At 60.7% G+C, this 57,345-nt stretch carries 56 protein-coding genes (1 of these 56 only partly in view); 40 read left to right on the top strand and 16 right to left on the bottom strand.

The window, feature by feature from the left end; all coding sequences use genetic code 11:
* The first annotated feature begins 31 nt into the window (after window positions 1-31).
* From accD to HK22_RS05685, 3 genes are read left to right on the top strand one after another with little or no spacing between them, the layout of a single operon-like run.
* Complete coding sequence (accD, locus tag HK22_RS05695; protein ID WP_086648619.1) at window positions 32-901, top strand: acetyl-CoA carboxylase, carboxyltransferase subunit beta; 870 nt, start codon at window positions 32-34, stop codon at window positions 899-901.
* Window positions 901-2,223, top strand: a complete 1,323-nt coding sequence (locus HK22_RS05690; protein ID WP_086648618.1) for a folylpolyglutamate synthase/dihydrofolate synthase family protein — start codon at window positions 901-903, stop codon at window positions 2,221-2,223. Before accD ends, HK22_RS05690 begins: the two co-directional genes overlap by 1 nt.
* Window positions 2,224-2,267: 44 nt before the next feature.
* The gene (locus HK22_RS05685; protein ID WP_077804001.1) at window positions 2,268-3,782 is read left to right on the top strand and encodes a replicative DNA helicase; all 1,515 of its coding nucleotides are present in this window, start codon (window positions 2,268-2,270) and stop codon (window positions 3,780-3,782) included.
* 551 nt (window positions 3,783-4,333) lie between these two features.
* Here HK22_RS05685 and HK22_RS05680 read toward each other — a convergent pair.
* Window positions 4,334-4,642: a helix-turn-helix domain-containing protein gene (locus HK22_RS05680; RefSeq protein WP_011252760.1), complete on the bottom strand. Its 309-nt coding sequence runs from the start codon at window positions 4,640-4,642 to the stop codon at window positions 4,334-4,336.
* 196 nt (window positions 4,643-4,838) lie between these two features.
* Between HK22_RS05680 and HK22_RS05675 the strand changes: the two genes are divergently transcribed.
* The 24 genes from HK22_RS05675 to HK22_RS05560 all read left to right on the top strand — a co-directional run bounded on the left by HK22_RS05675 (window position 4,839) and on the right by HK22_RS05560 (window position 24,463).
* Window positions 4,839-5,144, top strand: coding sequence for a hypothetical protein (locus HK22_RS05675; protein ID WP_062108440.1), 306 nt, complete (start codon window positions 4,839-4,841; stop codon window positions 5,142-5,144).
* Window positions 5,144-5,686 (top strand): hypothetical protein, encoded by a 543-nt coding sequence (locus tag HK22_RS05670; protein WP_086648617.1) that lies wholly within the window; start codon window positions 5,144-5,146, stop codon window positions 5,684-5,686. Before HK22_RS05675 ends, HK22_RS05670 begins: the two co-directional genes overlap by 1 nt.
* A gap of 217 nt (window positions 5,687-5,903) precedes the next feature.
* Window positions 5,904-6,251 (top strand): hypothetical protein, encoded by a 348-nt coding sequence (locus HK22_RS05665; protein WP_143412388.1) that lies wholly within the window; start codon window positions 5,904-5,906, stop codon window positions 6,249-6,251.
* 125 nt (window positions 6,252-6,376) lie between these two features.
* Complete coding sequence (locus HK22_RS05660; protein ID WP_231865368.1) at window positions 6,377-6,745, top strand: hypothetical protein; 369 nt, start codon at window positions 6,377-6,379, stop codon at window positions 6,743-6,745.
* On the top strand, window positions 6,729-8,042 hold the full coding sequence (locus HK22_RS05655) for a phage terminase large subunit (protein WP_086648615.1): 1,314 nt from the start codon (window positions 6,729-6,731) through the stop codon (window positions 8,040-8,042). The genes HK22_RS05660 and HK22_RS05655 overlap by 17 nt, the downstream gene beginning before the upstream one ends.
* Before the next feature lie 46 nt (window positions 8,043-8,088).
* Window positions 8,089-9,507: a portal protein gene (locus tag HK22_RS05650; RefSeq protein ID WP_086648614.1), complete on the top strand. Its 1,419-nt coding sequence runs from the start codon at window positions 8,089-8,091 to the stop codon at window positions 9,505-9,507.
* A gap of 14 nt (window positions 9,508-9,521) precedes the next feature.
* Window positions 9,522-10,019 (top strand): phage scaffolding protein, encoded by a 498-nt coding sequence (locus tag HK22_RS05645; protein WP_233142432.1) that lies wholly within the window; start codon window positions 9,522-9,524, stop codon window positions 10,017-10,019.
* 70 nt (window positions 10,020-10,089) lie between these two features.
* Entirely contained in the window at window positions 10,090-11,469 is a 1,380-nt protein-coding gene (locus tag HK22_RS05640; protein ID WP_062030640.1) for a hypothetical protein, read from the top strand.
* A 54-nt stretch (window positions 11,470-11,523) separates the two neighbouring features.
* A complete protein-coding gene (locus tag HK22_RS05635; RefSeq protein ID WP_062030642.1) occupies window positions 11,524-11,925 on the top strand; it encodes a hypothetical protein in 402 nt (133 codons plus the stop codon).
* Window positions 11,926-11,935: 10 nt separating this feature from the next.
* The gene (locus HK22_RS05630) at window positions 11,936-12,535 is read left to right on the top strand and encodes a hypothetical protein (protein WP_174694477.1); all 600 of its coding nucleotides are present in this window, start codon (window positions 11,936-11,938) and stop codon (window positions 12,533-12,535) included.
* Between the two features lie 11 nt (window positions 12,536-12,546).
* Window positions 12,547-13,533 carry a hypothetical protein gene (locus HK22_RS05625; protein ID WP_086648613.1) on the top strand — a complete coding sequence of 329 codons (987 nt, stop codon included), beginning with the start codon at window positions 12,547-12,549 and terminating at the stop codon, window positions 13,531-13,533.
* Window positions 13,534-13,628: 95 nt separating this feature from the next.
* Entirely contained in the window at window positions 13,629-15,116 is a 1,488-nt protein-coding gene (locus HK22_RS05620) for a phage tail protein (RefSeq protein ID WP_086648638.1), read from the top strand.
* Entirely contained in the window at window positions 15,117-15,542 is a 426-nt protein-coding gene (locus HK22_RS05615; RefSeq protein ID WP_062108428.1) for a hypothetical protein, read from the top strand.
* Entirely contained in the window at window positions 15,539-15,856 is a 318-nt protein-coding gene (locus HK22_RS05610; protein WP_086648612.1) for a hypothetical protein, read from the top strand. The genes HK22_RS05615 and HK22_RS05610 overlap by 4 nt, the downstream gene beginning before the upstream one ends.
* Before the next feature lie 865 nt (window positions 15,857-16,721).
* On the top strand, window positions 16,722-16,868 hold the full coding sequence (locus HK22_RS15075) for a hypothetical protein (protein ID WP_158093539.1): 147 nt from the start codon (window positions 16,722-16,724) through the stop codon (window positions 16,866-16,868).
* An 18-nt stretch (window positions 16,869-16,886) separates the two neighbouring features.
* Window positions 16,887-17,801 carry a hypothetical protein gene (locus HK22_RS05600; RefSeq protein WP_086648610.1) on the top strand — a complete coding sequence of 305 codons (915 nt, stop codon included), beginning with the start codon at window positions 16,887-16,889 and terminating at the stop codon, window positions 17,799-17,801.
* A gap of 4 nt (window positions 17,802-17,805) precedes the next feature.
* Window positions 17,806-18,018, top strand: a complete 213-nt coding sequence (locus HK22_RS05595; protein WP_198945489.1) for a hypothetical protein — start codon at window positions 17,806-17,808, stop codon at window positions 18,016-18,018.
* On the top strand, window positions 18,015-19,076 hold the full coding sequence (locus HK22_RS05590) for a hypothetical protein (protein ID WP_086648609.1): 1,062 nt from the start codon (window positions 18,015-18,017) through the stop codon (window positions 19,074-19,076). The genes HK22_RS05595 and HK22_RS05590 overlap by 4 nt, the downstream gene beginning before the upstream one ends.
* Entirely contained in the window at window positions 19,073-19,696 is a 624-nt protein-coding gene (locus tag HK22_RS05585) for a baseplate assembly protein (protein WP_086648608.1), read from the top strand. Before HK22_RS05590 ends, HK22_RS05585 begins: the two co-directional genes overlap by 4 nt.
* On the top strand, window positions 19,693-20,052 hold the full coding sequence (locus HK22_RS05580) for a phage tail protein (protein WP_086648607.1): 360 nt from the start codon (window positions 19,693-19,695) through the stop codon (window positions 20,050-20,052). Before HK22_RS05585 ends, HK22_RS05580 begins: the two co-directional genes overlap by 4 nt.
* 119 nt (window positions 20,053-20,171) lie before the next feature.
* Entirely contained in the window at window positions 20,172-21,236 is a 1,065-nt protein-coding gene (locus HK22_RS05575) for a baseplate J/gp47 family protein (protein ID WP_233142430.1), read from the top strand.
* 41 nt (window positions 21,237-21,277) lie between these two features.
* A complete protein-coding gene (locus HK22_RS05570) occupies window positions 21,278-22,516 on the top strand; it encodes a hypothetical protein (protein ID WP_077803700.1) in 1,239 nt (412 codons plus the stop codon).
* A 4-nt stretch (window positions 22,517-22,520) separates the two neighbouring features.
* A complete protein-coding gene (locus HK22_RS05565) occupies window positions 22,521-23,207 on the top strand; it encodes a hypothetical protein (protein WP_062108413.1) in 687 nt (228 codons plus the stop codon).
* The gene (locus HK22_RS05560) at window positions 23,207-24,463 is read left to right on the top strand and encodes a hypothetical protein (protein WP_086648605.1); all 1,257 of its coding nucleotides are present in this window, start codon (window positions 23,207-23,209) and stop codon (window positions 24,461-24,463) included. Before HK22_RS05565 ends, HK22_RS05560 begins: the two co-directional genes overlap by 1 nt.
* Before the next feature lie 5 nt (window positions 24,464-24,468).
* Here HK22_RS05560 and HK22_RS05555 read toward each other — a convergent pair whose 3' ends face one another.
* The 9 genes from HK22_RS05555 to HK22_RS05515 all read right to left on the bottom strand — a co-directional run bounded on the left by HK22_RS05555 (window position 24,469) and on the right by HK22_RS05515 (window position 35,023).
* Entirely contained in the window at window positions 24,469-25,782 is a 1,314-nt protein-coding gene (locus HK22_RS05555) for a cytochrome c (RefSeq protein ID WP_086648604.1), read from the bottom strand.
* Window positions 25,779-27,554: a GMC family oxidoreductase gene (locus HK22_RS05550; protein WP_369827205.1), complete on the bottom strand. Its 1,776-nt coding sequence runs from the start codon at window positions 27,552-27,554 to the stop codon at window positions 25,779-25,781. Before HK22_RS05550 ends, HK22_RS05555 begins: the two co-directional genes overlap by 4 nt.
* Window positions 27,554-28,264, bottom strand: a complete 711-nt coding sequence (locus HK22_RS05545) for a gluconate 2-dehydrogenase subunit 3 family protein (RefSeq protein ID WP_086648602.1) — start codon at window positions 28,262-28,264, stop codon at window positions 27,554-27,556. Before HK22_RS05545 ends, HK22_RS05550 begins: the two co-directional genes overlap by 1 nt.
* 143 nt (window positions 28,265-28,407) lie before the next feature.
* The gene (locus tag HK22_RS05540) at window positions 28,408-29,226 is read right to left on the bottom strand and encodes a hypothetical protein (protein ID WP_086648601.1); all 819 of its coding nucleotides are present in this window, start codon (window positions 29,224-29,226) and stop codon (window positions 28,408-28,410) included.
* A 19-nt stretch (window positions 29,227-29,245) separates the two neighbouring features.
* Window positions 29,246-30,205: a hypothetical protein gene (locus HK22_RS05535; protein ID WP_086648600.1), complete on the bottom strand. Its 960-nt coding sequence runs from the start codon at window positions 30,203-30,205 to the stop codon at window positions 29,246-29,248.
* Window positions 30,202-31,131 (bottom strand): Hsp33 family molecular chaperone HslO, encoded by a 930-nt coding sequence (locus HK22_RS05530; RefSeq protein ID WP_198945487.1) that lies wholly within the window; start codon window positions 31,129-31,131, stop codon window positions 30,202-30,204. The genes HK22_RS05535 and HK22_RS05530 overlap by 4 nt, the downstream gene beginning before the upstream one ends.
* Window positions 31,131-32,084: an ornithine carbamoyltransferase gene (gene argF / locus HK22_RS05525; protein ID WP_233142427.1), complete on the bottom strand. Its 954-nt coding sequence runs from the start codon at window positions 32,082-32,084 to the stop codon at window positions 31,131-31,133. The genes HK22_RS05530 and argF overlap by 1 nt, the downstream gene beginning before the upstream one ends.
* Window positions 32,081-33,277 (bottom strand): aspartate aminotransferase family protein, encoded by a 1,197-nt coding sequence (locus tag HK22_RS05520; protein WP_198945486.1) that lies wholly within the window; start codon window positions 33,275-33,277, stop codon window positions 32,081-32,083. Before HK22_RS05520 ends, argF begins: the two co-directional genes overlap by 4 nt.
* A 168-nt stretch (window positions 33,278-33,445) precedes the next feature.
* The gene (locus HK22_RS05515; RefSeq protein WP_086648597.1) at window positions 33,446-35,023 is read right to left on the bottom strand and encodes a D-aminopeptidase; all 1,578 of its coding nucleotides are present in this window, start codon (window positions 35,021-35,023) and stop codon (window positions 33,446-33,448) included.
* A 65-nt stretch (window positions 35,024-35,088) separates the two neighbouring features.
* On the opposite strand from HK22_RS05515, the gene HK22_RS05510 reads away from it, so the two are divergent.
* The 8 genes from HK22_RS05510 (at window position 35,089) to HK22_RS05475 (ending at window position 41,926) form a co-directional block, all read left to right on the top strand.
* Window positions 35,089-35,703, top strand: coding sequence for a regulatory protein RecX (locus HK22_RS05510; RefSeq protein ID WP_086648596.1), 615 nt, complete (start codon window positions 35,089-35,091; stop codon window positions 35,701-35,703).
* A gap of 5 nt (window positions 35,704-35,708) precedes the next feature.
* Window positions 35,709-36,191, top strand: coding sequence for a CHAP domain-containing protein (locus tag HK22_RS05505; protein WP_062030684.1), 483 nt, complete (start codon window positions 35,709-35,711; stop codon window positions 36,189-36,191).
* 82 nt (window positions 36,192-36,273) lie between these two features.
* The gene (locus HK22_RS05500) at window positions 36,274-36,528 is read left to right on the top strand and encodes a twin-arginine translocase TatA/TatE family subunit (protein WP_062108393.1); all 255 of its coding nucleotides are present in this window, start codon (window positions 36,274-36,276) and stop codon (window positions 36,526-36,528) included.
* Window positions 36,528-37,154 carry a methylthioribulose 1-phosphate dehydratase gene (locus tag HK22_RS05495; RefSeq protein ID WP_062108391.1) on the top strand — a complete coding sequence of 209 codons (627 nt, stop codon included), beginning with the start codon at window positions 36,528-36,530 and terminating at the stop codon, window positions 37,152-37,154. The genes HK22_RS05500 and HK22_RS05495 overlap by 1 nt, the downstream gene beginning before the upstream one ends.
* A 2-nt stretch (window positions 37,155-37,156) precedes the next feature.
* Window positions 37,157-37,702: an acireductone dioxygenase gene (locus HK22_RS05490; RefSeq protein ID WP_062030690.1), complete on the top strand. Its 546-nt coding sequence runs from the start codon at window positions 37,157-37,159 to the stop codon at window positions 37,700-37,702.
* Window positions 37,703-37,711: 9 nt separating this feature from the next.
* A complete protein-coding gene (mtnC, locus tag HK22_RS05485) occupies window positions 37,712-38,395 on the top strand; it encodes an acireductone synthase (RefSeq protein ID WP_086648595.1) in 684 nt (227 codons plus the stop codon).
* Window positions 38,392-39,315: a bifunctional riboflavin kinase/FAD synthetase gene (locus tag HK22_RS05480; protein WP_077803712.1), complete on the top strand. Its 924-nt coding sequence runs from the start codon at window positions 38,392-38,394 to the stop codon at window positions 39,313-39,315. Before mtnC ends, HK22_RS05480 begins: the two co-directional genes overlap by 4 nt.
* Before the next feature lie 214 nt (window positions 39,316-39,529).
* The gene (locus HK22_RS05475) at window positions 39,530-41,926 is read left to right on the top strand and encodes a TonB-dependent siderophore receptor (protein WP_086648594.1); all 2,397 of its coding nucleotides are present in this window, start codon (window positions 39,530-39,532) and stop codon (window positions 41,924-41,926) included.
* Here the strand turns inward: HK22_RS05475 and HK22_RS05470 are convergent.
* Entirely contained in the window at window positions 41,920-42,699 is a 780-nt protein-coding gene (locus HK22_RS05470; RefSeq protein ID WP_086648593.1) for a tetratricopeptide repeat protein, read from the bottom strand. The genes HK22_RS05475 and HK22_RS05470 overlap by 7 nt on opposite strands.
* Window positions 42,699-43,697 (bottom strand): TraB/GumN family protein, encoded by a 999-nt coding sequence (locus tag HK22_RS05465; protein WP_233142425.1) that lies wholly within the window; start codon window positions 43,695-43,697, stop codon window positions 42,699-42,701. Before HK22_RS05465 ends, HK22_RS05470 begins: the two co-directional genes overlap by 1 nt.
* Window positions 43,698-43,849: 152 nt before the next feature.
* On the opposite strand from HK22_RS05465, the gene ileS reads away from it, so the two are divergent.
* From ileS to dld, 5 genes are all read left to right on the top strand, one after another.
* Entirely contained in the window at window positions 43,850-46,708 is a 2,859-nt protein-coding gene (gene ileS, locus HK22_RS05460) for an isoleucine--tRNA ligase (protein ID WP_086648591.1), read from the top strand.
* Window positions 46,708-47,232: a signal peptidase II gene (gene lspA / locus HK22_RS05455; protein ID WP_082780147.1), complete on the top strand. Its 525-nt coding sequence runs from the start codon at window positions 46,708-46,710 to the stop codon at window positions 47,230-47,232. Before ileS ends, lspA begins: the two co-directional genes overlap by 1 nt.
* 77 nt (window positions 47,233-47,309) lie before the next feature.
* Complete coding sequence (locus tag HK22_RS05450) at window positions 47,310-47,882, top strand: DUF3035 domain-containing protein (protein WP_062030712.1); 573 nt, start codon at window positions 47,310-47,312, stop codon at window positions 47,880-47,882.
* Between the two features lie 87 nt (window positions 47,883-47,969).
* Window positions 47,970-49,856, top strand: coding sequence for a DNA mismatch repair endonuclease MutL (mutL, locus tag HK22_RS05445; protein ID WP_086648590.1), 1,887 nt, complete (start codon window positions 47,970-47,972; stop codon window positions 49,854-49,856).
* A gap of 81 nt (window positions 49,857-49,937) precedes the next feature.
* Window positions 49,938-51,680, top strand: coding sequence for a D-lactate dehydrogenase (gene dld / locus HK22_RS05440; protein ID WP_062108384.1), 1,743 nt, complete (start codon window positions 49,938-49,940; stop codon window positions 51,678-51,680).
* A 15-nt stretch (window positions 51,681-51,695) separates the two neighbouring features.
* Here the strand turns inward: dld and HK22_RS05435 are convergent, their stop codons facing one another.
* From HK22_RS05435 to parE, 4 genes are all read right to left on the bottom strand, one after another.
* Entirely contained in the window at window positions 51,696-53,834 is a 2,139-nt protein-coding gene (locus HK22_RS05435) for a TonB-dependent receptor (RefSeq protein ID WP_143412387.1), read from the bottom strand.
* A gap of 114 nt (window positions 53,835-53,948) precedes the next feature.
* Window positions 53,949-54,383, bottom strand: a complete 435-nt coding sequence (locus HK22_RS05430; protein ID WP_062108478.1) for a DUF2946 family protein — start codon at window positions 54,381-54,383, stop codon at window positions 53,949-53,951.
* A 105-nt stretch (window positions 54,384-54,488) separates the two neighbouring features.
* Window positions 54,489-55,379 (bottom strand): DMT family transporter, encoded by an 891-nt coding sequence (locus HK22_RS05425; RefSeq protein WP_077803719.1) that lies wholly within the window; start codon window positions 55,377-55,379, stop codon window positions 54,489-54,491.
* 2 nt (window positions 55,380-55,381) lie between these two features.
* A protein-coding gene (gene parE, locus HK22_RS05420) for a DNA topoisomerase IV subunit B (RefSeq protein ID WP_086648589.1) crosses the window boundary here: on the bottom strand, window positions 55,382-57,345 show its 3' portion. Its footprint extends 52 nt past the window's final position; 1,964 of the gene's 2,016 nt are visible here — the last part of the coding sequence; its start codon lies beyond the right edge, outside the window; it ends in the stop codon at window positions 55,382-55,384.

Here is a 57,345-nt window from a genome sequence, read left to right as displayed (position 1 = left end):
TCTGAAGGCGGGCAGAAAGTAATGAGACGACATGAGCTGGATGACCGACTACGTCCGACCCAAGCTGCGTGGCCTGCTTCAGCGGGATGTGCCGGACAATCTGTGGACCAACTGTGAATCCTGCGGGCAGATGATGCTCACCAAGGAGCTGGAGCGTTCCGAGAAGGTCTGTCCGCATTGCGGCCATCATATGCGTGCGACGGCGAAGGAGCGTCTGGGCTGGACGTTTGACGGCGGGGAATACACCACCATCGAGTTGCCGAAGATGCCGATCGATCCGCTGGGGTTCAAGGATTCCAAGCGTTATACGGACCGTCTGAAGGATGCGCGGAACAAATCCCATCTCGATGAAGCGCTTGTGGTTGCGCATGGTCTGATCAAGGGGCAGAAGGCCGTAGTTGCGGTCATGGCGCCTGAGTTCCTGCTTGGGACCATGGGGGCTGCGCTGGGTGAGGCATTTGTGGCGGCCTGTCGTCTGGCTGTTCTGCAGAAAGCGCCTCTGGTGGTCTACACGGCTTCGGGTGGGGCGCGGATGCAGGAAGGCGTTGTCAGTCTGATGCAGATGCCCCGGACGACGATCGGTGTGCAGATGCTTCAGGAAGCGGGTCTGCCCTATGTTGTCGTCTTTACGAATCCGACGACGGGCGGTGTCTCGGCATCCTTTGCGATGCTGGGGGATGTGCATATTGCCGAGCCTAACGCGCTGATCGCGTTTGCGGGGCCGCGCGTCATTCAGGATACCGTGCGTGAGAAACTGCCGGAAGGCTTTCAGCGGTCGGAGTATCTGCGCGAGCATGGGATGGTCGATATCGTAGCCAAGCGGTCCGAGCTTCCGGAACTGCTGGGGCGGATTCTGGGCATTATGACGCGCCAGAAAACCGTTTCTGACGCGGCGATCTGATGACTGCGGAGCGTGGGGCGCCTGTTCGGCTGTCCGGCGAATATCGGGGGCGGTCGGGTGCCGTGCTTGCGCGCCTGCAGGAGCTTTATCCGGCGCTGATCGACCTCTCGCTGGGACGGCTTGAGGTGCTCCTGGCGAAGCTGGGCCATCCCGAGTGTCATCTGCCGCCTGTCATTCATGTGGCGGGTACGAATGGCAAGGGCAGTACATGCGCCAATCTGCGGGCGATTGCCGAAGCAGCCGGGTTGCGGGTGCATGTCATGAGCAGTCCGCATCTGGTGAGCGTGACCGAGCGGTTCCGGCTGGCCGGACGGTTGGTGGATGAGGATGTGCTGGTTGCCGCGCTCGAGGAAGTCGAGCAGGTCAATGCAGGCGCTCCGATTACGGTTTTCGAGGTTCTGACGGCCGCGGGGTTTCTGCTGTTTTCGCATGTGCCTGCGGATCTGGTGGTTCTGGAAGTCGGGCTTGGGGGGCGGTTGGATGCGACCAATGTCGTGTCGAAGCCTGCTGTCTGTGTGATTACGCCGGTCAGTCTGGATCATGAAGCGTTTTTGGGTGGCACTGTCGCGGAGATTGCCGGGGAAAAGGCTGGGATCATCAAGGCCGGAGTTCCGGTTGTTTCGGCCGCTCAGGCGCCGGATGCACTGGACGTCATTCGGCACCGTGCTGAGGAACTGGATGCGCCGCTTCGGGTGGTGGGACAGGATATTTTCGTCACTGAGCGAATGGATGGTCTGGATTACCGGGATGCGGACGGGACGCTTTCGCTGCCTTTGCCGGCATTAAAAGGCCAGCATCAGGACGGGAATGCGGCGCTGGCCGTAGCGGCTCTGCGTGTGTCTGGGCTGAAGCTGCCGCCTTCCGCCTATCAGGGTATTGCCCGGACATTCTGGCCTGCACGCTTGCAGCGGCTGGACGGCCTGCTGGCCCAAATGCTGCCTGAGGGGTGGGAGCTGTACTTGGATGGCGGCCATAACCCCGATGCCGGGCAGGTGCTGGGGGCGGTTCTCGACGGCTGGAAAGATCGGCCTGTCCACGTGATCGCGGGGGTGAAACAGACCAAGGATGCGTCGGGTTTTCTGAGGCCGATTGTTGAAAGGGCGACGTCGGTTCAGGCTGTTTCAGAGCCGGGGCAGCATCTGGCGATGTCAGTTGAGGAAATCGTTGCAGCTTCTGGCGGACGTGCGATTGCCGGACCGACGGTCAGAAAGGCGCTGGAGCGTCTGGTTGCCGCAGGGGGTGCTCCGGCCCGGGTGCTGATCTGTGGTAGCCTTTATCTGGCGGGTGTGGTTCTGGCAGAGGATGGCTGGATCGCCAGTTAATCCGTTTCTGGTGACAGAGCGGGATGTTAGAAGGGCGCGTGAACATGATCGAATTGCATTCCTCTCCGTCCGCTTCTGATGTTTCCTCGAACGATGGAGATCTGGGTCTCCTGCTGAGGCGCAGTCCTCCGTCCAGCGTGGCTGCCGAACAGGCGTTGCTGGGCGCCATCCTGACGAACAACAAGGCGTATGAGCGGGTTTCGGACTTTCTGGAGCCGGCTCATTTTTCTGATCCGCTGAATGGTCGGATCTATGAAGCGATTGCTCGTCGGATCGAGCGGGGGCAGTTGGCTGATCCCGTGACCATGCGGGCGGAATTCGAACATACGGGCGTTCTGGATGCGGCGGGTGGGCCTGCGTATCTCGCCAAGCTGCTGACGGCGATGGTCGGAATCGTTAATGCGGGTGATTATGGGCGGGTGATCCATGATGCCTGGGTGCGGCGGCAGCTGATCGATATCGGTGAGACGGTCGTGAACAATGCTTTTGGAGCGCGGCCGGATCTGGACGGATCGGATCAGATCGCGGCATCCGAAGAAGCGCTGTTCAAACTGGCGACGGAGCGGGGCCAGGAAGGCGGTTTTGTTTCGTTCACCAATGCGCTGACGGAAGCAGTCAAAGTTGCGACCAAGGCCTATCAGCGGACAGGCGATGTGGTGGGGCTCACGTCGGGTTTGCGGGACTTCGACAAGCGGACAGGCGGTTTGCATCCTTCCGATCTGATTATTCTTGCAGGGCGTCCTGCGATGGGCAAGACGGCGCTTGCGACCAAGATTGCGTTCTCGGCGGCTCGGTCGATTCTGCGGGATGCTGAGGATAGTGGGGAAAAGCCCAAGGGGTCGGTCGCTATTTTCTCGTTGGAAATGTCGTCCGAGCAGTTGGCGACCCGTATTCTGTCGGGCGAAGCTGAGGTCTCGGGTGAGAAAATCCGACGTGGCGATATCGGGCAGAAGGAATTCGACCGGTTTGTCCGTGTGGCGCGGGAGCTTCAGAGGCTGCCGCTTTATATTGATGATACGCCGGCGATTTCCCTGTCCGCCATGCGAACGCGTTGTCGACGTCTGGCTCGGACGCAGGGGCTGAGCCTTGTTGTTGTGGATTATCTTCAGTTGATGCGGCCTGCGATCGGGACCAAGCCTGACAGCCGTGTTCTGGAAATTTCGATGATTACGCAGGGGCTCAAGGCGATTGCGAAAGAGCTTTCTGTTCCGGTGATTGCGCTGTCCCAGCTGTCGCGTCAGGTCGAATCGCGTGAAGACAAACGACCGATGCTGTCGGATCTGCGCGAATCGGGCTCCATCGAGCAGGATGCGGATGCGGTCATGTTCGTTTATCGCGACGAGTATTATCTGCAGCAGCGTCAGCCCAAAGACAGTGCCTATGACAGCAACGACAAGTTTCAGGTCGCCACAGAAGAATGGCAGCGCAAGATGGCGTTGGTGCATAACAAGGCTGAGCTGATTCTTGAGAAGCAGCGCCACGGGCCTACTGGAATGATCCAGTTATATTTCGAAGGCGAATATACCCGATTTGGAGATCTGGACGTTATTCACGAGTAGCGCTCCGCAGAGGGTGAGTACTGTGAAAAACATCGCGATTTAGGAAAGGGGTCCCGTTAATGGGGCGCGCTTTAGAGGCGGTAAAATCGTTACGGCCTTTTCGAGAATTCCGCGATTAAGGAGCGGACACAGAACGTCGCAATCGGTTAATTAATACAAAACCGGTGCGATTTTAACGAAAATCCCGTGCTTGAAAAAAGCTGAAATATGAAACTCTTCCCATCAGTTTTGCGGGAAAATCCCGAAAGGGGGAAGGTGTTTTTTGTCCTGGATCATGGCTGCAATGCGAGAAAGTGGTAGCAGCTAAAACCTGTCATAATGGCTCAAAGCCACATTTGTTTCTTGACCCAGTGGCAAAGTGCCATTAATTTATCGTTAATCGGCAGTCGCCATGGGGGTGGCTGACGAGGAAGGAAGGGAGCCGGTCATGAGTTTGGAATATCTGATGACCGGAAATGTTTCTGATTTGTTCATTCCATCGATGAAGCGAATTGATCGTGTTGTATCGAATGGGGGCACTTAGATGCGTACGGAAACCAGTGAAACGGCCACTAATGGATCTCCTCATCTGGTCTCTTGGGCGGATCAGGTGTGTCGGAAGACGTGTTTCTGTCCGTGTTCGGAGCCATGTCTTGCCGCTGGAGCACCAGTTCTGGGTGCAGGGCAGCCAGCCGCAGGGCCAGTTCTTCGTCGGTACGACCGTTCAGGACGCCTTTCAGAAGAAAATCGGTCGATACGCGCAGCCGGTTCGAGAGCGCCGCGATGAGAAAGACGCTGGGCGCACGGTCGCCGCGTTCGATCTTGTTCAGCGTGGAAGCATCCACGCCCAGCAGGCGGGCGCATTCGCTCTGGTTGGGCATGACGAGCTCACGGGCCCAGGAAATGCGAGTTCCGATGGCTCGTTGGAGTGTGGTCAGAGAGTCAGGGCGCTTGTGTTTGGCCATGAGGCCTTTTTAGCAATGGCTTTATGCCAAATCCAGAAGAAGTTTTTTTTATCACATGCTGTGGCATTTTGCCAAAATTAATCAAAGTTTCGTACTGAGGAAGGCTATTGAAATGAGGCAGGTCAAATCAGGTTCCGTACCGCGTCGTGTATCCGCAAGCTCCCTTGCTGCCATGCTTGCATCTGATGGTTGGCTACCCGAGCGTGGAAGTGCGCGCAAGGGGCGTCGTCGTTCCGCTCAGAAAACATCCGGGGCATCGTCGCTGCGGACGCGGGTGATCACGGACAGGGAGACGACCGACGCTCTTCCTGCGGGGCATCCTGTAACCTGGAATGCGTTGTGGGGAGCCGATCTGGTGCCGGTTTTTCCGGGATTGCAGCCGATGGGTGGGCGTGACACCGGCATGGAGATCAACTGATGTTCGGCATGGTGCAGGAAGTGCCTTTGGCAGGTGGTCATGGGGGATCTGAAGTCATGGTGAAGCCGACTGCGGAACGGTATCAGCATTCCGAGATCCGTGAGGGAGACAAGATATTCCGGGTCGTGAATGCGGTGCAGTCCATGTATGATGCGGGCGATATCGGAGATGAGGAACTGGCGGCTGCGGATCGCTGGTATCGCGAATATGTTTTTGCCTCTCTTGGGGTGATGGAAAATCCATCGTCTGACGGTCGTGTCCGGGAGCGGGGTGACATCCACACATGGATGATCGGGCGCGGGCAGTGTTCTGCGCGGATGACCCAGATCCGCGAGATGCTTGGTCTTTGTGCGCATGTTCGTCTCGAGATGCTTCTGGCGCGTGAGATGTCGTTTTCGGCCATGGCGCGTCACCTTTATCCTGCTTTGTCAGAGGGGCGTGCGCGGATGAAGGTTTCGGCCCAGTGCGCGCTGCTTCTGGAGCAGCTTGCACATGTTTATGATGTGATTTCCAAAAAGAAGAACAGGAAAAAATCCTGTTAACGATAAATTATCGCTTGCTATCTGAGCGCAGTTTTGATATAAAGAATGCATACTGAAGAATTATACATAAATATCCAAAGCCGATCTCCTTAAAAGGAGGCCGGCTTTTATTTTGGAAGTTTCCTGATCGATGGAAAAATGTGACATTTCTTCTGGTAGCGTTGTGTTGTCTGGTCGCCAGACATTTATTGTCCTTCAAAAAAAATCAGACTCAATCGTGGGGTGTCCTCTTGTTTATGAAGGGGAGCCGCTTCATCGGGCTGATGTCGCTCTGGAGTGGCATGAACTGGTGGATGCCGGTCTTTCACGTCTCGATGTGAGGTGCAGGTCCATTCCCTGTCAGCGCCCGGTTCTTTCTGTCCGGATGATTGGGCAGGTTGCGCCGGCGACCCTTGCGCGTGTGGCAGTGCGGGCCGAACGGGAGCAGGCGCAGCGCAATGTGGAGACCCAGGCACGGAAAGGAACGTGTCAGAGCGGACGTTCGCGGCCCAAGCCGGTCCGGACTGTCTGGCTGGAGGGGGGCATGATGATGAGCCGCAGGGAGGCTGCGCTGAGAGCGGGCTGATGGTCGGCTCTCGGGTCGATCTGGGGAAAAGGTTGAAGCAGATGGGTGAAGAAATATCCGGTAAGTGTTCCTTGCGGCGGGAACAGTCAGAAGAACGGAAAAAGAGATTTCTCGAGCATCTGTCTGTGAGTGGAAATATTTCGGAAGCCGGACGTGTTGCGGAGGTCCGGCGGAGTACGCTGTATCTCTGGAAAGAGGCGGATAAGGATTTTTCATCCCGCTGGGAGGATGCTCTTGAGGAGGCTGCGGACGCTCTGGAAGCGGAAGCGCGGCGCAGGGCGGTAGAGGGATATGATGAACCCATTACGTATGCGGGACGTGTTGTCTGTGATCCGGACACGGGAAATCCCATTGTCCGCAAACGCTACAGCGACGGCTTGATGGCGTTTCTGCTTCGGGCGCATCGTCCGTCCCGTTTCAGGACTGGCATGGAGGCTGATGGGCGTTCGGGGACGATCTCGATCAATATCAGCAGTGATGACAGCGCCCTTTAGGCTCAATGACTCGCAGCGTGAGGCGGTGCGGCTGCTTGGTGGGCCAGCAAGGCATATTCTTCTGAGAGGTGGGTCGCGGTCGGGAAAGACCTTTGTTCTGGTTCGGGCCGTTGTGATACGGGCGCTGAAGGCCTCGCAAAGTCGACATGGCATTTTTCGTCATCGTTTGACGGCGCTGAAGGCGTCGGTTTTGCGGGATACGTTTCCGAAGGTCATGCGGATGTGTTTTCCGCAGGTCGGGTGGAAGCTGGACCGGCAGGATTGTGTTGTGACGTTCCCGAATGGATCGACGATCTTTTTCGGGGGGCTGGATGACGAGCAGCGGACCGAGAAGATTTTGGGTCTGGAATTTGCGACGGTTTATTTGAATGAGGCCAGTCAGATCAGTTATGGCGCGCGGAATATGCTTCTGACGCGTCTGGCACAGAAGACGGATCTTGCGGTCAAGGAATATATAGATGCCAACCCGCCGAGCATGGGGCACTGGCTTTATGCGCTTTTCGAAAGCGGGATTGAGCCCAAGTCGGGGGAGCCGCTGGAGGATCGGTCGCTGTATGCGACGATGATCCTGAATCCGCAGGCGAACCGGAACAATCTGAGCGAGGATTACCTTGCCAGTTTGGAAGCGCTTCCCGAGCGGGAAAAGCGGCGGTTTCTTTATGGTGAATATCAATCGGTTGTTGAAGGCGCGCTGTGGCGGCTGGAGATGTTCCGCCGTGAGACGGCGATTACGGCGCAGAGCCGGGCGGATGTCGCGGCCCGGATGCGGCGTATTCTGGTGTCTGTTGATCCTTCGGGCGCTGCGGGACCGGAAGATTATAGGTCCGACGAGATCGGGATTGTGGTCTGCGGCGTTGATGCGGCTGGTGTGGGGCATGTTCTGGAAGATCTGTCTGCCAGGGATAGTCCGGCGGGCTGGGCTGCCAGGGCCCTGCGGGCATTTGATGAATGGGGTGCTGAACGCATTGTTGCGGAGCGGAACTTCGGCGGGGCTCTGGTAGAGGGCACGATCCGGAGTGTGCGGGCGCATGCCTCGGTCAAGCTGGTGACGGCGGCGCGGGGGAAGGCGGCACGCGCAGAGCCGGTTGCAGCGCTCTATGAGGTTGGCAGGGTTGTTCACCATGGCCGGTTTACGGCTCTGGAGGATCAGCTCTGTCACTTCTCGGTCAGCGGATATCGCGGGCCACGATCTCCGGATCGGGCGGATGCGATGGTCTGGGGGCTGAGTGAACTGATGCTTGCCGGAAGTGGCGGCATGACGGGCTGGAGTCCGTCTGGATTTTCGCTGGCGCGCTGAGCCGACCTTTTCAGGTCGGTAAGCGGCCTGAAACAATGGAGAACACATGGACTGGTTGTCCCTGCAACAGCGTTATGCTGTTCCTGCGGGTGCGTCCGCGCGGACGGCGCGGCTGCTGGCGCTCAAGCGTGTTCTGGACGGCACGCAGTATGATGCTCTGTCGCATCCGTTCTCGATGGAGAAGTCGGGAGCGGGCGAATATATTCCGTTATCCAGTCGTCGTCCTTCGGTCCGGACCAATCTGTGCCGGACGGTTGTGGATGAGTCGGTTTCGCTGCTGTTTGGCGACACGCACTGGCCCGGGCTGGTGACGGATGATGCGCGTGTAACGCATGCCATGAGCACATTCGCGTCGCAGACCAGGCTGGCGTCGCTTCTGATGGAGGCGGCGCGGCTGGGTTCTGTCGGATCGGTTGCGATCCTGTTCGAGGTGTCGGCAGGGGTTCCGAAGCTGTCTGTTCTGGAAACGGCGTATCTGACGCCGTTCTGGGATGAAGCGACGGGGGAATTGTTGCGGGTCGAGGAAAGGTTCCTGGTTCGGGGACGGGATCTGGCGGCGCAGGGCTATCCGATTGCGGGTGAGCTTCTGGGCGCTCAGTTCTGGTGGCAGCGGGTCTGGACGCCGGTCGACTGTGCGGTGTCCGTGCCCTGGCTGGTGGGAATGGATGGCGGCGTTCGGGATGAAAGCCGGTCCGTTCGGCATGGGCTGGGGTTTGTGCCAATTGTGTGGACGCGCAATCTGGGTGGGCCCTGTGGGCGCGATCCTGAAGGCGAGTGCACGTTCGAGCGGGCCATCGATACGGTGATCGAAGCGGATTATCTGCTGTCTCAGGCGGGGCGGGGGCTGAAATATGGCTCCGATCCGACGCTGGTCCTGAAAACGGGTGGTTTTTCCGACGGGGTGGCGCATCAGGGCGGTGCGGCTGCGGCGCTGACGCTTCCGCCTGAGGGAGATGCGAAGCTTCTGGAGATCAACGGAAATGCTGCGGGTGCGGTGCTCGATCATTATCGGGAACTGCGGCTGGTGGTGTTGGAACAGCTTCACGGAAACCGTGCGCATGGTGACCGGGTTGGCGGGGCGCAGTCCGGCAAGGCCATGGAGATGATGTGTCAGCCGCTGATATGGCTGGTGGATCGTCTGCGGCATTCCTACGGGGAAGGTGCGCTGCTGTCGATTTACCGGATGGCGTGTCGCTTTTCCTGTGTTCTGGAAAACGGGCTGCGGCTTGGCGGAGAACTGGTCAAGGATCTGCCGTATTGTCGCATGAGTTTGCGGTGGCCGGCGTGGTTTCCGTCCACGGACCCGGAGTTGCTGTCTCTGGTGCAGGGACTGGTGGTGGCGGTCTCCAATGGAATTCTGAGCCGCGAGACTGCGGTTCGGATGTTTGCAATGGCATCGGGAAATTCTGATCCGAATACGGAATGGAAAATGCTGGAGCAGTGGTGTGCTTCTGAACAAGCATGAGTGTTGACGGGGGAATGATGTCCGGAACTGATGACACCATTGAGGATGTGGATGCTCTGCGTCAGGCGCTGAATGAAGCGCGGAGCGAAGTTGAGGCGGTCCGTCAGGAAATGACGGATGTTGTGACGCGGCAGGAGACGCTTCAGCGTAATCATGAAGAAGCGCTGGCCCGGATGCGGGAGGACAGTAACCGGGAGGTTATTGTGGCGGCGCTCAGGGCGGAAGCGATCCGCAATGGTGCACATAATCCTGATGATGTTGTGCGGCTGATTGATCTCAACGGGATCGAGCGGGGCGAAGACGGCTCGGTGGTCGGTGTGTCCGAAGCTTTGCAGCAGGCCCGTCAGGAACGGGCCTATCTGTTTGGTGAGGTATTGAGGCCTGGATATTCGAGCGGGACGACGGTCGGGCAGGCTGCGCCTCGTCCGGGTGGGATGGAACCGTTCAATGCGCGGGCCGTCAGCGAGGCGGATTACGAAACGCGCAAATGGCAGTTTCTGGCTCAGAAGTGAGCTTCGGAACGATATTTGACCGGGTCTGATGGCAGGCCGGGTTCAGACAACACATTTACGGAAAAAATACATGAGCATTGATAATTTTCCTGTTCAGCTTCAGGCCGCCATCCAGCAGGGTTTTCTGGCCCGCGAGTTTGAGAATGGCCTGAAATCCCGTCTGGGTTTCCGCCAGGTTGCCGATCGCGAAGTGTTCCCGAACGCCATTGGTGAGACGCTGACGAAAACCCGCAAGAGCCTCAAGGCGCCTGTGACGACGCCACTTAATCCGACGGGAAATACCAATTTTGATAATGGTCTGAGCCCTTCTGGCTGGGCCGTTGAGCAGTATACGCTGTCGATCAACCAGTATGGCGATACGATTGACCTGAACATGGTAACCAGTGGTGTGGGGATTGCGTCGCAGTTTCTGGCCAATGCCAACACCAACGGTGTGCAGGCGATGCAGTCTCTCGACCGGCTGGCGCGCAATACGCTGTTTGGTGGCGCGCAGAATGGTGTGGGCGGCTATCTGGGCGGCAATACACGTGTGACGGCGACGCTCGGGAGCGCTGGAAATACCATTTCGGTTGATGACATCCGTGGTTTCCAGTCCGTGATCGTCAATGGTCAGGTCACGGCGCTCAGTGCGACCTACGGCATGACAGTGACGGTCGGCAGCGATGTCTATACGCTAGTCAATGTTGTGGCCGATGGAACGAACGTATCTACGGCGCCGGGCGGTATTTCGGGGCAGATGACGTTCTCGGCTTCCGTGTCGGTCGCGGATGGTACGGAAGGTCAGGCCGTTGTGGCGTCCACTGCGCCGATGGTGATCCGTCCGAATGGTCGTCTGACGACTGCGGCGTTGCAGACGGCGAGTGCGAACGGTCTGGCAGATACGCTGGGCATTCAGCAGGTTCTGGCCGGTGTGGCGACACTGCGGCGTAACAACGTGCCGATGATCAATGGTGCGTATCACTGTTATCTGGATGATCTGCAGCTTCTGTCGCTCTTCCGTGATCCGGACTTCAAGCATCTGTATCGTGGTGCCTACGGTTCGGAAGAGTATCGTTCCGGACAAGTGATTGAGCTTCTGGGTGTGCGGTTTATTCCGACGACGGAAGCGCCGCAGCAGGCGTCGCTTGGAGCGGGTTCCATTCATCGTGCGCTTCTTCTCGGTCAGGGCGCACTGATCGAGGGCGACTGTGCGCTGACGGGTCATTCCGACATTCCGGATGCCGAGCGGGCGCTGATCGAGATGGTGGACAGCGTGGCGATGGTGACGCGTGAGCCGCTGGATCGACTGCGTCAGATCATTGCGCAGTCCTGGTACTGGATTGGCGGTTTTGCTCTGCCGACCGACGTGACGGCGGACATGACTGTCATTCCGACGGCGACGAACAGCTATCTCAAGCGGGGTGTTGTGATCGAGAGCCTTGGTACGGATGCGCTTGGTCTGACGTTCTGATCTTTTTTCGGCCCCTGTCTTTGAGGCGGGGGCCTTTCTTGCGGGGGGAATGACATGTCCGGAACGGTTGGTTTATCGACGGATATTCTCTCGGAAGGAGAGAAAATGGATGTCCGTCGGTTCTGTGGATATCCCGCGATCGGATCGCGGGAGGGAAACCAGGAATCCTGGCGTTTCTTTCAGGTGGAAGGCGCGCTGGAATGGCGGATGAATTATCTGTCTGCAGCGGAATTACAGCAGATCCGGCTTTATCTGTCGCAGCTTTATCCGCTGGAGACGGCGATTACGGCGTCGTCGGACAATCTGGATACGGCGCGGGCAGCAAGCTGGTATCATAATGGTCGCGAAGTGCAGGATCGGATGATGCTGTTTACGCTGTGGCGTCGTCGTCTGTGTGCGTTTCTGGGTGTGACGGGTGGACTGGAACTGCAGGACGGCCGAGCGATCGTGGTTTGAGGAGAGCGGTGTGCAGCAGGCAATGATCGCAGCCCGGCTCTCCAGGGGATATGCCAAGGCGGCCCAGGTTCTCGGGGCTTCGGGCGAGCAGTATCGTCCTTCGGGCGGTCTGACGCCGATGGATGTGCTTTATGCGCAGCCCATGCTGGCTTTCGATGTGGATGCCGGATTTTCGTTCGAGCGTCCGATCGGATGGGGGATTCCGACGGAATATGTTCTGACGGATCGCCGGGATGATACGCAGGTGGGCGATATTCTTGCTGCGAGTGGCCGGACGTATTTCGTGGCGTCTGTGGAGCCTCTGCGGCCGCCGCTGTGTGTGGTGTGCAGCCGCACGGTCTCGGTCAGTGGTGTTACGGGATTGGTGCAGACGCTCGTCTCGGAGTGTCCGGCGGCCATCATCATGCGCGCGAAGGGAGAATCTTCGGGAAGTGGTGTTCCGGGGGCGACACGGCCGGGTCAGTCCGTGATGTATCTTCCGCTTCTGCCGGGAGTTGTGCTGACGCCGTATATGACGGTCACGACCGATCTGGGGACGACTTATACGGTCAATGCGGTGGAAATATCCGGGTTCGGTATCCGGTGCACCATGTCGTTTCAGCAGGTCTGAGGGGGAGAAGAATGACGGATGCCTCCAAAGTCGGGCTGGCGCTCGCCTATAACTGTGCGCAGGTTCTTTATCCGCAGGGGCCGTCAGGTGTTTCGGTAACGGGGCGGCAGGTGGTGTTGCGGCGGGGATGGCTTTTGCCGAGCGATCTTTTCGCAGCCCAGAATATTCGCAACGACACCGATTTCGTAACCGTTACGATGGCGCCCCGGAAAATGCCGGAATGGGCGGAGCCACTAGGGCGGCCCTGGCGTGTCCAGCAGAAGGTTGAGCCTACGGTCGGGGTTGTCGTGACGGGAGCGACGGTTGAGATCGTCTTTTCCGGGACTGCGACGCCTGTGGGAGTTGTGGCGGTCTGGCTGGATGATATGCCGCGGGGAGGAGAGCCGTCTGCGGCCTATGCGGTGACGGCACAGGATACGCCTGAAACGGTTGCTGCGGCTTTGGCGGCGGCGTTGACTGGCGGTGTGGCGAATGGTGCGGTTGTCAGTGTGCCGGGGCGGGTTCTGAATGGTTATGCCGGTGGGTACGGTCAGTCGGTGCGGGTGACGCGGCGGCAGGCGCAGCTCTATCGGGTTTCGATCTGGACGGCGGATACGACGGCGCGGGAAACGCTGGCATCTGTTCTGGATACCGCGCTGGCGGAGCAGAGTTGGATCACTACTCTGGACGGGTGTGAGGCTCAGCTCCGGTTCCAGAGCGTGGAAGATGTCGACACGATGCAGAACGAAGCATTGTATCGGCGGGATTATTTCTATGAGCTGGTATTCGACACCCTGCAGGTGCAGTGGGCGTCCGAAATGCTGTGCGGGATTGGCACCCTGTCCGCGGGGGAGGGGCTGTCGGCACCGTTCGGAGTTCTGGCGCCCGGGGCGGCGAACCAGACGGTGACGGCAGCGCTGGATGCCATGCAGGCTGTGGTTGCAGCGCAGGCTGCAGCTTCGGCCTATCCGGGTTTGGGCGTCGACCATTTTGGGACGGTGGTTGCGCTCGGCGGCTGACGCAGAAGCTGAGTCACAAGGCTGAAATTTCATCAGGAAAGCGGGTGACCTTCATGGAGGTGCCCGCTTTCTGCATTTTGGAGAGCGATCCGGGGATGTCTCTGGTCTATCAGGCGGGAACGCTGAATACCACGGCACTGACCGTGCCAAATCTTTATGTGCAGATTGCCCAGCCGCAGACGCTGGCCCTGGCCGGCGCGTCATCTTCGGTGCTGGGGATTGTGGGAACCGCTGGCTGGGGACCGGTGGGGATGCCTCTGCCGATCGGGGGCATGAGTGATTATGTCGCGGCGTTCGGCGCCAAGCAGAACAAGACGACGGATGCGGGTCTGGCGGTCAATATCGCCGTGATGCAGGGAGCGTCGACATTCGTGGTTGTCCGTGTGACGGATGGGACGGATGTGGCGGCTTCCGGTGCGCTTGATGGGGTGACGGTTCAGGCTGTCTGCACCGGAAGTGCGGGAAATGGCATTGTTGCTGCAGTGACGGCTACGGGGTCCGGCTATGCGCTTGCGGTGACACATGCCGAGCTGGGTTCAAGGACCTATGGGGGTGCGGACTGGTCCGGGATTGCCGCTGCTGTGGCGCAGGATCTGAGTGCGCTCGTGAAGGTCGTGCTGCCAGAAACGGTGCCGGCCATTGCGGCTGCGAGCGTGACGCTCTCAGGCGGCACGGATGGCGGCGTTCCCACGACAGCACAGTTCCTGGGGCAAGACAGCACGGTCCGGACAGGTATGTATGCGCTGCGGGGGCAGGGATGTGCCGTCGGGCTGCTGCATGGTGTGTCGGATAGCACGTCCTATACAGCGCAGGCGGCGTTCGGGACGTCCGAGGGGGTCTATATGATCGCCGTGGGGCCCGCCGCGGATACGGTGACGAACGCGATTTCCGTCAAGGCATCGAGTGGTCTGGATGCGGCGTCGGTCAAGCTCATGTTCGGGGACTGGCTGTGGTGGGATGATGACAGCAATGGCGTGATCCTCGTGAGCCCGCAGGCGTTTGCCGGGGGCAGGCTGGCCGCGCTTTCACCTGAACAGTCCAGTCTGAACAAGGCGCTGTCGGGGGTTGTCGGAAGCCAGAAGGCCGGTCTGACGGGAAGCAGCGCGACATATTCCACGGCGGAACTGTCCGTGCTGTTTACGGCTGGAATTGACGTGATCTGCAATCCGGCGCCGGGCGGAAGTTACTGGGCGGTGCGGTGTGGGCATAATTCGTCCAGCAAGAGCACCATGAATGGCGACAACTACACACGTTTGACAAACTATATTGCGTCTTCGCTTGCGGGGGGTATGGGTGGTTATGTCGGCGAAGTCATTAATGACACGCTGTTCAGCGATATCCGCTCGACACTTTTGGGTTTTCTGTCGTCACTGCTGTCTCAGGGTATTCTGGGCGTTCAGAATGGTGAACTGCCCTACAGTGTGGTCTGTGATTCGAGCAACAATCCGCAGTCCCGCACGGCGCTTGGATATGTGCAGGCGGATGTGGCTGTTCGATATCAGGGCATCAACGAGAAATTCATTGTCAATCTGCAGGGCGGCGCGTCTGTCACTGTGTCGTCTGCGTCGGGGAGTGTCGGCTAAATGGCAAATCCATACAGCATTGGCCGGGACTGCCGGATTACGGTTCTATGGAATGGTCAGCGGGTTGATCTGAGGGATGTGACGTCTTTCAGTGCGGCTCAGGAAACGCATGCTCTGCGTGCCAATCCGCTGAACGGCGTTCCGCTGGAATTCAATGTTCCGAATGGCTGGCGGGGAGCGTTTCAGATCGCCCGTGCCAATGCGGCGCTGGATAATCTGGTGGCAGCTGTGGAAGCTGCCTACTGGAATGCGGGAACGGTCGGAAGCGGGACGATTTACCAGTACGTTACGGAACCGGATGGTTCGACGAGCACTTGGGAGTTCAGTAATGTTTCCATGCAGCTGAAAAGTGATCCCTGGCAGGCGGATCACATGATCCATCAGACAGTTCAGTTCTTTGCTTCTACGAGGACGAAGATTTCGTGAGTGATTTTCCGCAGGAAATTGTTCTGTCAGATAAGCGCCGTCTGACGTTGCGCGAGATTGATCCGGCGGACATGCTGGATCTGATCGAAGCGGCGGGAAGTGCCATCAATGGGGCTTCGGCATCTGCTTGGCTGGGCTACGCGGAAATGATCTGTTCCGTGACGGCCATTGATGGTGTGCCGGTCCAGATGCCACAGAGCAAGGACGAAATCCGCGACCTTGCGCGGCGCGTTGGAAAGTCTGGGATTGCTGCGCTGACGCCGCTGTTTGAACGTGATGCGGATGACGATATCCTGGACGTCGCAAAAAACTGAGTCGGCACTCCGGGTTTCAGGAGATGCTTTATCTTCTGGATCACGGGGTGCCGTGGGATGTTTTGCGAGGGTGGTCAGGGGCGCGGCGTCTGGCTGCGTGTGTCATTACCGGTGAACGGGAAGGGCATTGTTTTGATTGGGGAATGATGCGTTATCAGGGAGAAATATGATGCGGGAGGCCATCTGGCGGAATATTCTCTTGGTCAGGACATTTTTCGATCAGTCTGCCAGAGGGTTGCTGCGGAGGGGAGAGTCAGTTTCAGCTGTACCCCGTCTGCGAAAACAGGGTGGTGTTACAACGCTTCGCGCCAGAAGCCATCTGGGCTCTGTCATCAGGATCACGCGTTCCGAAACGCAGGCAGTGTCCAATAACCGGGAAGCGCCTGGCACGGGGAAACCTACAGGATTGCGGTATGGAGCGCTTTCCTTAAGGCGGAAAGAAATTCAGCTTTCGATGCCCCGCTCTTCTTCTGTCAGACCTGTTGTTGCTTCAGTGGGGAACAAGGGAAGGGCTAAGCGGGTATCAGCTCTTTCGGTTTCCGCGCGGCAGGTGTTTCAGCCTCGTGTCGAACATAGTCAATATGTTTCGATAAAAAAACATTTTGGTTTTGATACTGGCGAAGGATCCTCGTCGGCAAGACGGATGGGAGTGTTCGGGAAAATCTCCCGTCCGAAGCCTGTCAGGCGGATGGGGACTGATATGCAGTCCGTTGTTCGTGGGGCAACGAGAGGAGCTGGAAACTCGCTGTTTGTGCCGCCACCCAGGACTCTGTTTGCGAAAGACCGAGTGTACGAAACGACCGGGCAGGAGCAGCATCCACAGCATGTTTTTTCAGGATCCCGAACATATCACGACACTGAGGTTGTGAATGATCGTCTGGAACATGAAGTGAGGGGCGGGGATTTTCTGCTGGGTCATCGTGAGGCCCGTCTGGCGGCGCGTCGTTCCGCCGGGGGGGTGGATGAGATCATGCAGCCTCAGTATCCCGGTCGAAGTATCGGGTTTTTCTGACAGAGGAGATATTCCCTGATGGGTGTTGGCCTTTCTGACATAGAAAATGCCATTGGCGCTGTAGGGCGTTTGGGGGCGTCGTCTCCTGTCATACTGGGAAACCTGGTTCTGACGGGAATTGAGGTTCCGGATACGCTTCAGGTTGGTGGCCGTCAGATGCTGGTTGTGCACCGTCTGCCTGGCGGTGGACGGGTTGTGGATGCGCTGGGTAATGATCCGGGACGGCTGGAACTCAGAGGACGTTTTCTGGGCCCTGATGCGCAGATGCGGGCGCAGGCAGTCGAGCGCATGCGTATGGCAGGTGCGCAGGTTGCTTTCTCGGCGGCGGGCCTCTCCGTACAGGTATGGATTGCGCAGTTTACCTATGCCTATCAGGCGAAGGGGGCTGTCTGTTCCTATAAGCTGGTCCTTGAGAGGCCTCAGGAAACGGCGTCCGTTCAGAGTCTGTCGACCTTGTCCGGTTTGCTGAGAGATGACATCGGAAGTGCTCTCGACAGTTTTTCCGGGACCGTTTCGGGTATCTCCGAAGGGGTCTTTACGGCGGCGGGACAGGTGTCTTCGGTTGTCGGGCAGGTGATGCCGCTGGCCAGTCTGGTTGGTGCAGGCGGTTTTGCTTCGAAAGTCACGGATGCGCTGGGGACGGTCAATGGCGTGGCGCAGAGCGGGATGAATCTCGCGACCGTTCCCTCCGCGCTGGCGTCTGTTGCGGGAGGGCTGCAAAATGCGGGAAGCGGTTTGCAGTCCATTATTGCCGGGGCGGGACAGAATGTTGAGGCCATCCAGCCGGTCAACAGTGTTTCGCTGAATACTCTTGGTCAGAATGCTGCACTTCTGAGTGCTGCGGCTGATGCAGGGGGGCTGGTGAACCGGTCTGCGGCGAATATTGCGGTGGCCCAAGGGCAGGAGACGGCTTTGCCGTCGGTTTTCGCATGAGGAAATGATGCAGGATATTATTGTCAGTGCTGCGGATATTTCCCTGTTTCATGTGGCGGCGCGTGAGCTTGGGGATGCGTCGCAGTGGTGGAGAATTGCGCAGGTCAACGGGATGGCTGACCCGGATCTGGGAAGAATTTCTGAAACGGTTGTTCTGAAGGTTCCGTCGGTTGAGCCTGATCTGGTATCTGGTCTGCCTGATGGAGCAGTGGAATGAGTGTCAGAAACCTGGAGGTTCAGGTTCTTTTTGACGGTCAGGTCGATCCTGTTCTGGCGCTTGTGCAGTTTGAAATCGATGCCAGCCGGTATGAGGCATGCGATGTCGCCACTCTCCGTCTAGCTGTCAGAAAACAGGGAGCGGAAACGCCCTGGTTTGAGGGGGAGCAGCCCACGCGGAAATGGGTGACGCTTCAGATGCGGGATACCCAGAATATTGCGGCCGCTTGGACGACCCTGTTTCAGGGGCGCCTTGATCATATCGACTATGTGGCGGAGCACGCCATTCTGGAGATGGAATGTCGTGATGCGCTGGCGGCGTTGATGGATCTGCGTGTTCAGGATGCGTGGCTCAACCATACCCAGCAGGAACTGCTGGAAATCATGGCGCAGGCGGCGGGGCTTGAGGCGCAAATTACCTTGCCTTCGGATCAGGCCACATTGATGGCGGGTCAGTTCTGGCAGATTGAACACAAACGGGGCGCTCTTATGGGGCAGCACCGTTTTCAGACTGCGGCGGATCTCGCGTTTACGATTGCAAGGGACGCTTTTTGCGATCTTTATGCCGACGGAACCTCTCTTGTCTGTCAGCCGCTGGGAGCTGCTTCGGATGCGGGTGCGCAGGTGACGGATATGCGTCATGCGGTTCTTGAAACCGGTATTGCGCGCGATTTGCAGTTGCTGGCTGGCGTGGTCGTTCATATGGCGTCTTGGGATTCCCGGCAAAGAAGTACGACACATGTTTATTACGATGGTGTTTCTTTTTCTCAGGACGCGCCATCGGGAAATTTCAGTATCCACACATTTCGTGTTCCTGGACGTCGGCTGGAAGACTTGCAGAGGCTGGCACGGGGCAAACATGCTCGCATTGCGGCTCATGCGTTGTCTGTCCGAATTAAAATTCCTGGAATTATTGGAATTGCACCGCGGAATTTCATGACTGTAGCGGTGGGAAGCGGCGAAAAAACTCTGGGGGTTGATCAGGTTCTTTCCCACTTTTCTGTGGAGAAGGGGTTTGTGCAGCATGTCGTTTTAAGGGATCGCGGAGGTGAGACATGAATGACGCCCGTTTTGATGCGGCCGCTCTGCAGGGCAGAACGGCCCATACGATGTTTGGGATCGTGTCTGCTGCTGATCCGGTCAATCATGCCGTAAAAGTCCGGATCCAGCCTGAAAACATAGAAACAGGCTGGATCCCGGATGCGTGCGGTGTGCATGCGGGAGATCTGCGGATTGCATGTCCGTCTTCTCCGGGAACGCATGTTGTGTTGCAGCCGGTTGAAGGGGATGGGGAGCATCTGGTGGTGACGGGAAGCGTGTATGACACGGTGGTCATGGCGCCTGTGTCTCCGCTGACGGGTAAGGTTGCACAACCTGGCGAACTGCTTGTCAAAGGCGGGTGCGGTCTGCCGCCGCTGTCTTCGTCGGGAAGTGTGGGGGCGTCATCTTCCGGTGCGGGCTGGCTGCATATTGGTCTGGATGGTGTTGCGGCAGGTGCGGGGAATGCGTCTCTCCTTATCAAGGATGGGACGATAAGCCTTTCTGTTGGTGGAACGGATATTACGCTGACATCTGCCGGACTGACTCTTTCCGGAGGGGATATTCGCACCGACCAGCATTCTCTTAATGAGCATATTCATCTGGCAGGAAGTCAGAAAACGGGGGGGCCGCTTGGATGATCGCTCTTTCGCATGTTTTCGGGAATGATCTGGTTCTGTCCGAAGGGGGTCTTCAGACTGTTTCCGGTACGGAACTCACGAGGCAGGGTCTGTTGAGAAGGCTTCTGACGGTTGCGGGAAATTATGTCTGGCAGCCCGATTATGGGGTGGGGCTTCCGCTCATGGTGGGGCAGGTCATTGCTCCGGAAGCCATGGAATCCGTCATCCGGGCGCAGGTTCAGGAAGATGCCAACGTGGACCCTTCACAGGTCGTGAGCGTGACCGTGACGGATGAAGGGCTGGGCATTTGCAGATGTGATGTTTCGTATGTGGATGCCGGGTCCGGCCAGCAGCAGAGCCTGTCTTTTTCCTACTGAAATAATGAGAGCGGCACAGTATCAAACCGCTCCAAGAGGATGCGATGTCTCTCTCCTTACGTTCTTTTTCCACGACCGTTTCCACTGCGGTGACAACGGCACAGGCATCTTGTTCCCAGTTGCTGGACGTTTCCATCGGATCTCCTGTTCGGGCCCTGATGGAAAGTGTTGGCGGTGTTGGTCTGTGGTTGCAGTACCTAGTGTTGCAGTCGCTGCTGCGGACCCGTCTGTCGACGTCTACGGGGTCGGATTGCGACAGTTTTGTCTATGATTTCGGTATGAGCCGACTGCCCGGTACGGCAGCGACAGGTGTTGTGACGTTTACCTCTTTTCTGGCCAGCGACCAGTCGGCGGTTGTTCCTCCAGGAGTGATCGTGAGGACGGTCGGGGGAATCTCCTTTGCGGTGACGCAGGATCAGACTTTGCCGACATGGTCCGCCTCTGCGGGAGGATATGTGCGGGAAGCTGGCGTTTCAACCTTGTCGGTTCCTGTCGCATGTCAGGTGGTGGGGGCGTCCGGAAACGTTTCGGTCGGTGCGATCTGCCTGATGGGGACGGCTGTGGCGGGGCTGGATACGGTGACGAATAATGCGCCGTTCCTTAATGGTTCCGATCAGGAAACGGATAGTCAGCTGAGGGCACGTTTTCCGCTGTGGCTGGCGGCAAAGGCCTCTGCCAGCAGGGCTGCGGTTGGGAATGCTATTGCCAATGTCCAGACAGATCTGAGCTATTCGCTTCGGGATGGTCTTGATACGGCGGGAAATGCACGCAGCGGGTATTTTACGGCTGTGGTGAATGATGGAAGCGGTGTTCCTTCGGACCAGCTGTTATCGAGCGTCTATGATGCCGTTGATTCGGTGCGGGCCCTCGGGGTCGGTTTTGCCGTGCAGGCGCCTCAGGATCTGACGGTGAATGTGTCCATGGATGTCGTGGTGCCTTCGTCTGTTCCGGTTCAGCAGGCTGTGAGCGCCATCCAGTCGGCTGTGTCCAAGGATATTGCGTCAATGACGGTGGGTGATGGCTATCCGTACAGCCGCCTGTCCTATCTGGCTTATGCCGGTGCGGGCATTACCGTGACGTCTGTTCTGAATGTCCGGTTGAACGGTGGGCAGGCTGATATTCCCGCAAACGGAAACCAGGCTCTCATGGTTGGAAGTATTCAGATCAATGTCACTCAGGGTTGAGGGGGTGAATTCTGAAATATTTGGGCGGATGAGGACTTCTTATGGCTGTATTTAATACATATCCCAAACTCGACTCCCTGACGGGGGAAGAAGTTATAGTTCTGGCTGATTCCAGCGGCACGCGAACCGTTACGGCGACCGTCTCCCAGATTATCGAGGCGCCTGTCAGTGTCACGGCCAGCGGTCAGTTCTATTCCGACAAGGGAGCACAGGTAAAACGGTTTGCGGACCGGCTTCTGGTTGGCGTGGCGGCGGATAATCCAACTCTGAGCGACAGGGCCAGTTCGTCGCAGGATGACTGGCTTTCAGAGACCATGGGGGCAACGTCGATTGGGCCCTGGGCGTTGCAGGATGCCCAGTGTGCGTCGCTTGCCCAGTTTGGCAACAGTGCGTTTGTCGCAGGGTCTCGTACCTCCGATGCCGTAAATGGCAAGTCGTTGCTGGGCTTCCAGCCGAGCTCCATCGGGGTGGCGTCATGGGGAATTTCCGATGACACGTCCAATCCGACAACCACCACGGCTTATGCCTATTATGGCGAAGCCTGGCGTCTGGCCGGAGTGGATTACCAGCCGACTTTCGGAATGGAGCTTGAGGCTGTCAATTTTGGTGGCCTCGCGGTGGGACAGTCGACGCCTTATGCGCCGAATGTTGGCGGTGGTGTGTACGGTATCCAGCTTGGTGCGGGCGGTGGCCAGACGTCGGGTACTTCCGATGCTGCGGCGGGTATGGTGTTCGTTTCCAATCCGAATTCATGGCAGGCGGGCATCGTCTTTGGTGCCCAGTCCCTGACCGGAACGGACGGCAAGGATTCCGGATACGCCTCGGCCGTTTCCCTTGCGCGCAACCAGGCTGTGGAATGGCATACACCTGAAACCGTTTCCGGCGTGGCCGGGGCCAATGTCGGTGCGTTTGTCCGCTCTACAGTGACGGAACGTACCAACGGCATGCGTCAGGAATTTACGGATAACGGGATCCTGTTTGGCAATATTGAAGGTGAAACGCTGTTCTCGGTTGCCAGCATGCCCAGCCCGACCAATGCGCTTCAGGTTCAGGCAGGCGCCGGGACACAGGCCGCGGGTCTGTATGTGCAGGAAGGAACGGGAGGATCCGGAAATCTGGGGCTGTTCCCTGCAAGTGGCGGGGAGTTGCAGATTACGTCTCCGGTGACGGGGACAGGGGGGACGGTGCCGACGGTTGCCAATGGGGGATTCCTGCATATCAACATCAATGGGGCAGATTATCGTATTCCGCTGATGTCTCCAGACCAGGTCGGGGGATGATGGGATGGCGGTTCTCTACGATGAAGACCAGGATATCCTTCGGGCTTCTGATGGCAGCGTCCTGCTGGATACGGGGCCAGCCCCTGGGTCGGTAGAGGATTTTGCGGGGCGGTTCCGGCGTCTTTTGCCGACAGGGTGGTTTCCGCCGGCGCCTCAAGGTCTGGAAGTAGAATCCGCGCCGGTACTGGCGGCGATTCTGCGCGGTTTTGGCGCGGTTCTGTCCGGTATCTGGCAGTTGATGCAGGAATGTTCCCTGCAGATGCGTCTTGCGACGATGAGTGGCGCCTTTCTGGATATGGCGGCCGAGGATTATTTCGGTGACGGCGGACTGGTCCGTCAGTCTTCCGAGCCAGATGTCATGTATCGCAAACGCATCCGGGCCTCTCTGTTTGCCGAACGCAACACCCGTCAGGCCGTAACGGACGCACTTGTCGCGGCGACAGGCGTGCAGCCGGTTATTATCGAAACTCTGAATGCGTCCGACTGCCATGCACTCGCCTGCGCTTCAGCTCCTGCCATGGGTGGAGGATACGGTTATGGTGCGGAGGCCCTGCGTTATGGCAGCCTTCAGGGAGGCCAGTTTTTTGTGGAAACACAGTTGGGAAAAGCCGCAGATCTGGCAACAGTCTGCCGTGTCGTCGATCAGACGGCAGCCATGGGCGTTACCGGCTGGATCAAGGTGAAAAATTAATGGATCGGGCAATCGTTTATGCGGGATCAATCCCGCTCGATACGGATCTTCTGCGGGCCGGGCGGTATACCAAAGCAGCGTTCGGCAATCTGGCTTCGATGCTTTATGGACCCAATATCATGGCGGCGTCCGGTCTGGGGTATTCGGCATCTTCCAGCAGTCTGAACCTGACGATTGATGCGGGTTCTGTTCTGGCTCCCGGCGTCATGGATGCTTCTGCCATTGGTGGCAATGGTGGCGGTCTGGCAGCAGATGCGACGGCTCTTACATGCCAGTATATCAGCGCGGCGTCGCAGACCATCACGCTTCCCGGCTCAGGCAATACCTATACGATTTATGCCCTCTGCTCCGAGCAGGATGCTGATCCGACGGTGCTTCCGTTCTTCAATGCCAGCAATCCCTCCCAGACACAGGCCGGTCTCCAGAACGATGGTGGTACGCTCCCTGTGCGCCGGACGGGCACCATGACCCTGGTCGCTGCGACCAACCCTCCCGTTCCGCCAGCAGGCGGGTGTGTCGTGGCACTTTATACGATTACGGTACCGCAGGGAGCGTCCACGCTGGCGGGTGTGACGGTTCAGCCGGGTCAGGTTTTCTGGCCGACCATTCCGGAGCTGGCGACACAGGCCCTGCTGAAGGCGTCGACCGAGCCCATGACACTTGTGACCGGAAATGGCTCGGTTTCCATTCCGGCCTGGGCGTCCAGAGTGGAACTGCGCGTTATCGGTGCCGGCGGCGGGGGGGCGGCTTCGCAGGCGACGACGACCGCCAGTTCTTTTTCCGGTGCTGGCGGCGGTGGCGGCGGTGATGCCTGGGGCATTTATACCGTTAGTCCGACGCAGGGCAACGGACTTGCGATTACGGTCGGAAGCGGCGGTGGATCCGAACAGACAGGTGGCACGTCTCTTGTCAGCTATCTGGGGCAGACATTGCTGCAGGCTGAAGGCGGACAGGGCGGCACGTTCTATTCCACCACGGGCTCTGCGGGTGGAGTTGGCGGAAACGCATCGGGCGGCACCGTCTGGAATCAGAGCGGAACGTCGGGTGGTGACGGGCAGTGCAACGCCTACACGTTCTCCGGCTATGGAGGAGATGGCCCATGGGGCGGCGCAGGGCGCTGCGGAAATCAGGGGGGGCGCAATGCCACCCGGTATGGTGCGGGTGGCGGAGGCTCCTATTCAGCGACGACCGACGGTGCATCGTCCAGTGGTGGCACGGGATATCAGGGCTGTGTCCTGTATCGTTTCCTGCCCTGACAGGTTCAGTTCAGCGCAGGTGTGTCATCCGCCATATCGGAGGGTGGCATGCTTTTGCTGAACTGTTTCACGTCGTCCGCCGAAACAGGAGAAGCATTGTTTCCCCATGCCTTGCGGATGAATGTCACGACATCGGCGATCTGCTGATCGGTCAGCTTGTGGTTGAACGCAGGCATCGCGATGGAGGATGGAGCGGCCATCATGGCGGGGAGGGTCGCGCCTTCCTGAACGATATGAACGAGCGACACCGGGTCGCTCTGCATCACGACGGGATTGCCCGCCAGTGGGGGGAAAACCGCAGGATATCCCTTGCCGTCCGTACGATGGCAGGCTGCGCAACGGTCAATATAGACCCGTGCTCCCCGTGATGACAGATTCGCTTTGTGAAGCTGGTCCGTAATGGTGGGGTCATAGTTCCACGGTGTCTGGGACTGGTCGGCAGCCTGAAGGCTTTTGAGGTAATGCGCGATAGCCCGCAGATCCTCATCCGTCAGTTTCTGTGTGCCATGCAGCACGGCAGACGTCATGGAACCGAAGACGCTTCCGGTCTCGGCGCGGCCGGTCTTGAGGAACGCCACGATGTCCTCTTCGCGCCAGCGGCCCAGTCCGGTCCGGTTTTCCTGCCGAAGGGAGGGCGGAGTCCAGCCATCCACTACGGCCCCACCAGACAGATAAAGACTGCCACCATCGGCCGTCAGGGCTTTTTCCTGCATCGTGATGGCGCGTGGAGAATGACAGGCTCCGCAATGGGCAGGCCCTTCCACGAGATAGGCGCCCCGCGCAAGCTGGGGATCGGTGAATTCTCCGGCGGTCCGGGGTATGGCCGTGTGAGGCGTGGGGGCAAAAACCCAGCGCCAGACCGTCAGCGGCCAGCGCATGGAGAGCGGCCATGGAATCTCGTTGTCCGGCGTAGGAACGGAAGCTGCTGGAACGCCTTTTCTGAAATAGACAAACAGTGCGTGGATATCGCTGTCTGTCATACGGGCATAAGAGGGAAAAGGCATGGCGGGATAAAGGGTTGAGCCATCACGCCGGATGCCTTCCCGTACGGCGCGGCCAAACTGTGCTTCCGTATAGCGTCCGATCCCGTGTTCGGGATCCGGGGTGATGTTGGTGGAGTAGATTTTCCCCATAGGGAGGGAAAAAGATACCCCTCCGGAATATTCCGGTTTCCCGTGAACGGAATGGCAGGCTGCACAATCGGAGGCCGCCGCAAGATAGCGTCCTTTTTCTGCAGTGGCTTTGTCAGCATCCTGCGCGGTGGCAGATCCCGTAAGCCCGGCTCCGAGAAGGCAGGCGATAAACAGGCGCCACTTCATGCTTTCACCATCGGACCAGGGGATTTGAGATAGGTCGCACGAATGTGGTGTGCGGCCCAGTATGCGAGCGCAGCTACCATTCCTGTCGGGTTGTATCCCATGCCCTGCGGAAACGCATTCGATCCGATGACAAAGACGTTGGACACATCCCAGCTCTGAAGGTAGCGGTTGATCGCGCTGGTCTGGGGGTTATCTCCCATGATGGCACCGCCTCCCAGATGTGTGGTCTGATAGGTGCGTGTGTCGAAGGGCTGACCCGCGTTGAGATGAACCAGATTCATTTTCGTCGCCCCCATGGCGCGGGCAATGGGTTCGATCTTGCTCACGACATACTGGTTCATGCGGATGTCGTTGTCCTTCCATGTGAAGGTCATGCGGAGCAGCGGCTGTCCGTAAGCGTCTTTCCATGTTGGATCGAGATCCAGATAGACATCCCGATACGCCATGTTGCTGCCATGGGCGTCGATACCGAGCGAATGTTTGTAAGTATTGACGAGGGAGTCCTTGTAGGCGGAGCCCCAGCGTGGCGTGCCTCCCCCTCCGGCGCCGAGTGCGGCGGCAATCGGTTTCACACCCGCCTGATTGACCCAGACAGGCGATCCCCCCACAAAACCGAGCGGCCCGTGATCGAAATTCATGCTGTTGAAATCATCAATGGCAACCCCGGCGCCCCCCGCCCCTACGAACTGGTTGGTATAGGTCGAAGGTGGTAGCCAGACGCGTGAGGACGTGATCGTCTGGTAGACGAAATTGCGTCCGACCGTTCCGGTATTGCTGACCGGATCGTAGGGTTTTCCGATGCCCGAGACCAGCATCAGATGCACATTGTTGAACTGGAACGCTCCCAGAATAACCAGATCCGCCGAGAGCGAGATTTCTTTCCGGGTTTTCGTGTCCAGATAAGTGACGCCGGTCGCTTTTGTTTTCGTGCTGTCGAGATCGACGCGCAGAACATGGGCATCCGCGATAAGGGAAAATCCTGGATCCTGCCGCAGGACAGGAAGGATGTTCACGTTGGGTGAGGCTTTTGAATACAGGTAGCAGTCATACCCGCTGCAATAACCGCAGAAATTGCACGGCCCCATCTGGCAGCCGTAAGTATTGGTATACTGACGCGACGCATTGGCCGCAGGAAGCGCGTAAGGATGATATCCGGCATTTTTCGCGGCATCCCGGAAAACCGATGCTGAGAAAGTATCCTTCATCGCAGGGAGTGGGAAATTATCGGAACGATCCGGAGAAAAAACATTCCCGTCTCCAACGATTTTTCCCTGGACCCTGTAAGCTTCTCCCGAAGTGCCGAAGACCTTTTCCGCTTTGTCGAAAAAAGGTTCCAGCTCGTCATAGGTGACGCCATAATCCTGAAGATTCATGCCTTCGGGAATGAATTTTTCTCCATACCGTTCGATCACGGCACTTCGGAGCCTCAGGTCTTCCGGGGCAACGCGGAAATGAACGCCAGACCAGTGCAAACCCGCACCGCCGACGCCTTCGCCGGGCAGGAAGGCTGCGAGCTGCCGGTACGGCAGGGCCGTCTGGTCCATGGTATTGCGGATCGTCACGGTCGACTGGGACAGGTTCTGAAAAAGCCGCTTGCGGATGGCTCCGCGTAGTTCATCAATGGATTCCGGATAGGCCCCTTCAACGGGAGTCGTTCTTTCCGGCCCCCGCTCAAGCATGACGACCGACAGACCGGCTTCGGTCAGTTCCTTGGCCATGATCGAGCCGGCCCAGCCTGCTCCTACAATGATCGCATCGACATGTTTGACCATCAGGCAGTCTCCCCGGAAATAGAGACCGGACCAATGGGATAGGACGCCCCTTCCTGATTGACCCAGTCCATGAAGTCCGCCCGTGCGCCGGGAAAGCCCATCATGACCCAGCCTCCAAGGCCGCGATTGCCACCGTAAAGCGGGTCGGCAAAAGCCCCTTCAAGCGTGTTGGTCCGAAGCTGTTCGAAAAAGACTCGTCCCGGAATGTCGCCAAGCTGTACGGAGCCACCTTCCAGGGCTGTCAGGATTTCGTCCTGCTGCATGGCGGACAGAGCGGCAAATCCCTTCCCGTATTGCTGGCGGGCGTAATGCTCCACGCCTGCAATCCCCTTGCGATACAGGTCCTTGGGTACAAAAGGAAGCTGGTAGCCCAGATTGGCTGGGCCCTGTTCGAACGGGCCGGACATGTACCAGTTCTCACCCCGTGCGTATGGGGTCTGCATCTGCCGGTCCAGGAATTCCGCAACACCGAGAGCCTTTGCGCCCGGGCCGTTATGGTCAGCGGGGAACAGACGTTCGCAGGCGGATTCGAGAAACTGGTATTCCGCAGCATCGAAAAAAACCGGACGATAGGGCTGGGCCGCTTCAGCAGCCAGAGCTTCGGCCCACCGGGCGTTTCCTGAAGTCATCCAGAATGACGTGGTTCCCAGAAGTCCTTTTACGACACTGCGGCGGAATGGATTGTTCAGTGTCGGTTCCATGGGGGGCACAGCTTTCTCCGGGGATAGAACCAGGGGCACAGAAGATCTGGAAACGGGTGATTTACAAACCCGTTTTCTAACGAAAACAGACGAAAGCCGCCAGACAATCCCTCATCACAACATGACGAGAGATCTGAATCCTCTGGATGATTTTAGTGGGTTGCTGAACTGCCTGTTGAAGGAAGTTGCAGGGTTCCGGGCTGGGGCGAGCGCTGAACGGTGGTGGGTGTGGCTGCCGTGTCGGTCTCGGTCCCTGTCGGAAAAATGGCGTCTGGCGCATTTGAAGTCGCAACAGGGGGTGCGGTTTTTGGGGGAGCAGGAGAGACGGTGTCCGGTGCAGCCAGCGCGGGCGTGGTGGGTGCAGCCGCTGGCTCAGCGCCCGGAACTCCGAGTGTCTGCTGCTGTACGCCCCCGTTGACGATGGGCGTTCCCGCAGCATCCGTCATCCAGGACAGGAGCTTCTTGCGGATCTGGAATTCCAGTTCCACATTCATGTCCTGCATCATCTGGTTTGTGAGGGTATAGAGTTTCCTGCGGGATGTCGGATCGCGGTCGCCGGCGTCCAGCTTGCGCGTGATGCGGGCATGAACAAATCCGGTATGCTGGTTGCTGGCATCCGACACGTTCAACTGTACATCCAGGGCGCCCGTCACCGCGTTGTCGCCCGCGCGGTTCAGATAGGCCTGCTTGATGATGAAGTCCGCCTTGCCCGAGGTTCCGCTTGCGACCAGACGCTGTCCGGCCATGTTTTTGAGCGCCTGATCCGGCGCGATGGGCGCTTTGGCCGACAGAGAATCCGGTGCGGTGGGCGCTTCGTCCTGAACGTCAATCGAGGCCACGTTCAGATGGATCTGAGGAAGATAGCTGTAATCGGTCGGGGGGAATGTCTCGTCCGCAGTCCCGTCCGAGCAGGCGGCCATGCCCAGAGACAGCATCAGGCTCCCCAGACCGGTCCAGTAACATATGCGCATATCCTGTCTCCTGAAGGCGTTACCGACGATTGAAAAGGGACTTGATCCGGCTTTTCAGTCTCTGTCCAGATGCTGGGGGGTGAGAAGGGGACGTTGGCGGCTGTGGTATCGTAAAAGATGGCGCGGCCTTGGGAGAAGGCGGTGGTGGCGTTTCGCCCGGAACACTGGGACGAAGACCAAAAGCCTGCCCGACGCCGAAATCTTCCGCTCTGAACGGACGGGCGTCCCGGATCAGGGACACATGTTCGGGATGACGGGCATACCAGCCCAGAATGAGCGCCGGAATCATCGCCGCTGCGGGATCGTCACTGATCAGCATCGGAGCGTCAGGATAGTAAAAAGACGGGCGCAGGGCCGGAAGCGTTTCGTTCCAGATCAGGTAAAAAACCGTATCGGCGTCCTGAAAGCGGCTTACGCTGAACGCCCCCACCCGAAAGGTGATCTGGGCCAGAAGCGGCAGCGCCGTGAAGGGAGACGAGACGATCAGCGGACCCTGCCCGCGCTGGGCTGCCAGCAGGGCCGTGATCCGGTTTTCGCCGATCTGCCGCCCGTTCGGGCAGGGCAGTGCTTCACCGCTATCGGCATGGCCCGACGGCAGAAGAAGCGTATGCGGCGCAAACCCTCCAAGCCAGGAGCCGGAAAGTTCATTGACGGTGATTTCAGGCAGGGTGTCGCATGACGGACCGGCCTGCGGAGGAAGCGGAGCGCCCAGCACCCCCGTCGCCAGCGGCCAGAACACCGGATCCATCGCCATCAGAAGACGCCGCCGGACGGACGCTTCGAGCGACAGGACATGGCTTGCGCGGTACTCGCCTCCTTCAAGCCACCAGCAGGCCTGCTTCCCGGTGGCGTCTTCCGTGAAAACCACCACGCTGAAATCATCCGCCACGATCTCCCGGCTGCTTGCGCTCCAGCCGGGATAAAGCTGCTCGACCGGAAAGCCATCGAGCTTCACGCCATCAAGCAGGGGGATCATCATGCAGTCCGTTCTCCAAGTTCCCCGCGCGTGAAGCGGAAACCCACATTGCAGAATTCACAGTTCATCGTGATGGCACCATTTTCGACCATGTGGTCGAGGTCGTCTTCCGGGAATGTCTCAAGAACGGAGGCCAGCCTCGCCCGGTTGCACCGGCAGCCATAAGCCAGGGCGCGCGGCGTTCCGACGCGGACGTCCAGCGTGCCGAAAAGCCGCTGGATCAGGCGCTCGTTGGACAGGTCCGGGTCAAGGATTTCCTGCTCCGTCACTGTCGCGGCCAGCGTACAGGCAGTTTCCCAAGCGTCCTCATCCTGTTCGGACGCCTCGATCCCGCCTTCTGCCGCGATCCGCTCCAGAACAAGCGCCCCGGCCTTCCATCCATCCGCCGATTTCGCACAGAACAGCCGGATCCAGCAGTCATGCTGCTCGCTGGTCTGGAAATAGTTCACGGCCATGTCCGCCAGCGTCGTGCCGGTCAGATCCACGATGCCCTGATGCCGGTCCATGTCCGGCCCCTGGTCAATGGTGAACGCCATGTAGCCGTCCCCCAGAAGGCCCTTGGCCGTCTCAGGGAGGGCATCCCGGTCCGCATCCTCGCGCAGACGTGCGAAGAACCGCAGATCCCCACTGTCTGTGGCATCCGTCACCAGCATTGAAACCGGACCGTCGCCCTTGATCTGGAGGGAAAAGGCCCCCTTGAACTTCAGGGCCGACACCATGGCCGCCACGAGGGCCAGCGCCTCTCCCCCAAGCTGCGAAACCCCATCGGGATTGTCATGCCGCGACAGGATGGCATCTGCCAGAGGCCCAAGCCGCACCAGACGTCCCCGCACCGGGGAGCGTTCCAGATAAAAGGGCGTAACGCCGCCCGAGACGACCATGTTCGGAACGTCAGGCCGGTTCGTGTCGAGGAAGGGTGGTGTATCCATCAACCGTTTTCTTTCCCAAGAGCCCAGAGCAGCAGGCCCTTCTGCGTGTGCAGGCGGTTTTCCGCCTCATCGAAGACAACGGACGCCTGGCCTTCAAAGACCTCCGGCGTCACTTCCTCTCCGATATGGGCAGGCAGGCAGTGCAGGAACAGGGCATCGGGCGCAGCTTTTGCCATCAGCGCCGTATCGACCTGATAGGGCTGGAACACCTTGAGGCGCGTTTCGCGGTCCTTGTCGCCCATGCTGACCCAGGTATCCGTCAGCACGGCATCCGCGCCCGCGACGGCTTCCGCAGGGTCGCGGAAAACCTCGATCGTAGCACCATGGGTGCGTGCCCACGCCACGGCGTCAGGGTTGGGCGCGAACCCTTCCGGCGTTGCCAGGCGGACATTGAAGCCGAGAAGGGCCGCGCCCTCCATCAGGGATGTCGCGACGTTGTTGCCATCCCCGATCCAGGCCAGCGTCTTGCCGCGGATCGGCCCGCGATGTTCCTCGAACGTCAGGACATCCGCCAGAATCTGGATCGGATGGGAGACGGGCGTCAGGCCGTTGATGACCGGAACCGAGCTCCATTTCGCCAGTTCGCGCAGATTGGCGTCATTCCCGGTCCGCAGCACGATCACGTCCAGAAAGCGCGACAGGACGCGGGCGGTGTCGGCCACCGTCTCGCCACGGCCAAGCTGCATGTCGCCCGGCGAAAGGACTGAAACGGACCCGCCAAGCTGCCCCATCCCGACCTCGAACGACACGCGGGTGCGCGTCGAAGGCTGGGCGAGGATCAGGCCGAGGGTACGGCCTTCCAGCGGGCGATCCGGATGCAGGGGCTGACGGCGCCCGTTCTGCATGGCCTTGACCTTCGCGGAAAGGTCGATGATCTGCCGGATGATTTCGGGGCTGAAATCGCGCAGATCAAGAAAATGTCTCGGAGTCAGAGTCGCTGCTGTCGTGCTCACGATGCTTTCTCCTGCGTGACAGAGGCTTTCAGAGACAGGGCGGCCTTCACGAGCCGCTCGCAGGCTTCACGGCACTCGGCTTCCGTCACGACCAGCGGCGGAACAAGACGCAGCACATTGTCTCCAGCGCCCACGGTCAGAAGGCCCTGATCCAGAACCGCCTGCATGACGTCGCCCACAGGCGGCACGCAGTGCAGGCCGCGCATCAGCCCAAGACCACGCACATTGTCGAAAACGCCTTCCGAGCGGCTGACAACGTCTTCCAGCATCTTCCCGAACGCATCTCCAACCGTACGGACATGCTCCAGAAAGCCGGGGCTCAGGATTTCTTCCAGAACGGTCACACCGGCCGCACAGGCCAGCGGATTGCCGCCAAAGGTCGTCCCGTGGGAGCCCGGTGTCAGGTGTCGCGCCAGCTCTTCCGTCGCAAGAACGGCGCCAAGCGGGAAGCCGCCACCAATGCCCTTCGCTACGGAAATCACGTCTGGGCGGATGCCATACCATTCATGTGCGAACAGCTTGCCCGTCCGGCCCACACCGGTCTGGACTTCATCAAAACCCAGATACAGCCCGTATTCGTCACAGACGGCGCGCAGCCCTTCCATGAACTCGCGGGTCGCAGGCTTGATACCGCTCTCGCCCTGAACGGGCTCGACGATGATGCCCGCCGTGTGCGGCGTAATGGCTTCACGCAGTGTGTTGGTGTTGTTGAACGGCGCATGGTCGAACCCTTCCACCACAGGGCCAAAGCCCTTCTGATAGGCTGGATTGCCCGTCGCCGAGATCATGGCGAGCGTCCGGCCGTGGAAGGCCCCGTCAAAGCACAGGATGCTGGTCCGCTCCGGATGCCCGTTCTCGAACTGGGCGCGGCGGATCATCTTGACCATGCCTTCATTGGCCTCGGCGCCCGAATTGCAGAACAGCACGGAATCCGCGAACGTGTTCTGCACCAGCAGTTCCGCCAGCGCCTCCGCCTGCGGAACCCGGTACAGGTTCGAGACATGCATGACCTTCGCGGCCTGTTCCGCAATGGTTTTAACCAGTTTCGGATGGGCATGTCCCAGCGAAGTCACGGCAATGCCGGCCCCGAAATCCAGATATCGTCGCCCGTTCGTCGCCGTCAGCCAGACGCCTTCGCCCTGCTCGAAAGCGAGGTCGGCACGTTTGTAATTCGGCATCAGCGCGGGGATCATGATGGATCTCTGAATATCTGGTTGAGAACGAAACGGTTTATGCGGAATCGCAAAACCCTGCTCCGGTTGCCCGGAGCAGGGCTTCAAATTCCGCCCGTGCATAGTGAAGGGCAGAACGGGGTTCCGTCAAACCCCGGCGTGCCGGAATGTGGCGGTCAACCCGGCAGATCAGACCCGCTGATACAGCAGATCCCGCGCCAGCCAGCACCCGACCCGCACTGCCGTCACGCTGCCGCCCTGCCGCTCGAACGCCAGGGTCCAGTCTCCGGGAGCCGTGTGATCGAGTGCGCGCGGGCAGGGCAGAACCCACACATCCTTTGCCAGACGTTGGAGCATTTCCATCCGTCCATCGCCCAGGATTCCCGAAAAACCGCCATAAACCACGCCGCCCGCCAGTGTGATGGTCACTTCGGCCTCGTCCAGTTCCTCGCAGCGATAGACGCCCGCCAGTTCGGCAATATCCTCGCCGGGCGTCTCGTCACAGCGCATGAGGAGGCTCGTCCGGTTTTCTCCCGGACGTTCCACCACGACTTCTGGCCCCTCCGCAGTCTCCTGCGTCTTCACGACGACCGATCCCGCTTCGGCCCGCGTTGCCGAAATCCCTTCCAGAGCCTCCGGCACCATCAAACAGCGCAGCGTTGCTCCACCGGGTGCAGGTTCGATTCGGGCCGACAGTCCCGTCTCCCGTTCCAGATAGGTCCCATACAGCGCAGTCGGAGGCTGCGTGCTGCGGTCCGGCTCATAGGGAACACCCAGAGCCGCTGCCAGAATCTGCGCCGCCGCAACCTGTGCCGCGCTCATGTGATTGAACATCACCACGACTGACAGACGCTCGGACGCGACGTGCAGTCGATGGGAGCGCCAGCCCCGCAACGCGCCGCCATGCATCGTCACATCCCGTCCGAACATCGTGCTGCGTTGCAGGCCGAATCCATAAGGCGCGGCCTGACCGTCGCTGAACGTCACGGGCGCGGTCAGACGCCGGTAAAGACTGTCCGGCGCTTCACGTGTGGAATCAATGAACCGCTCCCAGGCGATCATGTCTTCCAGAGACGCCCCAAGCCCGGCATCTCCCGTCCAGATGACATTGTTGGCCGCCGGACGGAAGCCGCTCTCCACGGTTCCTTCATAGCCGACTGTCCCATCCGGCATGGCACGCGTATCGGCGGCCAGAATGGCGCGTTCCATGCCCACCGGATTGAAAATGGATGTCTGGAGCAGTTCGGCAAAGCTGCGTTCCGTCCGGTCCTGAAGAATGTCGGAAATCAGCCGGAAATTCTGGTTTACATAGGAATAGGACGTGCCGGGCTGAAACTGGAGCGTCCGCGTGCCCTCAATGACACGCCGGGCCTCGCGGTCTCCGAAATCCCCTTCGATGGGCGCGCCATGCAGCATCGCTACGGCCCAGTAATCCCGCAGGCCAGACTGGTTATGCGCGAGATGCAGCAGGCCCGGCGAAGGCTCGTCGAGCTGCGGCAGCCGCGCATCCACATCCGCGTCCAGTTCCGACGGATCGTCATACAGATCGAGCAGTGTGGCGCAGGTGAACTGCTTGGTGATGGAGCACATGCGAAACAGCGTGGACGGCGTAAACGGAATGCGGCGCTCCACATTCGCATAGCCCCAGCCATGCCGGACCAGAACCTCGCCGTCCTTCAGAACGGCCACAGCCCCGCCGGGACCGGGAAAACGGGCAGGGAGGGCGGAGACGGCCGCTTCAACACGGGAAAAAAGTGAATCGCTCATGGAGGGAATGATGGCTCCAGACCGGCTTGCCGTAAATGCCTTTCACCCGGCATAATTGTCCCATCATGGAGGACAATCCCGCCCCACCCCCCGTTCCTGATGCCGCATCCCTGCGTGAGGCCGCCTTGGCGCATCTCGCCCGCTTCGCCACGACCGAACAGGGTCTGCGTCAGGTACTGGACCGTCGTCTGCGCCGCTGGGGCGTGCGTGCGTCGCACGCCGGTCTGCCCAACGAAGACATCGAATCCGCCATCGCCGCCCTGCGCCCCGCCATTGACGGGATCGTCGCGTCCATGACCGATCTGGGCGCCGTGGACGACGCCGGTTATGCCCGTAACCGCGCCCTCAGCCTGACCCGGACCGGTCGCTCCCGCCGCGCCGTGGAGGCCCATCTCGCCAACAAGGGCGTCGATCAGGATACGACCCGTGAAGCCCTCAACGAGTCGCTGGGTGAGCGTTCGGATAGCGGTGCGCAGGAGGCGGAACTTGCTGCTGCCCTCGTTCTGGCCCGCAAACGCCGCCTCGGCCCGTTCCAGAGACCCGACCGGGAGGAAGAAGATCCTCTCAAGGCTATGGGTGTTTTCGCCCGTAACGGTTTTTCCCGTGATGTCGCGCAGAGCGTGCTCGACATGGACCCCGATGAGGCGGAAGACCGCATCATCGCCTTTCGAAGTCTGTGACAGTGATGGCCCGCATTCTCCGCTGCCTGCCGCTCGGCCTGCTTGCGCTCCTCGCGGCCTGTGGCAACCACTACGAATACAGCCGTGCCAGCTTCAACGGCCCGCTGCAATGCGCGCCCTATGCCCGCGAACGCACCGGGCTGAAACTGAGCGGCAGTGCGGCCTCATGGTGGGGACAGTCCAGCGGACGCTATGCCCATACCCATATGCCTCGTCCCGGAGAAGTGCTGGTTTTCCGCGCCACGTCCCGTGTTCCCAGCGGCCATGTGTCCATCGTACGCCGACAGGTTTCAGACCGCACGATCCTCGTCGATCATGCCAACTGGGAGCCCGGCCGCATCGACCACGCCGTACCCGTGACGGATGTGTCCGCCCGCAATGACTGGACGCTGGTGCGGGTCTGGTGGGCGCCTGTTCATGGTCTGGGAAAGCGCGCTTATCCGACCTACGGCTTCATTTCATCGCATGACAGTGACGACGCTTCCTGAGAGGAATGCTTGCACAATCGTTCAAGCCTTGCCACATGATGAGGCCTCGGGTGGATGCCCTCGCTTTTCGGAGTAATACACTATGGGTAGCATGAGCCCCGTTCACTGGCTGATTCTGGCGGTCGTCCTGCTCGTCGTGTTTGGCGGCGGCGGCAAGATCAGCGGCCTGATGGGAGACTTTGCGAAGGGCATCAAGTCCTTCAAGAAGAACATGGCCGACGATGAATCCATGACCGCGACGGACGCCCCGCAGGCTCCGGGTCATATTTCGCCGCCGAACCAGAACCCTGGCTATAGCCAGACGACCAACAGCGAAACACACCGCAATCAGGTCTGATGCAGAACCTCAAGGTTGATGAAAGCTGGGGCAATGCCAGCCGCCAGATCGTGCAGGCCGGCCAGCGGATGGACCAGCGCGGCTGGGTTCCGGCAACGGCGGGCAACCTGTCATGTCGCCTGCCGGATGGCCGGATCGCCATTACCCGCTCCGGCGGCCACAAAGGCTTTCTGACGGACAGCGACGTCATCGAGATCACGCCGGACGGCGTGCCGGTCGATCCCGCCAATCGCGCGAGTGCGGAAACGCTTCTGCACACGCAGCTTTACGCCCATGACCCCGCGATCGGCGCCGTTCTGCATGGCCATTCCGTCGCCGCGACCATCCTCTCCATGGATGAACCGTCCGACGCGATCACGCTGGCGGGCTATGAAGTCCTCAAGGTCTTCGAAGGCCAGACGACCCATGACACGAGCCTGGAACTGCCCCTGTTTCACAACGATCAGGACATCGCCCGGCTGGCCACGGTTGTTGCGCCAAAGCTCGCGGACATGCGCCTCGGCTATCTGATTCGCGGCCACGGCGTCTATGTCTGGGGCAAGGACATGTTTACGGCCCTGGCCCGCCTCGAAGGACTTGAGTTCCTGCTGGCCTGCGAACTCGCCCGTCTGCAGAAGAAGGCCTGACCATGAGCCGCCTGACCGTTTACCGCGATGATGCTCCCGACACGATCCTGCTGGACGTCACCACGCCCGGCGAGATTGCGGAGACCCTGCGTCCCCACAATATCCGCTTTGACCGCTGGTCGGCTCCCGTCACACCGGCGCCGGACGCCCCGGCGGAAGAGGTTCTGGAGGCCTACCGCCCCTATCTGGACACGCTGATGGGCGAGACGGGCGCGGGCAGCGCGGACGTGGTGCGGATCAACGCGTCCACGCCGAACCTCCCGGAACTCCGGAAAAAGTTTCTGTCCGAACACACCCACAGCGAAGACGAAGTCCGCTTCTTCGTGCATGGGCAGGGCGCGTTCGTCCTGCATATCCGCGGGCGCGTCTATTCCGTTTTATGCACCCAAGGGGACCTGATCTCCGTTCCTGCAGGCATCCCGCACTGGTTCGACGCCGGGCCGAAGCCGGACGTGGTGGCCCTGCGCGTCTTCACCGACACGACCGGCTGGATCGCGCAATATACCGGCGATGACATCGCCAACCGCTTCCCCGCTGAAGTTCCCTGAAAGTCCCCCATGATCCGTCTCGTCCTGCTTGATATCGAGGGCACAACCCTGCCGATCTCTTTCGTGCGGGACGTCATGTTCCCCTATGCCGCGAAAGCCCTTCCGGCCCTGATGCAGGACCACACGAACCCGACGGTCGTGGCGGCGCGGGCGGATATCGCCGTGGAATATCCGGGACAGGACCCGCTGACAGTCTGTCAGGACTGGATGAAAGCGGATGTGAAGGCAGCCCCTCTCAAGACGCTTCAGGGCCTGACCTGGCGTCAGGGTTTCGAGGACGGCACCCTTCAGGCCGACCTGTATCCGGATGTGCCACCCGCCCTGAAGGCCTGGTCGAAAGGCGGCCTGCGTCTGGCCGTCTACTCATCCGGCTCCATCCCGTCGCAGAAACTGCTCTACGGCCATACGGCACAAGGCGATCTGACGCCCCTGTTCGAAGACTTCTTCGATCTTTCGACCGGCGGGAAAAAAGACGCGGCCTCCTATGAAAAGATCACCGCCGCCGTCGGCCTTCCCGCAGACGAAATCCTGTTCCTGTCCGATATCGGCGCAGAGCTGGATGCCGCCCAGAGCGCAGGGATGAGCGTCTGTCAGCTCGTCCGCGAGCGGGACGGCACCATTCCGCATCCGGGTGTCGCGCAGGCTCCCGACCTGAACGCCGTTTCCAGCCAGTTTGGCCTGCCCGTCGCATGATCCTGCACACGGACTGGCGCCATATCCCTGCCTCCGCCCGCAATACGGTGGCAGCGCTTGGCAATTTCGACGGCGTACATCGCGGCCATGTGCATCTCCTCGAAACATTGCGGATGGCGCGGCCCGATCATCCGCTCTCGGTTGTCACGTTCGACCCGCACCCCCGAACACTGTTCCGCCCGCAGGACCCGCCGTTCCGCCTGATGCTGCCGGATGTCCGCGCCGCAGCCCTCGGCAGCCAGGGCGTTGAACACGTCTTCCAGATCCCGTTCGATGCGGAATTCTCCCGTCTGAGCGCCGACCGGTTCGTGAACGATGTTCTCGTGAAGGGTCTCGGTGTGGCGCATGTGGCCTGTGGTGCGGATTTCGCATTCGGCCACCGTCGTCACGGCAATATCGACCGTCTTGAAGCTCTTCTCGTGCCTCATGGAATTGGTCTGACCATCGTGCCCCAGCTTGTCGATGACGGGGGCCCGATTTCCTCCAGCCGCATCCGTCGCCTGTTGCAGGAAGGCTATCCTGAGCGCGCAGCCGAGGAACTGGGCCGTCTCTGGAGCATCACCGGCCCCGTCATGCACGGAGACCAGCGCGGGCGTCTTCTCGGCTTCCCGACGGCCAATATTCCCCTGACCCAGCATCTCGAACCCGCGCGCGGCGTCTATGCCGCCCGCGTTACACTGCCCGATGGCCGGGTGATCCCCGGTGTCGCCAATATCGGCCGTCGTCCCACGATCAATGACGGCCGGGAAAGCCGCCTTGAAGTCCATCTCTTCGACTTCAACGAAGACCTGTACGGCCAGACCCTCAGCGTTGCGCTGATCGCGCTGCTGCGTGAGGAAAAGAAATTCTCCGGTCTGGACGAACTCAAGGCCCAGATTGCTGCCGATGCCGCACAGGCCCGCTCCATTCTGGCTGACTGAACTTTTCCCAGTCTTCTGAATCCCGCCGGACCATCACCCTTCCCCGTTTTCGGGGGAGGGTTTTTTTTGTGCAGTATGACATTGTGTGTCGTTTCTGCCACGTCTTTGAAGAGAGAATGAGAATCCTTCGCATTTTTACGGAATCGGTATTGAGAATAATTCTCAATAAATCTTTAAGGGCAGCATCAGTTTTCGTTTGCAGGATCATGATCCGATGTCGTCCAGAACACCTCGCCCGCCTCTGGGCTCGCTCTCTCTGGCTGCCGGCCTGACGCTCGTCTGTACCGCAGCCCATGCCCAGCAGACTGATGTCCGGCACCATCACAAGGCCCGTCGTCAGACCCTCCCCAAGAATAATGCCCTGCACCCGCAGGAAACGCGGCCTCTGTCCCCGAAGAGTGTGACGCCTGTTCCGAAAACGGCGGATAACAGCATCAGCGCCGCCCCCGAGGAAGAGGAGCACCTCCAGGTCGTCGGTTTCCCCATGAACATCCTGCACGAGACCATGGGTCTGAGCCGGATGCCGGAAGATGCGCTGCATACCCCGCAGACGATCAACATCGTCCCCCAGCTTCTGATGCAGCAGCAGAACGTCAAATCCCTCGACGAAGCCCTGCGCAACGTGCCGGGCATTACAGCCTCCGTCGGCGAGGGTGAGGGCGGCATGGCGGGCGACCAGTTCCTCATCCGCGGTTTTCAGGCCCAGAACGACATTTACGAGAACGGCCTGCGCGATTTCGGCGTCTATACCCGCGACAGCTTCGATTATGACCATGTCTCGGTCATCAAGGGACCGTCTTCCGAAGTCTTCGGCAATGGCACGACGGGCGGCGCCATCAACATCACCACCAAGGTCGCCCATCTCGGCGACAGCTATGGCGGCAGCTTCTCGGGAGGCTCCGCTGATTATTATCGCGGCACGCTCGATTTCAATAAACAGATCGGGGATTCCACGGCCATCCGCATCACTGGCATGGGTAACGAGAACAACACGGTCGGCCGCGACAACGTCTATTCGCATCGCTGGGGCATCGCGCCGTCGATCGCATTCGGTCTGGGCAAGCGCACGACGTTTACGCTGGAATATTTCCACCAGACCGACAACCGCGTGCCGGATTATGGTGTGCCGGTCGTGACCAAGCCGGGCACGACCATTGCAAAGCCCCTGACGGAATACGGCCTGAACCGCAACAACTGGTACGGCACGAGCTACGATCAGGATGCTTCGAACGTGGACATGCTGACAGGCCGCCTGAAATTCGACCTGAACAGGCATATCACTCTGTATGACGACCTGCGCGGCGGCATGTACAGCCGGTACTTCTCTTCCTCACAGCCCGGCTGCGATACGACCTGCGTGGCCAATTATTTCAACAACCCCCAGGCGGCGACCGTCAACCGGCGCGGTCATCTGGGCGGTCCCGAGCCCTATCAGCAGGATGACTGGTCCGTACAGAACGTCTTCTCGGGCGTTGCGAAATTCTCCACGGGCAGCATCCGGCACCAGATCATCGCCGGCGTCGATGTCGCGCATATCTATGACCGGCGCACCAATTACGCCTATAATTTCAATGGCCAGAACGGCACGCGAACCGATACCACAAGCCTGCTCCATCCCTCCGCCACACAGCCCGGACTGCTGCTCGGCACACTGGGCCAGTATAGCGGTACCCTCGTCAGCATCCCCGGCGTTGGCCGTGCGCTCTACAAAACGGGTGATGCCACCGATGTGGGCGCGTTCTTCTCTGAACAGATCTGGCTTCTGCCGGAATTCTCGATCCGTGGCGGTTTCCGCTGGGACCACTGGGACAGTCACTATTCGGCCAATGGCGGCACGATCGGCGCAGGCGTGGCCTACGGGCAGCAGCAGGACACATTCAATCCGACCGTCAGCCTGATGTACACGCCGACCAGCGATCTCATGGTCTATTTCAACTGGGCGCAGTCCACCACGCCGCTGGGCCTGTATGTGACGAACAGCTCCGAACCCCTGAAATCCTCCACGCAGGGCTTCAGCCCCGAGCGCAGCAGTCTGTACGAACTGGGAGCGAAGTATAACGCCTTCCATGGCCGCATGGGCTTTACGGCCTCCGTTTTCCGTCTGGAAAAGGGCAACGCCCTCATGACCGATCCTTCAACGGGCGATGTGTCGTCTTCCAGCGATCGCCAGCGCAATCAGGGCGTCGAACTCAGTGTGTCGGGTGAGATCCTGAAGAACTGGACCATGATCGGCACCTACGCCTATTACGACGCCACGACCGTCTCGTCCCTGACGGCCGCCGATGTCGGCAAGCGCATCCAGTATGCTCCGAAGAACTCGGCTACGATCTGGTCCACCTATACGATCGCGCCGAACCGCCCGTGGAACGTCACGTTTGGCGGAGGCCTGACCTGGCGTGACGGCGTTTATCTGAATGCCACCAATACAGGGTATGTGCCCGCGACCGTGGAGTGGGATGCCGTGATTTCCCATAATTTCGGCAAGCACTGGCGCGTGGCCATGAACGGCTACAACCTCGACAACCGCCTGAATTACAGCAACCTGTTCAGCGATCGCGCCACTCCGGCTGTCGGACGGTCCTTCCTCTTCAACCTTTCGGCGAATTACTGAGCCGAAACAGCTTCGCCTGAAGGAGAAATTCCCATCTCTTTCAGGCGCGCGCGGACCCGCTCCAGCAGGTCCGCATCGCCTTTCGGCCCCAACGTCGTAAGCTTCTGGTCCATCGCCAGCAGGATGTCGGACGTCGCATCCACAACCGCCTGACGCCACCAACCCAGCGCCTCTTCAGTTTTTCCGGCATCCACGAGCGCCGTCGCATAATTGTGCTGCCCCCGGTAATCGCCGCCCTCGGCCGATTTCCGGTACCAGTCCAGCGCTGCCGCCCGGTCCTGCGGCACGACCCAGCCTTCTTCCAGAAAGCGCGCATAGAGGTTCATGGATTTTGCATGACCGTGACCAGCGGCCGTGCGGAACAGATCCAGCGCCCGCGGCAGATCCGCGTCCATGCCAATCCCGCGCATGGTCAGGATGCCCAGATTGTACCGGCCCCATTCGTCGCCCGCAGCGGCAGCGGCGGCATAACATTGCGCCGCCTGTTGCAGATCCTTCTCGCAGCCCCAGCCGAACTGGAAACACCGGCCGCGCATGTTGTGCCCCGGCCCGAACCCGGCACTGGCCGCGATCGTGAACCAGTCCAGCGCCCCCGCCGGATCGCGCGGAACATGCACACTGTCCAGCAGCACCTGCCCCCACTGCACGATCTGAAGGTGCTGCCCCTTCAGCGCCCCCTGCCGGATCTCTTCGATCTGCGGCGGCAGGACAGGGGCCTCGGGACGACGGGGGCGGGCTTTGCGGCCCAGAAATTTCCGAACGATCCGCTTCATCAGAGTGCCGGCACGATCTGTTCGACCGTGAAGCCGTCCTGATGCAGGAGGGCGGGCAGTCCTTTCGGCCCCGCCATATGAAGGGAGCCCACCGCCACGAACAGCGAGGTTCCGCTTTCATGGATCTTTGCAATTTTTGCAGCCATTCCAACATTCCGATCGTCCAGAAGGCGCGACATGAAGCGCCGTTCCTGCGCAGTGTTCAGGCAGTCACACCAGTCGTGGTACGCATCCAGCCGTTTCACGTCACTCGAGGCCCACATCTCCGCAAGCCGCCGGTTTTCAGTCTGGGTTTTGCCAGACGATACGCCCCTGATGATGTCATCGATGAACCCATCCTCATCCGCCGCATCCGGCCCAATCAAAAGGTCACGCTGCATCTGCACCGTCTCCAGCCCGATCAGAGGCTTCTTCAGGCTCCCGGCCATGCCCTGCAGCACGGCATCGACGGCATAATCCGGATAATAGCCGTCCCCGCGTGAGGCCAGGGATTCGACGCCAGCGGCCTCCACGCCAACGGCTACATGCGCGAATGCTACACTCGGCACGCATTGCTGATCCATGAGGGCATCCACCTTCGCTTTGCGTCCGGACTGCACGAGATGCGCCCAGCGCGCCGCATCTTCGGGTTGGCGCAGGATGGTCGCAGTATCGGGGGCGTTCAGATCAAGCTCCAGCGCGACCTTACTGCTGTGCAGGATCGCAGAGCGTGTCAGCGGACCGGGCATCAGCCAGTCCTGCTTCGCGACATGCAGCGTCCCGTACAGCCACGACGAATGGCCGTCCTTCGTCACTTTCCACAAAAAACCCCGGTCCGGCGCTGTCTGGAACATCTGCGCCATCCGGGACTTGTCCGGCACGCTCGCCGCCGTTGGACAGCGCGGGGCTTGTGCCTGTGCCACAATCCCGGCTCCCGCGTAGAAACCGAAGACAAGCCCTGCAACAGACTGGAAAAGACGATGTGCCCGCACGGATCTGCCTTCTGAAAAAAGCGCCATATCCCCCATCATCTGCCAGTCCCGCTGTCCCGGCAACCCGCTTTGAGGCGGCCCTGCATTGCTGCCGCCCTCAACCCTGGACTTGACCGGATTGGCTCCCGATCTCCATATGGTCCCCCTTAATGTGAATGACCGAAACTGGCCCGTCCCCCATGTCCGATAAGACTCCCGATCCTTCCGTCGCCGCATTCAAGGAACAGCAGGACCGCTACCGCGATACCGTGTTCCTTCCCCGCACCGGCTTTCCGATGCGTGGCGGCCTGCCCAAGCGCGAGCCCGAGACGCTCGCCCGCTGGGCTGCGATGGGGCTGGACGACCGGATCCGCGAAGCCGGGAAGGGACGTCCCGTCTTCACGCTTCACGACGGCCCCCCCTACGCCAACGGTCACATTCATATCGGACACGCCCTGAACAAGGTGATGAAGGACGTGGTCAACCGCGCCCATCGCATGTCGGGTTACGAGGTCCGTTATCTTCCGGGCTGGGACTGTCATGGCCTGCCGATCGAATGGCGGATCGAGGAGCAGTATCGCAAGGCCGGCAAGGACAAGGACCAGGTGCCGCTGCTCCAGTTCCGCGCCGAGTGCCGCCAGTACGCTGCCGAATGGGTCCAGAAACAGGCTGAAGACTTCAAGCGCATCGGCGTACAGGCCGAATGGGCCAACCGCTATGTGACGATGGACTTCAGCTCCGAAGCCAAGATCGTCGATGAAATCGGCAAGTTCCTGCTCAATGGCAGCCTCTATCGCGGCCTGCGCCCAGTCATGTGGAGCCCGGTCGAGAAGACCGCCCTGGCCGAAGCCGAGATCGAATACCACGATATCGACTCCACCACGATCTTCGTGGCCTTCCCGGTCATCAAGGACCCGACGCCCGCCCACGCCCTGAGTGGCGTCTCGGCCGTCATCTGGACGACCACGCCCTGGACCATCCCCGCCAACCGCGCGCTCGCTTACGGTCCGGACATCACCTACGTGGTTCTGCGCGTTGACGAGACGAACGAGAACAGTGTCGTTCCGCAGGGAGCGAAACTGTTGGTGGCTGAAGACCGCGTGGAAGCGTTCTCCGCGGATGCCGGCATCACGGCCTATCACATTCTCTACACCCTGCCGGGCAATGGCCTCGAAGGCGCGGTCTGCGCCCATCCGCTGCGTGGCCGTGGGTATGAATATGACGTGCCGATGCTGCCGGGCGAGTTCGTCACGACCGATGCCGGTACGGGCCTTGTCCACATGGCGCCGTCGCACGGTCAGGACGACTTTGCACTCTGCCGCCAGTACGGCATCGAAGTCCCCGAACTGGTGGAAGACGACGGTCGTTACGCGCCGTGGGTTCCGCATCTGGCTGGCATTCACGTCTTCAAGGCCGCCGATCCGGTCTGCGACCTGCTGACGGAAGCCCGCCAGTCCGCCGAACATGACGACGCACCCGCCACCGGCCTTATGGCCCGCGGCTCGGTCCGCCATTCCTACCCGCATTCCTGGCGCTCCAGAGCCCCGATCATTTTCCGCGCGACGCCGCAGTGGTTCATCGCGATGGATGGCGAGACGAAGCTGCGCGAAAAATCCCTCAGTGCGCTGGATAACGTCACCTTCGTCCCCGAAGCGGCCCGTCGCCGTCTCACGTCGATGATCGAACAGCGCCCCGACTGGTGCATCTCCCGCCAGCGCGCCTGGGGCGTGCCGATCGCGGTCTTCGTTGAGAAGCGCACCGGCGAGGTCCTGCGTGATGCCGCCGTCATGCAGCGCATCGTCGAGGCCTTCCGGGAGAAGGGGGCTGATGTCTGGTATGAAGCCGACCCGGCCGTGTTCCTTAGCGCCGACCGCAATGCCGCCGATTACGAACAGGTCTTCGACATCGTGGATGTCTGGTTTGAAAGCGGCTCGTCCCATCGCTTCGATCTGGGGCAGGAGGGGCTGAACTTCCCCGCCGATGTCTACCTTGAAGGCTCGGATCAGCATCGCGGCTGGTTCCAGTCCTCCCTGCTGGAAAGCGTGGGCACGATGGGCGTTGCGCCCTACAAGGCGCTCGTGACCAACGGCTTCGTCATGGACGAGCAGGGCCGCAAGATGTCCAAGTCGCTGGGCAATGTCGTGGCCCCGTCTGACGTGACGGACAGTCTCGGCGCGGATATTCTGCGTCTGTGGGTCCTGAACTCCGACACGAACGAAGACCTTCGCATCGGGCAGGAAATCCTCAAGCAGCAGGGCGAGCTCTACCGCCGCCTGCGCAACACGCTGCGCTGGCTCCTCGGCGCGCTTGATGGCTTCACGCCTGAAGAAGCCGTGTCTTATGCCGATCTGCCGCCGCTGGAGCAGTATATCCTGCACCGCCTTTCGGAACTACGCGGCCTGATCTCCAGCGCGGTCGAAACGCATCAGTGGGTGGGTGTGTATCCGGCGCTGCACGGGTTCTGCACCACCGACCTCTCGGCGTTCTATTTCGACATCCGCAAGGACGCGATCTACTGCGACGCCAAATCCGATCCGACGCGCCGCGCGGCCCGCACGGTTCTGGACGTCCTGCACCGCGCGCTCTGCACCTGGCTGGCCCCTGTTCTCGTCTTCACGGCGGAAGAAGCCTGGCAGGCCCGTTTCGGCGAGAACGACAGCGTGCATCTTGCGCAGTTCTTCGAGCCGGACGTCGAATGGAACGACCCCGAACTCGGCAACCGCTGGGAAGACATCCGCGCCTATCGCCGCCTTGTCACGACCGAGCTGGAAACGGCCCGTCGTGACGGCACGATCGGCTCCTCGCTCGAAGCCAGCGTCACGCTGCCGCTGTCGCAGGAAGAAGCCGGAATTCTGGGGGGGCTCGACTGGGCCGAACTTCTCATCACGTCCCATGCCGAAACCGAGCTGCTGCCGGGCGACACGGCCCATGGCGGCCCGCAGGTCGAGCGTGCGCCGGGCCATAAATGCGCCCGCTGCTGGAAAGTCCTGCCGGAAGTTGGCGAAAATGCCGAACATCCTGCCCTGTGCCGCCGCTGCATCGACGTGGTGAGCGCCTGATGTCCCTGTGGCATGACGGTATGAGCCGCACGGGGCGCATGGTTCTGGGCTTCGTTCTGCTGCTTCTGGTTCTCGTTCTGGATCAGGCCAGCAAGGACTGGATCCTGTATGCCTATCATCTGCCGGATCGCGGCTCGGTCGAGATCCTGCCGTTCCTGAATTTCACGATGGTCTGGAACCATGCCGTGACCTTCGGCATGTTCGGCGGCCTCGGCAGCCGGGGGCCCTGGATCTTCTGCGCTGTCTCGCTGATCGCGGTGGGGCTTCTGGTCTGGACGCTGACGCGCACGAAGCGCACGCTGGTGGCGGCGTCGTGTGGCGCGATCGCCGGGGGTGCCATCGGCAATGTCATTGACCGTTTGCGCTATGGCGCGGTCGTGGATTTTCTGCACGCCCATGCGTTCGGCTGGTCATGGTATGTCTTCAACGTCGCGGATTCCGGGATCGTCTGCGGTGTGGCCGTCTGGCTGATCGACTCCCTTCTCGCCGAACGTCAGGCCGCCAGAGCTTCGAACACGAAGTGATACGCTGGCGGAACTTGTTTCCACGTCCCGGTCCGGCCTTGCTCCCGCGCCGTGTGAACTGTAGGAGTGTTCCAATCATGATCGCGTCCCAGGGGCCCTCCATGCGTCGTAACCGTCTTTTCGTTGCCCGTCTCAGTGTCCAGATGGGTGCCATGGCTTCCGTCGGCCTGCTGCTTTCGGGCTGCTCGGGCGCCGATGTCTCCCGCGCGATCGGTCTCGAACGGGCCATGCCCGACGAGTACACCGTTACAACCCGCGCGCCGCTCTCCATGCCGCCTTCCGAGCAGATGCAGCTCCCCGGCGCGGCGGATGCCCATCGCCCGGACGAAAGCCCGCGCATGCAGGCGCTCGAAACGCTCTCGCCGGACACGGCCCTGCATCCGGACTCCGGTAAAGGCAGCACGGGGCAGACCGCACTGGTCGGACAGGTGGACAAGTCCGCCAATGCGCCGAACAATGCCGAACTCGGCGCGGCCGATGCCGGCTTTGTGGACAACCTGATGTTCTGGAAAGGCGGCAATGCCGGGTCCGTCGTCGATGGTGACGGCGAAAACCGTCGCATCCGCGAGAACTCGGCTCTGGGCCGCAACCCCGCAACGGGCGCCACCCCGACGGTCCGCAAGAAGAAAGCCTTCCTCGGCGTTCTCTGAGTATGCCCGTTCCTTCCGCTCCCTGACGGGGCAGAAGGAACGGCCCTGTCTGCCGTCCGGCTCCAGTCTGGACGATGAGGAGGCATCGTGACCGAGGCCCCGTCCTTTCCCAGCCCCCCAAGCCGCCCAACAATCCGTCGCCTGTCCGGTCATGTCATCGACCTGATCGCAGCGGGTGAGGTCATCGGACGTCCTGCCGCCGCGCTGAAGGAACTGGTCGAAAACGCCATTGATTCCGGCGCAACCCGCATCGTGGTCGCGCTGCGTGCAGGCGGGACGGACCGGATCGACGTTACGGATAATGGTTGCGGCATGAGCCCGCTTGAGCTGGAACTGGCTGTCGAGCGGCACTGCACTTCCAAACTTCAGGACGACCATCTCGTCCAGATCCGGACGCTCGGGTTCCGGGGCGAGGCTCTGCCCTCCATCGGCGCCAGCGCGCGGCTTTCCATCACGTCCCGCACGCCCGATGCCGACACCGCCTGGTGCATTCGCGTTGATGGCGGCGTCATCACCCCGCCACAGCCCGCCTCCGGCCCGGTCGGCACGCGCATCGTTGTGACGGATCTGTTCTTCGCCACCCCGGCGCGACGCAAGTTCCTTAAGAGCGCGCGCGTCGAGAGCGGCCATGCCGAGTCCGTCATGCGACGGCTGGCCCTGTCCGCGCCCCATTGCGCCATGCGTGTCCTGCTGGACGACAAGGTCCTGTTCGATCTGCCCGAACAAAGCCCGATCAGTCGTGCGGCGTCCATCCTCGAGACCACGCCCGATACGCTGATCCCGCTCGACGAACAGCGCGGTGCGGTGCGCCTGTCGGGTTTTGCCTGTGGTCCGGCCCGGACCCGCGCCACCGGATCGGGGCAGTTCATTCTGGTCAACAACCGCCCGGTGACAGACCCGATGCTTCGCACTGCCATTCGCGTGGCCTATCGTCCCGTCATCGAACGCGGCCGCTTCCCGGTCATGGCGTTGCATCTGAAAGTGCCGCTGGAACGGCTGGACGTGAACGTCCATCCCGCCAAGACGGAACTGCGTTTCGCCGACGAAGCCGAAATCCGCTCCCTCGTCATCGGCGGTCTGGGCCGGGCTCTGGGGCATGGCTCGAAGGGCGGCGGCGGCATCCATGCGAGCTTCGCCCCGCGGTCTTCCATCGTCTATCCGCCCCGGTCACCAGAAATCCGTCCGCCGGAACTGCGCGAGACGATGACGTCGCTCCCGTTGCAGGCCAGCCTGCCCCCAGCCTCGACGTCAGGGTCTGAGCGTGCACCCCAAACCCCGCAGGCCGCGCCCCGTCAGGGTTTCGCGGAAACGGACCCCGCTTTCGCTCCCGCCGCCCGCGCCCCGCAGCAGCCCGAGGTGCTCGATCCGGCGTTCCCGCTCGGCGCGTCCATCGCGCAGGTTTTCGACACCTACATTCTCGCGCTTGCGCCCGATGGGGACCTGATCCTCGTGGACCAGCATGCAGCCCATGAACGCCTGACCCATGAGCGTCTGCGCGAACAATACGCGAGCGGCGGTACCCTGCGTGCGCAGGCCCTCCTCCTGCCCGAAGTGGTGGATCTGCCCCGCCGCGAGGCCGAGGCCCTCATGGCACGGGCGGAGGATCTGGCCAGACTCGGGATCGACCTCGAATCCTTCGGCCCTGGCAGTGTGCTGCTGCGGTCGGTTCCGGCCCTTCTGGGCGCGCAGGACATTCAGGGCCTCCTGAAGGACGTCGCTGACGAACTGGCCAGCGATCCGGATCTGGATGCCGCCAGTACGGGAAGTTTCGCACATCATCTGGATGCCATTCTCGCGCGCATGGCCTGTCATGGAAGTATCCGCGCAGGTCGTCGTCTCAAGCCTGAAGAAATGGATGCCCTGCTGCGGGAGATGGAACGTACGCCGCGCGCCAATACCTGCTCGCATGGACGGCCCACATGGCTCAGACTGACACGACGGGAACTTGAACGCCTCTTTGGGCGCGTAAAATAACACGCAGGGTTGAAGAGTGGTTTCTTGCAGCCCCATGTTAGGACCAGCGGCGATCACTTTGCCGACAGGAAAGACAACAGAATGTCAGCGTCACTACAAGGCAGTTCCGAGGCCAGCTCAGAAGTCAGCGATGCCTCGCTTATCCACTCTCTCCGCGCCATTCTCGGGGCGCGACATGTCCTGACGACACCTTCGGCGACCTATCGCTTCCGCAAGGGGTTCCGTTTCGGCATGGGAGACGTGGTGGCGGTGCTTCAGCCGGGCAGCCTTGTCGAATTGTGGCGTGCCGCGAAGCTCTGCGCCGAATCCGGTCGGATCATCATCATGCAGGCCGCCAATACGGGCCTGACGGGCGGCTCCACCCCTGATGGCAACGACTATGACCGGGGTGTGGTCATCATCAGCACAAACCGTCTGGACGGCATCCACCTGATTGGCGAGGGGCGGCAGGTCGTGTGTCTGCCCGGTTCCACCCTGCATGATCTGGAAGACAAACTCGCTGCCATTGGCCGCGAACCGCATTCCGTGATCGGGTCGTCCTGTATCGGTGCGTCGGTTCTGGGCGGTGTCAGCAACAATTCCGGCGGTGCGCTGGTCCAGCGCGGCCCCGCCTTCACCGAAATGGCGCTGTTCGGCCAGATGGGTCCGGACGGCAAACTGCATCTCGTCAATCATCTCGGCATCCGTCTGGACGGCAACCCGGAACAGATCCTCGCCGCCGTGCAGGCCGGACAGCTTCCTGAAGCCGCCATCGACTGGAACGCCGGACGCGGTCACGACGAAAATTACGCCACCCATGTCCGGGACGTGGATGCCGATACGCCCGCCCGGTTCAATGCCGATCCCAACCGCTGGTATGAAGCTGCGGGATGCGCGGGCAAGCTGGTCGTGTTTGCGGTCCGCTTGGACACATTCGAGGCGAACAAAAACCCGGCCGTGTTCTATATCGGGACGAACAGCACGTCCGATCTTGAAGACCTCCGCCGTCATGCCCTGACCCATTTTGACGAACTGCCGATCGCCGGTGAGTATCTGCACCGCGATGCGTTCGACATCGCCGAGAAATACGGTAAGGACACGTTTGCGGTCATCCGCTATTTCGGCACGAAATATCTGCCGAAATTCTTCTCGATGAAGTCCCGCTTCGACGTTTTCGCTCAAAAGCTGCCGTTCCTGTCCGATCATTTCAGCGATCTGGCGATGCAGGTCCTCAGCCACTTCCTGCCGAAGCAGCTTCCCCGGCGCATGTGCGAGTACCGTGACCGTTTCGAGCATCACCTGATGCTCAAGGTCTCGGCCCCCATGACCGCGCCCGTTCGGACCTATCTGGAACAGTGGGCCTCAGGCACGGGGGGCGCTTTCTTCGAATGTACGCCCGAAGAAGGCAAGCTTGCCTTCCTGCACCGCTTTGCCGCGGCCGGTGCGGCCGTGCGGTACCGCGCAATCCACACGAAAACCGCCGAAGACATCGTGGCGCTCGATGTCGCCCTGCGCCGCAATGATCGTGAGTGGTTCGAGGTTCTGCCGAAGGAGATCGAGGACAAGATCATCGTCAAACTCTATTACGGTCATTTCTTCTGCCACGTGATGCACCAGGATTACGTGATCAAAAAGGGCTACAACGCCATGCAGGTGGAGCACGACATGCTCCCCGGACTGGACGCCCGCGGCGCGCGCTATCCGGCGGAACACAATGTCGGGCATCTCTACAAGGCGCCGGACGAGATGGTCGCCCATTACCGCAGCCTCGATCCGTGCAACTGCTTCAATCCGGGCATTGGCCTTGCGACAAAGACCCGGAACTGGGTTGCCGAGAGCGTCTGACGCTCCCGACTCTCCTTAGAATGCGGCGGTCAGGTTCATGTTGAAAGACCGCCCCATTCCCGGCAACGGCCCCAGAACACCCGTAGCGTCGTAATCCCCCAGCGAGAGTCCGCCCAGCGGCAGATAATACCGCTGGTTCAGCACGTTCGCGAGTTCGGCATTGAGCGTGAAATACCGCCAGCGATAGCTCCCCCCAAGCCCCAGCAGAGCATAGCCGGGCGTGCGGGGCTCGTTGCGCAGCCAGTCCACGGTGTCCTTGGATTTCACGAGCGTCACCTCGACGCGACCTGTCCAGTTCTCATAGGTCTCGTGCAGCCCGATCAGGCCATTCGCAGGCATCTGGTGATACAGGCCCGAATGCGTGACCAGATCCACACCGCGCACCCAGTTGATGTTCCCGACCAGCTCGCCCCGTCCATAAGCCGTCCTGTCCCACAGACGCACTGAGCCTGAGGCGTTGATGCCATAGCTCTGGGCATTGTGGTTGACGAAACCCAGCATCGACAGCCCGTTCGAGAAGCTGCCCAGCCGCCGGACGTTAATGTAGTTATGCGTGTAGGTATAAAACGGCTGGATCTTCAGATCCCAGCGCTGGGTCGGGTTCGGATCATGCCAGTCCACCGTGACACTAGCCGTATTCGCGACCTCGGGCGACAGGTTCAGGTTCCCCACATAGCCGTTGCCATCGCCAAACCAGCCGATCATGCGCGTCGCCATGCTGCCCATCCCCCAGGCATAACGCTCATACAGGTTTGGCGAGCGCGTCTTGCGGGCATAGCCCCCTTCAATGGACAGGCTGTCCAGCGGCTTCCAGCGGCCCGTTGCGGTCACGTCGAAATTGACGTCCGTGCGCCCGCGTGACGCCTGGTTGAACCGCTCCGCCGCCATCGCATCGGCCATGGCCATCATCCCGGTCCAGGAATAGGGCGCGACCTTGCCCGTATTCATCATCACCAGATCGTTGCGGAATCCGAGCTGTGTGGAAAAGCGGGGCAGCCACTGCGCGTCCCATTCCGCGAAATGACCCAGCCGGTCCCGATGGCCGTTATTGATGTTGTGATAGGTGCCTGGCCCCATCATCATGCTGCCCTGAAGCGGCGGCCACCAGTCGTTCAGTCCGTTATGGTCGAAGGAACTGCCCAGCTTGAGCGTGTGCTTCAGCCCGAGCGGAATGGTCGCCTTGATCGCATAGGTCGCCGTCCGCGCATCCGTATTCATCGGCATACCCGTGGTCGCGCTGTGACCGCCCTTGTCCGAAAGCATGTCCATGACATGCGTCACCCGCTGCCAGGAGCCGCGCACATCGAGCGTGCCCCAGTCGAAGTCGCCCTTGTACTTGCCGTTCACGAAGGTGGAGCGGTTATTGGTCATGTCCATGTACTGGTTGGGAAAGCCCTCATAGGGGATGTCCTGCTGACCGAAGGTCAGGGCCAGAAGATGGTTGGCCTTCTTCACGCCCAGCGTCACGGCATGGTTGAAGCTCAGATACTCGGTGGACCGCACCTGTTTCCCGCTCCCGCCTGCCTGATAGTCGCTGGCATGGGAATAGGACGCCGTATAACGCAGGCTGAACATGTCATTGGCAACCGTCAGGGACCCTGAAGCCCCCGAACCGCCACCATTGCTGCGATAATCCCCCCGCACATGCCCGGTCACGAGGATATTGCCAGTTTTGGCAAAGAGCGGGTCTTTGCGCTCGATCTCGACGGTCCCGCCGATGCTGTCTCCGCCCAGACTCACGGGTGTGATCCCCGCAATCGCCACGGCACGCGAGACGCTGTCCGGATCGACATAGGACATGGCGGGATTCATATGGTTCGGACAGGCGGCATCAATCCGCATGCCGTCCACGAGCGTCGCCACCCGGTCGTCGGCCATACCGTTCAGAACGGGCAGGGCGGAGACACCACCTGCGGAATAGGTGCTGTAACCGAGCGCATGGTCCAGAAGATGCGCTGTATCCGCGCTGGTCGTCTGGGGTTGGCGTATGCCGATAACGTTCAACTGCTCGGCTTTGGCAGACTCGACGGAGTCCGGCGGGGAGAGGACATCCTGTGCGGATGCTCCTGAAAAGGCGGTCAGGGTAAAGAAAAGCGCCGTCAGGCACGGGCGCGCATAACCTGCGTCCGTGCGGGTCCTGTAATGGGGGAGCATGGTCCACATCCTCGACTGATCTGAAATCCAGTCACGGCGGATCACGCCCCACAGACTGTCCCAACAGAGACAGACCGCAGGCACTTTCGTCCTCCGCCATGACCACAATGGGGTTCAGACGAGGCGAGGTGGCCCTCGGGAGGGGGGAAGCAGTCGCCAGATCGCGGGAGGCGCACGCGGCGCCCCGGGCGTCTGGCGGATCTGACGTCCTATGGTCCCACAGGCCGGCAGTATAGGCAGGCTGGCCAGAATGACCGCCAGAAGCTGCAACAGCGGACAGAGCGGGCAGGTGCCGTCATGCGAATGGTGATGATGCTGATGTCCAGCGGTCATGCCGGGCATCGGCCCGGACATGTGCTCCATCATCACCATGGGGGAAGGTGCAATGTCGATGCCCGTCAGGCGCTCGATCGTCGCCCGGGGACTTTCTTCGGGATAGGAACATCCCTGAAGAACGAGCTGCCCCAGAAACCCCAGAAGAACCACGGCGATGACTGCCAGCGCAGGCAAACCGGAGCGTCGGTTCGAAGGGGGAAAGAGGCGGGACATGACGCCCGCATCTGGCGCCCGCATCCCCTACCGGTCAAGAGCGCGAAATACGTCCCGACCCTATATTTCTGTCTGTTTTCAGCCGATTATAGGGCCCGCATTGCGTCAGTGCAGGGATTTCTGCCGACCGGTCAGCACATTCCCCGCCGAGGCAGCAGCAATGCACAGTACGCCCATCCAGCGCATTGCGGACAGGGCCTCATGCAGAAACACGAATCCTGACAGAGCGCCCAGCATCGGCTCCATGCTCAGCAGGATCCCCAGATCGCGCGGGCTCAGGGTCCGCATCGCCATCATGTCCAGAATATACGGCACCGCCGAAGAGAGGACCGCCACGCTCAGCGCCGCCCCGCCCTGCCAGGGGTGGGTCAGGACCGTCGGGATCGTCGGGATCAGGCAGGGCAGAAGCAGGATGGCCGCCGTGCTCATGCCCAGTGTCGTGGCGACGGGTGCGGGGAACATTTTCCCCATCCGCGTGCCGGTCAGGATATAGACCACCCAGCCGCACCCGCTCAGAAGGGCCGCCGCCACGCCGAACAGGTTGAGCGACGCCAGACCTGCTGTCGATCCTTCGGGGCGCAGCAGCAGGAACAGCCCCGCAACCACAAGCCCAGCCCAGCACAGATCCAGCCAGCGGCGGGAGCCGACCAGCGCCAGCGTCAGGGGGCCGGTGAACTCAAGAGCAACGACGACACCCAGCGGCAGCCGGACCAGCGCCACGTAAAAGCAGAAATTCATGATCGCAACGGCGGCCCCGTAAGGCAGCAGGAGCTTCAGCCGTTCGACCGTCAGCGTACCGCGTGTCGGGCGCCAGATGCACAGCAGGATCACAGCTGCCAGACAGACGCGCAGCCCCACCATGCCGGTTGGGCCGAACAGCGGGAACAGTCCTTTCGCCAGCGTTGCGCCGATCTGAAAGGAGGAAATTCCCCCGATCAGACATCCGACGGCCTTGAGCTGGCTATGAGACTCCGTGGAGCTGGCCGGTGACGACACGCTCAGACGTCAAGCTCGTCAACGGAGCGGGCGTGTTCCTGAATGAAGCGGAACCGCAGCTCAGGCTTGCGGCCCATCAGGCTTTCCACACGCTCGCTGGTCGTCAGACGGTCCTCGGGCGGCGTGATGACGCGCAGAAGCGTCCGCCGGGCCGGGTCCATGGTCGTCTCCTTGAGATCCTTCACCGGCATTTCGCCCAGACCCTTGAACCGGGAGACCTCGACCTTCGCATTGGCCTTGAAATCGGTCTTGATCCGCCGCAGCCGGTCCTGATCGTTCATGGCATAGACCGTCTTTGGTCCATGCGTGATGCGATAGAGCGGAGGCTGGGCCAGATGCAGATGCCCCTGACGGATCAGTTCGGGCATCTCGCGATAGAAGAACGTCATCAGAAGCGAGGCGATATGCGCCCCGTCCACGTCGGCATCCGTCATGATGATGACACGACCATAGCGCAGACGGCTGATATCGAACGACGCCCCGATCCCGCAGCCCAGAGCTTCGGTCAGATCCCGAAGTTCCTGATTGGCCCGCAGCTTGTCGGTCGTGGCGGAAGCCACGTTGAGGATCTTGCCCCGCAGCGGCAGCACGGCCTGCGTCTCGCGGTCGCGCGCCTGACGGGCGGACCCGCCAGCCGATTCGCCTTCCACGAGAAAGAGTTCCGTCTCGGCAGCATTTTCACGCGTGCAGTCTGTCAGTTTGCCCGGGAGGCGCAGCTTGCGCGTGGCGCTCTTGCGGGCCGTGTCCTTGACCTCGCGGCGGCGCAGGCGCTCTTCCGCGCGTTCCACCATGAAGGCCAGCAGGCTGTCCGCCTGCTGCGGGTTGCCGCCCAGCCAGTGATCCACGCGGTCGCGCAGCGCCCCCTCGACCAGTCGCGATGCCTCCTGGGAGGTCAGCTTGTCCTTGGTCTGACCCTGAAACTGCGGATCACGGATGAAGACCGAGAGCTTGGCGGCCACGGAGCCCAGAACGTCCTCAGCCGAAATCGCAGCAGCCCGCTTGACCTTGCGTTGATCGCCCCAGGCCCGCAGCCCCTTCACCAGAGCCGCGCGGAATCCGGCTTCATGCGTGCCGCCCTGAGGCGTGGGAATCGTGTTGCAGAACGAGGACAGGGTCGCTGTTCCGCTCTCAAGGAACGCCACAGCCCATTCCACACGTCCCCCCGTGCGGCCGTCGGCGGCAACCGGAAGGTCCACGTCGCCTGCCCAGAGCGGTGTCAGCAGATCCGGATCAGGCCCGAGTTCCGCGGAAAGGGCATCTTCCAGCCCGTTGGGGAACTGGATGGTGGCCTCAACCGGCGTCTCGTCGCCCGCCTTGATCAGGGAAGGTTCGCATTTCCACTGGATCGTCACCCCCCGGAACAGTGCCGCTTTGGAGCAGCACATCCGGTAGAGCCGGGCAGGGGAGAAATGATGGTTGCCGAAGATTTCCGGATCGGGCGTGAACCGCACCGTCGTGCCGCGCCGGTTAGGCGCGTTGCCGACTTCCGCCAGCGGAGCCAGGGAGACACCGCGCATGAAGTCCTGCCGGTACAGCGTCCTGTCCCGCGCGACCTCGACTTCCAGCTTCTCGGACAGCGCATTGACCACAGAACTGCCCACGCCATGCAGGCCACCGGAAGTGTCATAGGCCTTGCCGGAGAATTTTCCGCCCGCATGCAGCGTGGTGAAAATCACTTCAAGCGCGGATTTCTCGGGAAATTTCGGATGAGGGTCGGTCGGAATGCCACGGCCGTTGTCGCGCACCATGAGCGTGCGCGGGCCTTCCAGCCGCACGTCGATGGTGGTGGCATGACCCGCCACCGCTTCGTCCATCGCATTGTCGAGAATTTCGGAGGCGAGGTGATGATACGCGGTATCATCCGTCCCGCCGATATACATGCCCGGCCGGCGCCGGACGGGCTCAAGCCCCTCCAGCACCTCGATGTCGTGGGCACCATATTCCGTATCGACCGGCCCCTTGCGGG

The sequence above is a fragment of the Gluconobacter sp. DsW_056 genome, from assembly GCF_002153595.1.
Classification (GTDB): Bacteria; Pseudomonadota; Alphaproteobacteria; order Acetobacterales; family Acetobacteraceae; genus Gluconobacter; species Gluconobacter albidus.
This window is presented reverse-complemented; position numbering and strand designations above follow the sequence as displayed.

Excerpts from the sequence above, each read along its gene's own strand:
- HK22_RS05560 (WP_086648605.1), top strand. The coding sequence starts at position 23,207 with ATGGATCGGGCAATCGTTTATGCGGGATCAATCCCGCTCGATACGGAT.
- HK22_RS05480 (WP_077803712.1), top strand. The coding sequence starts at position 38,392 with ATGATCCTGCACACGGACTGGCGCCATATCCCTGCCTCCGCCCGCAAT.
- accD (WP_086648619.1), top strand. The coding sequence starts at position 32 with ATGAGCTGGATGACCGACTACGTCCGACCCAAGCTGCGTGGCCTGCTT.
- dld (WP_062108384.1), top strand. The coding sequence starts at position 49,938 with ATGTCAGCGTCACTACAAGGCAGTTCCGAGGCCAGCTCAGAAGTCAGC.
- HK22_RS05490 (WP_062030690.1), top strand. The coding sequence starts at position 37,157 with ATGAGCCGCCTGACCGTTTACCGCGATGATGCTCCCGACACGATCCTG.
- HK22_RS05650 (WP_086648614.1), top strand. The coding sequence starts at position 8,089 with ATGGACTGGTTGTCCCTGCAACAGCGTTATGCTGTTCCTGCGGGTGCG.
- HK22_RS05550 (WP_369827205.1), bottom strand. The coding sequence starts at position 27,554 with ATGGTCAAACATGTCGATGCGATCATTGTAGGAGCAGGCTGGGCCGGC.
- HK22_RS05540 (WP_086648601.1), bottom strand. The coding sequence starts at position 29,226 with ATGCGCATATGTTACTGGACCGGTCTGGGGAGCCTGATGCTGTCTCTG.
- HK22_RS05515 (WP_086648597.1), bottom strand. The coding sequence starts at position 35,023 with ATGAGCGATTCACTTTTTTCCCGTGTTGAAGCGGCCGTCTCCGCCCTC.
- HK22_RS05470 (WP_086648593.1), bottom strand. The coding sequence starts at position 42,699 with ATGAAGCGGATCGTTCGGAAATTTCTGGGCCGCAAAGCCCGCCCCCGT.
- HK22_RS05570 (WP_077803700.1), top strand. The coding sequence starts at position 21,278 with ATGGCTGTATTTAATACATATCCCAAACTCGACTCCCTGACGGGGGAA.
- HK22_RS05645 (WP_233142432.1), top strand. The coding sequence starts at position 9,522 with ATGATGTCCGGAACTGATGACACCATTGAGGATGTGGATGCTCTGCGT.
- HK22_RS05505 (WP_062030684.1), top strand. The coding sequence starts at position 35,709 with ATGGCCCGCATTCTCCGCTGCCTGCCGCTCGGCCTGCTTGCGCTCCTC.
- HK22_RS05590 (WP_086648609.1), top strand. The coding sequence starts at position 18,015 with ATGAGTGTCAGAAACCTGGAGGTTCAGGTTCTTTTTGACGGTCAGGTC.
- HK22_RS05680 (WP_011252760.1), bottom strand. The coding sequence starts at position 4,642 with ATGCCCAACCAGAGCGAATGCGCCCGCCTGCTGGGCGTGGATGCTTCC.
- HK22_RS05430 (WP_062108478.1), bottom strand. The coding sequence starts at position 54,383 with ATGTCCCGCCTCTTTCCCCCTTCGAACCGACGCTCCGGTTTGCCTGCG.
- HK22_RS05615 (WP_062108428.1), top strand. The coding sequence starts at position 15,117 with ATGGCAAATCCATACAGCATTGGCCGGGACTGCCGGATTACGGTTCTA.
- HK22_RS05500 (WP_062108393.1), top strand. The coding sequence starts at position 36,274 with ATGGGTAGCATGAGCCCCGTTCACTGGCTGATTCTGGCGGTCGTCCTG.
- HK22_RS05465 (WP_233142425.1), bottom strand. The coding sequence starts at position 43,697 with ATGGCGCTTTTTTCAGAAGGCAGATCCGTGCGGGCACATCGTCTTTTC.
- HK22_RS05595 (WP_198945489.1), top strand. The coding sequence starts at position 17,806 with ATGATGCAGGATATTATTGTCAGTGCTGCGGATATTTCCCTGTTTCAT.
- HK22_RS05655 (WP_086648615.1), top strand. The coding sequence starts at position 6,729 with ATGACAGCGCCCTTTAGGCTCAATGACTCGCAGCGTGAGGCGGTGCGG.
- HK22_RS05435 (WP_143412387.1), bottom strand. The coding sequence starts at position 53,834 with ATGCTCCCCCATTACAGGACCCGCACGGACGCAGGTTATGCGCGCCCG.
- HK22_RS05640 (WP_062030640.1), top strand. The coding sequence starts at position 10,090 with ATGAGCATTGATAATTTTCCTGTTCAGCTTCAGGCCGCCATCCAGCAG.
- ileS (WP_086648591.1), top strand. The coding sequence starts at position 43,850 with ATGTCCGATAAGACTCCCGATCCTTCCGTCGCCGCATTCAAGGAACAG.
- HK22_RS05685 (WP_077804001.1), top strand. The coding sequence starts at position 2,268 with ATGATCGAATTGCATTCCTCTCCGTCCGCTTCTGATGTTTCCTCGAAC.
- HK22_RS05620 (WP_086648638.1), top strand. The coding sequence starts at position 13,629 with ATGTCTCTGGTCTATCAGGCGGGAACGCTGAATACCACGGCACTGACC.
- HK22_RS05670 (WP_086648617.1), top strand. The coding sequence starts at position 5,144 with ATGTTCGGCATGGTGCAGGAAGTGCCTTTGGCAGGTGGTCATGGGGGA.
- HK22_RS05565 (WP_062108413.1), top strand. The coding sequence starts at position 22,521 with ATGGCGGTTCTCTACGATGAAGACCAGGATATCCTTCGGGCTTCTGAT.
- mtnC (WP_086648595.1), top strand. The coding sequence starts at position 37,712 with ATGATCCGTCTCGTCCTGCTTGATATCGAGGGCACAACCCTGCCGATC.
- HK22_RS05580 (WP_086648607.1), top strand. The coding sequence starts at position 19,693 with ATGATCGCTCTTTCGCATGTTTTCGGGAATGATCTGGTTCTGTCCGAA.
- HK22_RS05600 (WP_086648610.1), top strand. The coding sequence starts at position 16,887 with ATGGGTGTTGGCCTTTCTGACATAGAAAATGCCATTGGCGCTGTAGGG.
- HK22_RS05675 (WP_062108440.1), top strand. The coding sequence starts at position 4,839 with ATGAGGCAGGTCAAATCAGGTTCCGTACCGCGTCGTGTATCCGCAAGC.
- HK22_RS05690 (WP_086648618.1), top strand. The coding sequence starts at position 901 with ATGACTGCGGAGCGTGGGGCGCCTGTTCGGCTGTCCGGCGAATATCGG.
- HK22_RS05495 (WP_062108391.1), top strand. The coding sequence starts at position 36,528 with ATGCAGAACCTCAAGGTTGATGAAAGCTGGGGCAATGCCAGCCGCCAG.
- HK22_RS05555 (WP_086648604.1), bottom strand. The coding sequence starts at position 25,782 with ATGAAGTGGCGCCTGTTTATCGCCTGCCTTCTCGGAGCCGGGCTTACG.
- HK22_RS05625 (WP_086648613.1), top strand. The coding sequence starts at position 12,547 with ATGACGGATGCCTCCAAAGTCGGGCTGGCGCTCGCCTATAACTGTGCG.
- HK22_RS05450 (WP_062030712.1), top strand. The coding sequence starts at position 47,310 with ATGATCGCGTCCCAGGGGCCCTCCATGCGTCGTAACCGTCTTTTCGTT.
- lspA (WP_082780147.1), top strand. The coding sequence starts at position 46,708 with ATGTCCCTGTGGCATGACGGTATGAGCCGCACGGGGCGCATGGTTCTG.
- HK22_RS05530 (WP_198945487.1), bottom strand. The coding sequence starts at position 31,131 with ATGGATACACCACCCTTCCTCGACACGAACCGGCCTGACGTTCCGAAC.
- HK22_RS05585 (WP_086648608.1), top strand. The coding sequence starts at position 19,073 with ATGAATGACGCCCGTTTTGATGCGGCCGCTCTGCAGGGCAGAACGGCC.
- HK22_RS05475 (WP_086648594.1), top strand. The coding sequence starts at position 39,530 with ATGTCGTCCAGAACACCTCGCCCGCCTCTGGGCTCGCTCTCTCTGGCT.
- HK22_RS05520 (WP_198945486.1), bottom strand. The coding sequence starts at position 33,277 with ATGATCCCCGCGCTGATGCCGAATTACAAACGTGCCGACCTCGCTTTC.
- HK22_RS05510 (WP_086648596.1), top strand. The coding sequence starts at position 35,089 with ATGGAGGACAATCCCGCCCCACCCCCCGTTCCTGATGCCGCATCCCTG.
- HK22_RS05635 (WP_062030642.1), top strand. The coding sequence starts at position 11,524 with ATGTCCGGAACGGTTGGTTTATCGACGGATATTCTCTCGGAAGGAGAG.
- HK22_RS05535 (WP_086648600.1), bottom strand. The coding sequence starts at position 30,205 with ATGATGATCCCCCTGCTTGATGGCGTGAAGCTCGATGGCTTTCCGGTC.